Raw genomic sequence first — 57,671 nt, 5'->3', positions numbered from 1 at the left:
TTTAAGACTGATTTTTCATTGCTATCTTTAAACAGTTGTGAATGTTGGGTATCCACCATCAGTTGCAAGCGATGTTTGACGAGCAACGTGAGCAATAATTGCTTATTTTTGATCTTCAACGTGTTACGGGTAATCAGGCCGTTAAACAACACCGATTTCCGGCCGCCATCAGTCACTTCCAGACGCAGGGTTTTGCCTACTTGACAATGGGCCAGTTCTGCCTGTACATCTGTCTGGCTGAAAGAGGAAAGTGGCCTGTCCGGCAGGCTGAATTTCAGCGTTGCCGAAGGGATGCTGTTAACACGGTAATAGGTATCCACATCGACGGCGGCCAAAAGAGACAATACCTTGCCATCTGCAATAATTTTCAGTTGATGGCTCATGGTGCGTCTTCTCCTTTGGTGGCCTGTAATATTTCACCCGGTACAAACCCATTGAGGTTATCCAGACCGTTTTGCCAGGCCAGTGTCAAATAATCGACGCCGCCGGACAGAGTTGATGCCGTACTCGCTGCCATCAGCGCCAGCGATGCGCCATCTTGTACCCGTAAGGCGATTTTTGCCGGCGATTTCAGGTTCTGTTCTGTCTCCTGCAAGACCAGACTTTCATCCGCCACCAGTGTCAGGATAACCCGCGCCCGCAAGGGAGTGGCATCACGATCAAACAAGGTGTAACTCACAGACAGACCTTTCGCCCTGCCGGCAAAATAACCGCGGTTTTCCCAACGCATTTTTCCCCATTTAATTTGCAGGAACCGCGTTTCACTACTGGTGGCATCCACGCTGCACAGTTGCTTGAGCTGCATTAGCTGAGCTTCAACGGGGGTTTTGTTACCCGGCATCGTGGCATCAAAAATCAACTCAAGGGATAACCCTGCGGGCTTGGCCTGTACATAAATACTGCTTTGTTTCTCACTATTAATAGCCTGAGATTGTTGATAATCCGTTTGGTAATCCAGTTGCAGGGAGTCGGGGTTATACATAGCTTGCACTGTGCCTGCCCGTATTTTCCCTTCCCTGTCTTTATAAGCATTAATGGTCAGCTTTGCTAAACCACGTTCAATCAGACTCATGGACGCCACCCTTCCTCATCGCGTAATGCGGCCAACACTTCGCGTTTAATTTTTTCAATCAGGATTGCTTCATCCAGACTTTCCTGAATCAACGAATGGCCTTGCCGGTCTGATTCAGTCGCTTGCGTTGGTCGTATTGGCGCTGATGACACCACTTTTGCCTGAATGATTAATTCTCTGATTTCTACTGTCATACTTTGACTCCCAACCAGCACATATCCTGATAGCGTAGTTCAAGGGTATTCACCAAAATGGCGTTGCTGTTCGCGTCAAAGTCGCCGGTTTGCCAGCGTACCGGCAAGGCATTGCTCAGTGTCCAACTGGATACGGGCAATAAATTTTCGTTTAACAGCATAATCACCACATCCGCATAGGCGATTTTTTCTCCGCGCAATACGCGGTCAAACATCCAGGTCAAAGGAGAAACCGTCATCACGCCACGTTCCAGCGTTAATGTGCCGTGTTGGATCTTCTCGGCCAGATAGTTATTGCGGGCGTTTTCGCCGCCTTGACTGTGCTGGGTCACCTGAAGCTCCCGACTCAGGCCGGAAATGCGCTGAAAGCGGATATCCAGCGGATCGGGAATACCATTAAAAATAAAACTCGCCATAAAACGGTGGGATACCACGGGGGTGTAATAATCGTTCATTGTGCTCTTTCCTTCTTAAGACAAAAGCGCTCCCGTTTGGGTATCAAAGACCAAACTGATCTCAATAAATTCAGCGGGAGACAATACGGCCAGGGCGACTTTCATGACCATTTTCCCGGCACGGATATCCTCTTCGGTCATCGTCTCATTTACCCCTAACAGCACAGTAAATGCCTCATCTTCCCGTGAGCCGTACAAACCGCCCTGTAACCACAGTTGTCGTAACCAGTTGTAACTTTGCCCCTTGCATTTCATCCATGTCAGTTCGTTATTAGGTTCAAAGATGTACATACGGGCCAATTGCGCCAAATGTACGGTGACATAAGAAACCAGACGCCGGGTTTGCAGGTAACGCCATGGCGTATTATTGGTGTTTTCCAGCGTGCGGCATCCCCATACGCGTATGCCTTTACCGGGAAAGCTGCGAATCAGATTCAGAGAGGCGCCATCCGGGTTAAAGAGTGCATTGGCCTCAATGTAAGAACGTACCGGGCTGATAACTTTGGCTAATGCGACGTTGGCGGGAGCAGTCCATACGCCCTGTTGGTTATCGTTACGCTGAATAATGGCGGCGACCGCAGCGGTAGGTGAGAGTACGATAGGTTGGTTTTTTTCCTGATAGGCACTTTTCACCATTGGCCAATATACTGCACCCCATTGTCGATCATTTGAGGAAAACTGAGCCAGACAATCAGCGGCTAATGTTGGATCGTCTGGCGCATCCAGTAATCCCATAATGCCGCGCCGACTCTTGCAAAGATCGAGTACTGATTGCCAGAATTGTAGCCAAAGGTCTTTTTGGGCGCGGAGATCATTAAAGTGGGCAATATCGGGCACGACAATTAACGTGATTTCGCTCTCTGTGGAGATTGCTTTCGTAACTGAGTCTTGCTGTAGAGCGGTGATAATTGATTGAAAATCTTTTCGATCCTTATAATTACCTAGTGACAGCACATAGGCTTGCTGACCGTCGTTTTCAAAGAAATGGCGCACGGAATAGTACATTAATCCCGTCTGTTTAAATGACAGGGTAAAATCGGCCAGGCTATTGAGTTTGATGGCGGTTTTATCACTGGCATGGTTATTTTCAGCAGGTTGGGTATAGCCGATAAAAACGGGTATACCGACAAATGCCTCATCTTGTTTCTGAGATATCAGGTTCTCCGTGATGGTGACGCCGGGCTGTGTTATTTCCATTCTTGTTTCCTCAATAGAACAGGCGCGGCGAACCGCGCCTCAGTAGGGTTACTGTGTTACATTTTGCGAAAATTGCAGGATAATAAATTCAGCCGGGCGTACGGCAGCCATACCGATTTTGACGATCATCTTCCCTTGTTTAATGTCATCGTCGGACATGGTGACACCTTTACCAATCTGGACAAAATAGGCTTCATCTGGTTTAGTTCCTGCTAAACCACCCTGTTGCCACAGTCGATACAGATAGTTATTGATGGCGCTACGTACTCGTTCCCAGGTGGGTTGGCTGTTGGGCTCAAAGACGGCAAATTGCATTGCCTGCTTGATATCGCGTTCTGCGCTATTAAATAAACGCCGAACTGGAATGTAGCGCCAGTTATCATCATTTTGCAGAGTACGTGCGCCCCACACAACAAACCCTCGATTATTGAAATAGCGGATGGCATTGATGCCTAATGGATTCATGGTGCTTTGGTCATCATCGGTGAGTCTTTCGGTAACATCACTAATCCCGTTAAGCACAACATTCGCTGGTGCTTTCCAGACACCACGGCTGGCATCAGTGGCACAATATATGCCAGCCATGGCAGCACTGACAGGAATGGTGTTGTCGCTGGAGGCTATTTCGTCCTGTATTGCTTGAACCGCTTGTTGGTAGATAGTTGGGTTTTTCTCTTTGAGTTGCGCCAGGTTTTTGACTTCATCGGGTTTTGTTTTTGCATCTTGATAACCTGATACTGCTATCTGGCTATCTTCTGCTTGAATAAGTTGTGAGACTTTAACCGCCGGATAATACGTTGCGGTTTGTGATGGTACATGAATATCATTGCTGAGTGTATCTGTTTTACTCCCGCTGTCAGCGATAAGAAAATATCCGGCAAGAGTTAGTGATTTATATATCGATTTATATATCGCATTCTTATATACCTGATCCTTTTCAGGGCAGATTATTAATGTAATTTCTAAAGCCTGCTCAATTAACTCAGGGATTAAGTTGAGGTTTCTTCCTATCAACTCTACATCAGAAAGTGGTAGGATGTAACAGGGTCCACCGCCATTTTGAAAATAAAGTTTTAAGGCGTCACTGCTTGTCGTGTAGGTATCGACATTAACACCATAAGTGTAACCGGGGTCTCCATTTTCTACCTGAATAGTGGTCTTTGTTGTGGGAACAACTTCTGTATTACCCTTGACTTGTGTATCGTCTTTGACCTCCATATCACTTCTGGCTTCCGCATTGCCTTCGCTTTTTTGGGGAACAGGAGTGGGAGACAATGGCTTAGGTTCAGTTTTAGTTGATGTGATTTCTATCGATGTAATACAACCTACATTAAACAGATCAGTAAAATCCAGCCAGCTATTAATATGCGTTATCTGTAACGGTGGGGTTTCTATTTTTTTCGGTGAGAAACGCCCAATAAAAACAGGTATTGCGGTATTGCCTTGGCTGACAGACAGATCTAATGACGCATCTTCTTCAATATAGACGCCAGGATAGGAGGTTTGTGTGGTCATATTGTCCCCCCTTTTACTGGTTCATATTCTGAGTGAATTGCAAAATAATAAACTCGGCTGGGCGAACTGCCGCCATACCGATTTTGGCGATCATTTTGCCCTGTCTGATATCGTCATCGGTCATGGTGACGCCTTTACCGATTTGAACAAAGTAAGCTTCATCTGGTTTATTTCCCGCTAAACCACCTTGCTGCCACAGACTATATAGATAGTTATTGATGGCACTGCGTACTCGTTCCCAGGTGGGTTGGCTGTTGGGTTCAAACACCGCGAAACTCATGGCATTTTTAATGTCCCGTTCTGCACTGTTAAACAGGCGACGAACAGGGATATAACGCCAATTATCTTTGTCCTCAAGTGTGCGAGCACCCCAGACCAGTGTGCCGCTCTTAGGAAAGGTACGGATCATATTCAGTGCTTTACCTTGGTTATATTTTCCTTGCAGGTCGTCAGTCATCGGATATTTGGGTTGTAATCCACCTTGAATAGCCACGTTAGCTGGTGCTTTCCAGACACCTCGGCTGCTATCGACACTGGCATAAATACCGGCCATGACGGCACTAGGCGGAATATCAACCAGGGTTTTCTTTTCTCCCCATTCGGCGGTCAGCCAAGGGTAGTAAACGGCGGCATAAGGCGTAGCAGGGTAAGGCTGGCGTACTTTTTCTGGGTCTTTTATATCGGTATCAAGTGGTGGGCCATCAAAAATAGCAAATAAGCCTTTGCCTGGTTGGCAAAGTGTTCCTACGGCAGTAGTAATATTTTCTCCGGCAGCAACCAGTAATGTCACATCATCAAGTTTTGGCACTTGTGTTTCTAAGTCTTGAGTTTTGACGAGATAGCAATATCCACCGCCGTTAATAAAATAAGCACGCAGTGCAATATCAAGTATATTGGCAGGATCAAATTGTCTACCTGTGAGTGTCAGATATTCCAGCCAGTTACTAATGCGAATATAGGGCTTATCTGGTATTAATGGATTGATATCTGCGCCAGCGCCAGCAAAAACAGGCACTGCCGTTGCACTGGAACTAATGGAGAGTGACAGCGAAGCGTCTTCTTCAATATAAACGCCGGGATAAGTTGGGGTTATTGGCATATTGCCTCCAGGTTATTGTGCGATATTTTGCGCGAACTGTAAGATAATGAATTCAGTCGGATGGATGAGCCATGACAATATTGAGCATCATGTGTTAGCGCAATTCGTTATGTCAGACGATTATCTTCTTCAATATAAACACCCGAATAGGTTGTTACTGTGGATATAAATTACCCTCAATGTTAAGGAACTTGAATGGTGACTCTGTCTGCTGTCAGCGTTACTTCCTGAATCGCAATTTCATTGCTGGTGGCATCAAAAGAGGGAGAGGTTAAGGAGGTTGGAAATGCATTCGCCACGTTCCAGGTCATTAAAATTTCAGTACCGGTTTCGTTAGTCAAACTAATTGAAATGTCTTTCTTTTCAACTTGATTAAGCTGAATAGAATTAATCCAGTCAAAAAGTTTAGTATCGCCAGAGAAGATACCTTTACGTAAAGTAATATTAATCGACTGACGTTGTCCCGGCATTTTATAATAATTGCCGATACCATCTTTATACTCAATGACGTCATGAGAAATATCGAGTCCGGAAACACTGTTAAAAGGAATTTGTTCGTCACCGATTGAAACAACAAACCGATAAGTAGGGATGGGATAGTCAACGGCGATTTGTTCTTGAGTTATAGCCATGATTTTTTCCTTCTATTATTTGTATTTAAGATATTTATCGCTTTTTTACTAATGTTGGGTTATGGGTATAGCTACCGCAATAACCTGACTCTCAAAGGCTAAAGTTTATTATAAATATTTAATGATTAATCAAAATAATTTTTTCATTAATGAAAAAATTATAAGCAATGAAGATATGTAGATAATCTTATGATTATCATTAATTGATAGAGTTTGCAATAGAATTTATTAATCATATTTTACGTTGATTTGTTCATGTTTTTCTTTATAAGAAAGAGGTTGTAATTCTTATTTAAAATGAATCGGATATCATTATTTTCAAGGATATATGATATTACAGTTAATAGTTTATTCTAAAAGAGATTTTATATAGATATATTATAATCAAGGGATAATTGCTGATTGATATCCAGATTATTGCGAGCCATTGTAGTCAGTACATATGATATAAAATTGATTGGGGATATGCGATTAGCCTTACAGATGGGGAGATCTGTATTATGGTTGTTGCTGCACTTAGATGAAGTATAAAACGCATTGTTGGATGCTAGAAAGATTGTATAACTGGATAAGCCATTTTTATTGGATATTTATTCGTTGAGGTAAAAATTAGGAAGTCATTATAAAGCAATATTGTACTTTTATGTTAATGTGGATTATTCGTTTGGGGTAAAATTCTGTTTGGATGATTTTTATAGTAATAATTTGGTGTTTTAATTTAATAATGCATGAATATTTTTGTGGAAATTTTATGTATGACAATAAACTTGACGATTTCTTAAAAATGACTATTACTTATATAAGTAAGTATGATGTATCTCTAATATCCATTTCTTCTATAGTCAAGGAGCTATCTGGGTAGTATTATAAAAAATATAGAATAAACCTGATAGGATAGATAACGAGGGATTATTATGAATGTTTACTAGTTGATTGTGTAAAGATGAAATTATAATATTAATATACTAATTACTACCGTTCAAGGCTACAGTGAGTAGTGATTCTTATAATATTATATTTATATATGATTTTTTGCAAATAAAGTCTGTGTAATTCTTTGTTTGCAAAATCTTTATTTTTATAGGATAAAATTATGACTCTATACAAAAGAATATTTTTACTTTTCATGATGTTATTTACTCCTGTAATATCATGCTTTGCGGATACTAAAATAATAGATAAATTATCTGACGAAGATAATAAGGCTATATCTCAACTATTAGACAGTATTCAGAAACCTAATGAACCTCAATTGATCAATTTAACTATTCCATCTTATGAGAGAGGATATAAAGCACTGTTACAGTACAATGGTATTACAAGACAGAAAAATCCTGATGTTTTTGAACATATTGATGCGATGAAAGCAAAGCAAGAAGCATTGATTAAGAATAAGGCATTTGATGAAATACCTATCTCGAATACAGGGTCAGAAGGAAAACCAGAAAACTTTTTTGGTAAGCCTATAATAACATCTTCTAAAGATTATAAATCAATTTCAGCTACAGTTTTTAATTCCCTTTATTATCCTGATTCCACCGTTCCTTCATCGTTCCAGGATACACTGGTAATTTATGCACTTAATAAAGATAGACCTACTCTACGGGCAATCGCATCAGGTTCAAGCAGTCTAGAGAACAGGCAAGTACGGAGCCATACAACACAAGCTACTCCTAAGGATAATGTACTTGATGGTATCAATAATCCTAATCGATCTCCTGTTATCGTTGTTTCAATGTATCAGGGAAAAATAAATGGAATAAGTATAAGTAACGGGCCTGTTGTAATGAAGTCAAATATATTTGGTCCCTCTAATGTGCCAAAAAAGATGTGTAACACGTCACCTAATGCACCTAATTATGTAAAAAAGGAGATATGTAATACGGACCCTGGTTATGATGAGTATCTTCAGCATATGCGCCCTATAGTCGTTTGTTTAAATAGAAAAAATCCTGAAAAAGGTACTCCGGATGTTTGCGATTATGGCCCAATGACGCGAGGTCTTCCAAATGAGAAAACATCCATTAACCTGGAATTAGTTGGTAGTGTTGAATTCCATGATCCTATCTTGGTTGATAGTGATGGGAACCCTATAGGAACCGAATTTGTAGATCTAAGGGTGGATTTGTCGCTGGTCGGCCTTGATACTGGTGGTGCATGTAAACTTGAAAGAGAAATTTCACAACCGACATTTTTGAAACATGTACTACCGTTTACTACAGATAAAAGAAAATTGTCATGGGATTTTTCTAAAGATAAACAAAATCTTCCTGATAACGAATATGCTAATTTCGGGGCACTATGCTGGAAAAATAATGAAAGATATGTACTGGACTTACAAGCTACTGTTTTAACAACTCCTGATGGTACATCAGATTCAGCATATCCTGTTCAGTTCACTTATAATAATAATCCCGCAAGTACTCCGTCTAAGAGACAATTCATTTACCCACCAATTAACATTCAATATGGTTGTATTGCTGAAGGTACATTAATAGATATGGCTGATGGTTCTAAGAAGAAGGTTGAAGATATACGTCCAGGTGATAAAGTCCTAACAAAGCAAGGCGGTATATTACAAGTGAAAAGCCGTATTGTAGGCCATGATACCGAATTTGTTGATTTAATTTATAATAACGGTGAAAAAGTTTCACTGACTCCAACTCATCCTGTTGCAACATTACGAGGAATAGTAAAAGCCGATGAACTTAAGGCTGGTGATACAATACATACTCGTGATGGTCAAACTACCCTTAGCTCAGTTAAATTGAGAAACACAGATCCATTAAACGTGTATAATTTCGTGTTAGAAAAAACAGATGATAAAAGTCAATTATTACCTGAAGATGCCTTGCTTTTCGCTGGTGGCATTTTAGTCGGTGATAATAACCTGCAAAGAAAGGTATCGATAGCAAATTAATATCTTTAATTGTTAGTATTAAACTGCACCACCTCCTAATGGAGGTGGTCTTTTACTTATAGTTTTAGTTTTGTCAAATAATAAATGGTCAGCCAAAGAACCGCATCCTCCTATTTAAGATATAGGTTTAGCGTTGATTTCGTTCCATTTAAGCTTAAATTCCCTATTTCTTTCTCAATAGATAGTTAGCAAAAATTCGCTGTCCATGTTTAAAAAGCCTGAGTCAATGAAAGGTATTTTTCCTTAGCAAAAGACAGTTTTGCATACCCCATTTTTACAAAAATGTGATCTGTGACAGGCTCGGTACAACAGTAAGTCTTAACAACAAATTAATTTAATATATAAAAAATATTTATTTATTGTTACTTGCAGCTAATTGACAGAATAAAATTCATTGATTTTTTAATAGGCTATATTATCAATTTTAATCGATATTCACGATTGAAATTAAAATATTTGATAGTTTTTGACGATCGTTTGTGTGATTTTTGAACGTTTTAAACAATTTTATTTTTAAAATTGTAACTCATAGAATTAATTTCAACACGAAACACTAAAATGTTTTAAATATTTTTATGTATGTTATTATTGCGTTAATATTTTATTTCATTTGGTGAGTATGTGAGTGGTAATGCGTCTCTTATTTTGATTTTGGAGTGATTAGCATGAACAAGAAAGTCAATGTACTGCGTAGCGCCAGGTGTCAATCGGGTTTTACGCTAATTGAAGCATTGGTTGTGATGATTGTTGGTATTGTGATATTGGCAGCCGCCGCAGCCGGGATTGGTAAGTTGTTTCGGGCTTCGGAAATTTCAACCGAATCGTCGAATATTACTCAGATGGCCGCAAATTTGAAGTCAATTAAAAATGGCGCCAAAGGCTATGACAGTTTGGATAACAAGATTGCCATTAATTACAAAGTCGTTCCCGCCAATATGACTCAGGATGGTAAGAGCGGGATTATTTTTAATAGTTGGAATGGCAAGGTAATCATTTCTCCGGGCGATGCCACCGCTCAGACCTTTAAGATTGAGTATCAAAATGTTCCTGATGAGGCTTGCCAGCAACTTTCGCTGAAATTGCGGGTTGCGGGTTGGTCGAAAATGACCGTGGGTGGTGGAAGTGGGAAAGGACAGCAATCTGGCATGGAAATTAAACCAGATTCGACTTTGGCGCAAATTGAATCAGCATGTAATGCCAATGATGCAAATACCGTGACGCTTGTTTCTGCCAGTTAGGGCATTGATTGTTTTGATGTGATATGTGGCTTGGCAGGCTTGGTGAAGGCTTCTCAAGCTGCATTTTTTGGCGAGGGAAGTAGCCGGTTTCGCTGGCTTTGGTTTTGTTGTTGTTTCCCTTATCCAATGCGGTTCGTTGTGTGCTGAATCTGCCGGGAGATCATCATGATGATAGGGTGGTTGCAATCTTCTACCGGATGTCTGGTCTTGGCGGCTGGGTTGCTAGGGTTGTGTGTCGGAAGTTTTCTTAATGTGGTGATCTGTCGCCTGCCGATGATGATTTTCTCTGAGATCAATAATGAGGCTGCCGACTTTAATCTCTATTTTCCCCGTTCCCATTGTCCACGTTGCCGTCATGTGTTGGCGGCCCGCGATAACATTCCCCTGTTGAGCTATTTGTACCAGAAAGGGCTCTGTCGGTACTGTAACGGTACGATTTCTATACGCTATCCACTGGTTGAAGGCGCGGTAGCGGTACTTTTTTCTTTACTGGCTTTGGCGTTGGGCTGGAGTTACGGGTTGTTAGGGTTATTGGTGCTGAGTTCGATGTTGATCGCACTGGCGATCATTGATTTCGAACATATGCTGCTGCCCGATCAACTGACGCTTTCGTTGCTGTGGCTAGGGTTGCTGTTCAATCTGCATTCTGCTGGATTTGTGGCATTACCTTTGGCCGTCAGTGGCGCGGTTTGTGGATATCTGTTTTTCAGGCTGGTGGCGTGGATTGCCCGGAGATGGGTCCAGCGTGATGCGTTGGGAATGGGAGATGCTAAATTTCTGGCGGCGCTTGGCGCCTGGTTGGGGGTGGAAGCGCTCCCATTCATGATTTTGCTTGCAGCAAGTTTCACACTAATAAGTTATCTGACGATTTGGCGACTATGCAGAATGAGAGCGGCGCCACAGATACCTTTCGGCCCAGGTCTGGCCGTGGCTGGATTGATTATGGCGCTTTTCAATAGGTAGTCAGGCATGAGTGGGCCGCAGTGTAGTTCCCTTGGGCGGGATCGCTTTTGGGGTAAATAGTTTATCGGATGGAGTAGATTTTCTTACTTATTATTAAGAAGGACTATTTATGCATGATGATGAGTCTGTATCTGGATTGATGATAAGCCGCCATGATGCAGGTTTCACTTTGCTGGAAGTGACTGTTGCACTGATAGTACTGGCATCAATGATGGTGGTTGGTGTGGTTTATCTAAACAGACAGAGTGACATGCTGGTGAACCAGGTAGTCGCCGGGCAGATCCAACATCTTGGTGATGCAGTGGTGGATTATGTTAATGACAATTACGTCGCTCTAAGTCGTGGACCCACTCCAGCGCCAATTAATTGGGCAGAGTTGACTCCCTATTTACCTCCGGGGCTTGACCAGAATACGGTCAATCCGCTGGGTCAGAAATATGATGGCGTATTACGTGTTGTCATGCTGCCTAATGGCAAAAAACGTATTGATCCGTTGATTTATACCGTTCCGGTAGTGGCTAATGGAAAACAGCCAAATGTTGCTAAACATTCGATGAGGATTGCGCAATTGATTGGGGTTGGTGGCCTGTATCTGGATTACAGAAATCGGGATCATCGTAATCCGGCCACTTATTGGAATAGTTATGGTCAGGTCAATGCGCCTGAATCTTTTGCTGGTTTTTTCAATGAACAACCCAAGGAAATTGGCCGTATTTTTTATGCTCCGTTCATGCGGGATGCGTCAATCTATGGCCCAGGGACATTGGCGGGCGACTTGCTTCATCGACAAAAAATAGGCGGGCATCCAGAGTGGAATAGGATGGAGACCAGCATCAATATGGGCGGTAATGGTCTTGAGCAGGTGGGTATGCTGTCGATGCAAGGCCCCGGCATGGTTAATGGTGTGAATAAGATCGCCTTTTCTTCCCGCTCTCAGGGAAAACCCTCCTATATTGAACAAAATAGCGACGGTGAAGTGGTTGTCAATCCAGAGCATGGCACGTTGTTTATTCTTGATGGTAATGCCAATCCCGGTAGTAAAGGTACTTTGGCTGCCGGTGATATTCATGCAGATAAGAACGTCGTTGTTGGCAATAATTTAGTGATAAACACTCAAACTGGAAATCTTGTCGGCGGCAAGTGCCCTGCGTTAGGTAACCTGTCCATGAGCAAGCAGGGGGAACTGCTGGTGTGTCAGGGAATTAATGTTGATAAGTCAGATTTGGAATGGAGAGATGCGAGTGGAAGCAGGCGGTTATTGGCAAATCAAACGGTAATCAGCAGTGGCTATTGGCTTGCATCGGGAATGTCGTCAGGGATAACAAGTAAGACAGGCACCTATTATGTTAGCGGTGGCGGTAAAGCAAACAGTCGGAGTCGGCCTTTTTTTAACAATTCAAATGCCCCTGTGTTAGTCACCGTCTCTACACCTCCGATTTCTAATAACTATCGTATGCGTTGCGTGTTGGCGGTGTATGAAGCGGATAAAAATGGCAACAGCCAGGAATCTGATTTGCCGCTTGTTTTTCAACGATCTGGGCTGGTGGATGATCCAGAAGCAAGTTCCAATGTAAATCTACAGAATACGAGAACTTGCATAGTGACATTCATTGCTGGGCCACATCGCAAATATAATATTGCCAGCGTGTTCCATTCTTCTAAAAACAGGTCCCATATTTTGAGAAGTCATAACTGATGAGCAACAACATCTTGTGCATCTGATGATTTGGCATTAACCAATCTAGAGTAATAGGAGAACATAAATGTGGCCATTAGCGATTGTTGGGATTGCCATCGTATTTATCATGCAACTGATTTTTGGTGAGTTGTTGTATGAAGTGCGTGTGCAGTCAGTGCGCGCCAAGACTGATGTAGCCGCGCTGTTTCGTAGCTATGCTTCAGCCGGTGTGCAATTGCTTAATAATCATTCCGTTGGCGTGATCAAGAGTCTCAAGATGCAGCAGGCATTGACCACTCTACATATGACGTGGGTGAATACCGATGCCTGGTGTGACAACGCTGCCAGTCAGTGTCTCTGGGGGGGATTTATTTCAGGGGCTCATGTCTATATTTTCCGCAAAAATAGCCTCTCCGGCGACAATGGGTTATTGCATGGCACTTTCGGTGAATTGCTTAAATGGAGTGCTGAACCCGATCAGATTGGTTTTAAGTATGGTTCCAGACTTATCGACGGTAGAGGAAAACGGGTAGAGAGTCTGCTTGCCAGACAATTACCGGATGATGTTCGGAAGTTTGTATCTGACGGAGCGCTGGTGGAAATATTGTAGTTGTTGTTTCGCAAGCGGGATTTCTTCGGGTCACTGGGCTTTGTTAATAGGTTGTTTGGCTTACTTTTTTTCTTTTTGGAAAGATCGATGAACAAAATAATCACATATGTTTTTACGGTACTTGTCTGTATGTCAAGTGTCGCCGTTTATGCAACACCGATGCGTACACCCGTTCCTGTGGCAGCGGTATGGACAGCAACTCCGGGACAAACTCTGCGTGATGTTACACAAGAGTGGGCTAGTAGGTCTGGCTACCAGGTGGTATGGGATGCTTCCTATGATTTCCCTATCCGAGCTAGTCTGCGTTTTAATGGCACCTTTATCCATGCGGTAAGCGAGCTGTTCGAAGCCTACGCGATGGCGAATCGGCCTTTCGTTGTCGATATTTATCAGGAACAGCGGCTTGTTCATGTACAGGCTCAGGGGTAATAACATGCATATCCAGTTTTTGACGTTTTCCAGATTGATATTGCTGCCCTATATAGTGACTGGCTTGGCAGGTTGTGCAGCAATCTCTAATGTTGATCGGCAGGCAGATGTTGAGATGGCAAATGCTACCAGTATTATTAAGGAGTTACGCAATACTGCCGCCATGACGGCGGTGCATGTTCACGAGCATGGTTATTGGGTATCAACCAAGGAGATTCCATCAAAGAAGGAGGGTGAAACTGTTTCTTGCATGTTGACTCTGGAGGAAGCTGAGCCGATGACGCTGAGTCAGTTTGCGGAAAAGATCAAGCGTATCTGTGGCGTGCCGGTGTTGATCAGTGCTGATGCACGGTTTGCAGTGTCTTCCAGTTCGGTATCGGATTTGGCATCGGAGGTGAAAGAAAATGGTCAGGAGGTTGTTGTTGCCAATTCGAACGCGCAGTCAGTATCTGAAGGCGGTGAGCCAGAAGAGATGAAAATAAACGTGAATTGGCATGGCTCCTTGGCAGGTTTGCTTGATTCGGCCATTTTGTCGTCAGGATTGCATTGGAAAGTACACAATGGAGCAGTGCATATTTTCAAAACAGAGACGCGAGTGTTTCAAATATATGCATTGCCGGGTACGGATGCATTATCTTCCAGCGTGACAGCGACGACCAATGCAACGTTCGGCGGTGGCTTAAATGGAAGCGATAGCGGTAACGGTAACAGCGGTAGTTCCCAAACTCTCGCGACTTCTTTGACCCGTTCGGTTATGGATGAGATCCAAAAAGCGGTGTCAAATATGCTAACGCCTGGTGAAGGTAAGTTAACTTTGTCTATGGCGACGGCATCATTGGTGGTAACTGACTCACCTGAGGTACTCGATAGAATTAAGGATTATATTGATCAGCAGAACAAATTATTGACAACGCAGGTGGTGCTTAATGTCAAGATCCTTAACCTGACGTTCGATAGGGCTGATCAGTATGGCGTTGATTGGTCACTGGCCTATAAAGACGCTCATATAGGCGTGGGTGGTGCGGGCAGCGGTGTCACTGAGGGGCGTGATATCAGTACTAATATTCATATTCTTAAGGGGCCATTTAGTGACAGTAATTTACTGATCAAGGCGTTATCGACCCAAGGCAAAGTCTCTATAGTGACTCAACCTTCTGTGACTACACTGAATTTGCAGGCGGTACCGATGCAGGTTGCAACGCAGACCGGTTATGTTTCATCAACTTCTAGTACCTCGACGCCACAAGTTGGCATTTCAGTAGGGATCGAGCCTGCGACAGTGACGACGGGTTTTAATATGTTGATGCTGCCTTATGCAATGGCCGACAAGCAAATATTGTTGCAGTACAACATTAGTTTGAGCGATTTAAAGAGGCTGGAGAAATTCGGCGAGAAAGAGACCGGTCAGGTGCAGTTGCCGACAATAGATTTACGCGCATTCAGTCAGAAGGTGAGACTACATTCAGGTGAAACTCTGGTGCTATCAGGGTTCGAGCAGCAGTCAGATGACAGTGATCGTAGTGGTTTGGGTAGCCCGGATAATCAATTCTTGGGTGGGAGCCGTCAGGGCAAAAGAAACCATAATGTGATCGTAGTCATGATTACTCCTATAGTGGTAGATTAAAAAATGACCCAGACTGAAACAGGCGCGGAGCGCACTATGCAAATCAAGCTATATGGTAAGACTTTGGTCGCAGGCATTATCTGGCGACCGCCTGTCACTGTGTTAACACGTTCTCACATACGTAAAAATGGGATTGCCGCAGGGTTTACCTTGGCTGTCCGACATCGTGTTGGACGAAGTATACAGGTCGGGTATGTACCAAAGGAAGCAGGAGTACCGGGGTGTTATTCATTGGCGGCCGTTCTGGCTAAAGCGGTGGATAAACCTAACTGGATAGGTGCGTTTCATTTGCCTGATGGACATTATGCATTGGTAGCGGTACATCGGGGCGCGATAATGGCTGGACGTGATTTGATCGGCACTCGTGAAGAAATCGAAGCGAAATTGCGTGATACGGTGCAGTTGGTCGAGGGCGCCAATGGGATGTGGAATGCGATTTATGCGCCGAAGGAGTTTGAATCGCCGTGGTTGGAGGTACCATTGGCGCAACTGTTACCGCAGTCCGCATTGAAAAAATCGGTTGGTCAGCTTGAGAGTTTAACCGGCGAAATGTCGAAGTACCAGATTAAGGTCTTTGCCATGACCGCAGGTACTGCGTTCTTATTAGCTGGTGGTTGGTGGATGTGGCACATCTATAAGCAGAATACAGAAATAAGGGTACCGGATTTATCCAATGAGGTGGTGGAAATTCCACCGCCGCATCCGTGGCTGGCACAGCCAACAATGGAATGGCAGTTTTCTGCATGGAATAAAGCTTTAGCCAAGGTTCCCTTATCGCTCGCGGGTTGGCAGATTGAAGTCATTATGCTGGATGCTAATGCGGTTTCTGTGAGTTATCAGCGTCATGATGGGATGCCAATCAATGTCTTCCAGGTTGCTGCTATTAATATTTTCCGGGCTGGCCCGGTGATTTCCAATGGTGGGGAGCAGGCACAGGTATTGATACCGTTTGAGCCGTCGCAGGATCATGATCAGGAAAACAATGACGATGTGTTGCAGTCGTCGGATCAGGCGCTGGTTGAGCTGATGTCTTATTTTCAGGCGCTAGGTTTGCCCCCTCCAACTTTGACTGAGGAAGCTTCCGTTTTACCGCCGCCTCCGCCCCCTTTGCCGGAAGGCGAAACACACGTGTGGGCCAATCCTGACTGGCAGACTTATAACTGGACACTGACTTCTCAATTAGCGCCAGATGCACTGTTTTCAGGTAAGCCGCTCCCCGGATTGAGAGTGACCAGTGCCAGAATTGTGTTATCTGATGGTTTTCCTGAGTGGAAGCTGAGTGGAGTTTTCTATGCAAAAAATTAGCCAGCTTATAATCAGTCTATTTGTGGTGTCGGTATTTTCCCCGACATATGCGCAAACATCACCTACTGAGTTACCGGCAGCTCAGGCGAAGCGCCATGTTGTACAGAAGCCTGCATTGCCAGCGGCAACGACTGACAGCGTTGCTGCGCAACTGGAAAAGTTACAGACGGATTTGATGTTACTTAAAGCTGAAACCGCAAGGGCAAATGCTCAGGCTGAATTCGATAAAATTTCCAGAATGGTGAATAAAAGAGATGCCGTTAATAATGGCCTGCCTTTGGTTAAGTCAATCTTCGGGCGCAATGGGGCTCTGACTGCTACGCTCCGGCTTCGTTCAGGCGGTATCATGGATGTGAAAGCAGGTGAACAGTTGCCGAATGGTTATAAAGTGGTCCGCATTGATACCGGGGTCGTGACTTTCTCCAAACAGGGACGATTTTATGAGGTAGGTCTTACTGCTACCAATGATGCATCGTTGCTGGATGGCCTTGACTTGATGGTTGCACCGCCGCTGCCGTTAAGCCGTTAATGACTGATGGGTGAAGATATTTATGGAAATAACATGCTCCGATCTGTTGTGTATGGTCAGGCAGGGGGCAAAAGTTTTATCTGCCTTGAGCGGCGCACTTGAAATAGAGTTAGCTAACCGCAGTTTGATATGTCTTGTTGAGTTACCTCAGCAGAAGGGGCAATGCGTACTTGCCGTGTCTGCCTCCCATCGGCTTGATCCCCATGTGCTGGCCTATGAAGAGACGGTTAAAAGGCATGGTCTTATCTATCAGATTGTCACTTGTGGCATGGGGAGCATATTGGAGTTGTACCGTCTCAGTAAGAGCGAGAGCCATGGACTGGGAGGGACTGAATCGGATGTTCAGCGTTATATCATTCACTTAATCGGCGAAGCGACTGAGGAACGTGCGTCAGATTTGCATATCGTTGCTCGCCGTAATTATTGTGAAATCCGTTGCCGTATTAATGGTTATTTGCGGTCTATAGGACAACTGCGGCCAGAAGAAGGGTTACGATTATGCGCGACTATCTATCAAAGTATGTGTGACGTGGCAGAGCCAACTTTTAAACCGATGCAGGCGCAGCGTGCGCGAATGAAAGATGAGTTTCTGGCCGAATGCGGACTTTCCGGGGCGCGTATTAATACTCGTCCACTTGATCGTGGCATGTTGATGGTACTGCGATTGTTGTATGCGGACAGCCCCGGTACGGTGTGCACCTTAAGCGATCTCGGCTATTTGCCGGAACAGTGTCAGATACTGGAAGAGCTTATGGAGCATCGGGCCGGTGTGGTTCTTTTGTCTGGTGCGACCGGTAGCGGAAAGAGCACTACTTTGAAAGTGGTGATGCAGAAGATGATAGCTGAGCAAGCTGGCATCCATCTGCTCACGCTTGAGGATCCACCCGAATATGAAATTGAAGGCGCTAATCAATCACCCATCACCGGAGATCGAGGTGATAGCATCATTGTCGAACAGGAATGGGCGATGGCAATTGCTGATGCAATGCGACTCGATCCTGATGTGATTATGGTCGGTGAGATACGCGACGCAGTGACTGCAAAGATGGCATTTCGTGCAGCAATGACCGGCCATCTTATTTGGACCACGATACATGCAAACGATGCTTTAGCGATCTTGCCCCGCTTGCAGGATGAGGCTGTGATGGAGTCGCTATTAATGGATTCGCGGCTGGTGATTGGTTTGGTTAGCCAGGCGCTGATTCAGGTGTTATGTCCTCATTGTAAAGTTCCCCTGCGAGGGCATGAGCAAGAAGTCTCCGGGCGTCTGTTGAAACGACTAAATCTTTATTGTCAGCCGGAGTCGGTTTATCTACAGGGGGAAGGTTGTGACCATTGCAAACAGTGCGGCACCTTGGGCCGAACAGTAGTCGCTGAAGTGATACGCACTTCCCCTGGCTTAATGCAAGCTTATCGAATGGGCCACCATCACGAAGCGACTCGATATTGGATCTCGGAGATGGCGGGATTAAGCAAGATCGACGCACTTATTCGCAAAATAAATGACGGAATAATCGATCCCCGTGCCGCAGAACGTGTGATGGGGCCGATTATTCCTGCTATCCATCAAATAGAGTGAAACGCTATGTCCATGACCGATTTTGTTGAAAGACTGAACTATCGATTAGCGAAGATCCAGTTTGGTAAGAAAGCGCGTATTCGTTTTTACGGGCATCTGATCATGATGCTGGAAAATCGTATCATGCTGATTGATGCATTACGTGAAATGTATAATATTGCCAGCAACGAAGGCCATAAACCCAACAATGGTTGTGCATTGGTATTGAGTAGTTGCTATGAATCTGTCAGTCAGGGCAGTACTTTGGCGGAGAGTTTACAGCGATGGATTGGTTCCAATGAAGTCGCGGTGATTGCTGCGGGTGAGCGCTCCGGTGACATACGTAGCGCTTTTATGGATGCGATCGCCATGATCGAGGCGGGCAGCAAGATCCGCAATGCTGTGATTGGTACATCTATTTATCCACTTATACTTATTGGGATGATATGTGTATTGCTGCATATTGTGGCAGGTAGTTTGGTGCCCAAACTGGCCGCTGTTTCTAAGCCGGAAACATGGGATGGGGCGGCTTATACCCTTTATTTGATGGGAACATTTGTCAACGATTATGGATTTTATTCGCTGATATTTTTGATGATATTGATCATTCTATTGTTGTTATCGCTGTCTTTTTTGGGGGGGCGACTGCGAACGGTGCTTGACCGGTTTCCGCCGTGGTCACTGTACAGAACCATTCATGGCAGTATGTTCATACTGAATGTGTCGTTACTAATCCGTTCAGGGATGATGTTGCAATCGGCGCTGGAGTTGCTGTTGGAACAGGCGGGGTCCCGTTGGTTGTATGTGCGAATCGCGGCTACGCTCGAACATATTTCAATGGGGGCTGGTTTTGGTGAGGCATTGCGCGATACCGGTTACCGTTTCCCGGATGACGAGGCGATCAGTTATTTGAGGTTATTGTCACGATTGCAGGGTTTTGATCAATCAATGGCGAAGTTTGCACGGCACTGGTTGGATGAAACGATAGTTAAGGTTCAGATAGTGACGCGTGGATTTCTGTTGGCTTCAATTCTTATGATTGGTGGCATGTTGATGCTGGTGGTTACGGCGGTATCGGGCATTGAAAACGCTATTGAACAGTCGTTATCTATGCCATCTGTTTAGCGGTTCCAATAGGCAATACTTAATGTTGGGATTAACGATGAAAATCAGGCAGAACATTGAAGCTGGAATCAGTGAAATTCAAGGAACAGGCAGCGTATGTCGTGATAAAGTGTTGAATGAGCTGAGAAAAGCTTGCGGACCGATTATCCTCCGAGCGCTTGATGACAAAGACGTGGTGGAGATCATGATTAATCCTGATGGAAAACTGTGGATTGAATCGTATAACCAAGGCATGAGTGAAGCACAATCTGATTTTCCGGCAGAGGCGACAGAGCGGATTTTACTGATTTCGGTAGCACTGCAAAAATCGGATATTGGGACCGATATGGGCCTCATTGAAGGGGAATTTCCGTTGGGGAGTGCTCGTATTGCCGGTGTTTTGCCTCCGTTGGCAAATGCTCCGACTATTGCCATTCGTAAACACTCTCCGGTGGTATTATCGCTGTCTGATTACCGCAAAAGCGGCATTATTAAACCGATAGGTTTTACCGCCATGCGGTTGGTATCCGGGATAGCGAGCTATAAACGCAGTTTTGAACATCCCATTGAAGCAATTCGCGAAGCCGTGGTTATGCGTAAGAATATTCTAATCGTTGGGGGGACCGGCAGTGGGAAAACGACGCTGGCTAATACTATTTTGCACGAGATTAGCCTGCAATGCCCGCATGATCGTATCGTGGCGATTGAGGATACGATGGAATTACAGCTTAACAATGCTAACCGAGCGCTGTTACGCACCAGTAAGGATGTGGATATGCGTCGTTTGTTGCGGACTACGATGCGTTTGCGTCCAGATCGTATTGTAGTGGGGGAGATTCGCGGCGGTGAAGCTTATACTTTGCTCAAGAGCTGGAATTCCGGCCACCCTGGAGGGGTAACAACCATGCATGCTAATTCATCTGAAGAGGGGCTACAAAAACTGGCGCATTACATTTATGAAGATGAGACTGCACAGGGTTTTACTCCTGATACTATCGGTTGGATGATCGCCAAAAGTGTGAATTTGGTGGTGGTAATAGAAAAGATCGCAATGGAACCGGGAAGAATGGTGACAGAAATTTGTGAAGTTTCCGGGTTTATGAATGGTCGTTACAATATGAATGTTTTATGTTTACAGAGTAATGGGTATTGTGAATTCAAACCACGTATTTAAAGGTGTGATGTTATAAATAATTCTGGAAATGATGATGAGAATATAATAATGATAACAAATCTATTTATAATTAATTATTTTCTTCTATTAATTGAATATTTGTTATTTTTAAGATGATGATATTCCAGGTTAAATAATTAAATGCTGTTGAATATTGATGTTTGTGGCTAAGGATGATAATTGAATTTTAAGTGTAAAAATACTGTGAATTATGTACAGACTCTCAGAGAATTAAATGTAATGAAATGAAACTAATAAGGGTTTCTGTTTTATTGGTTAAAATAATTTACTTACATTTTATTGTATGATTTTAATTGTTTTTATTAATTGCTAATGAATTATCTGGATATTATAAATGACAGAATTAATAGGTTAAAAAACACATAATTCCCTTAATATTTTGTAGCCCGGATAATACAGAGTTAAGGCTATGTAAATTTGGCAAAAATCTGCCAAATAATCCGGGCATGGATTTTTATTATTTTTTTAGACAAAAATCTTACGGTCGATTCGATAGAAAATAATCGTATCTCCCTGATTAAGTCTTTATTTTTCAAAAAGAAATTCTCACCGGTTTACCAAAACCAGACTCTATTCTTGAGCCGATGCAATATTACCGCAAATTCTTTGCTAATCGTTCATTTAAATTATCTGGAGGTAAAGTGAAAGCCTCTTTATTGCGTACTACTAAGAGAATGTGTAGTACCTAATTTTATTTTTCCCTGGTGTTGCGCAGATTTTGTTATCGGGAATAGCACTCGCTTTATTGGCGGTAAAGTTTGTGCAACCCGAAGTACAGTTCGAAACAGTATTCGCTTGATCATTGAGCGATCGGCTGCATTTAGCGCGGCACGTAACGAAATCTCAACGGCCTCATTAGCATATGTCCGCATTTGTTGTTCATAATCTGAAATCGCCTTGATTAAGTTTTCATGACCAGATGCTACGCGAGTTAGCGTCTGTGTGAGTAAAAGTGCGTCTCGAAGCGCTATGTTTGCTCCCATTCCTACCATTGGCGTCATGTTGTGAATAGCGTCGCCAAGTAGAGTGACAGCACTGGAACGCCAGGGTAAGAGATGCTCCATACTGCGTAACGGAATCACAGAGATGTTTTCCATATCACTCTGCTTAATCAGGGTATGCAGGTTTGGATCCCATGAAGCAATATGGGAGCGGATCAGATTACACAGAGATTCAGCAGGAAAATCAGTAATCGCATTCGGATAGCTATTCGTTGCTGTTGCATAGGCCCACATGACAAAATCACCAATTTCTGTCGATGTGGCCTTTACTTGAGTATTGATCGGAGCACGCCATAGGGAGACAAACAACCCTCCAGGGCTTTTAGGCACGATATTGTTGGGTGATCCATCTAGCAAATATTGCGGCAATGAGGCAGCAAGAGCCGGGGTAAGGCGTACACGGCCAACGATGAGGGTGACACCAATATCAAGCCTTTTTATCGCGGGGAGGTACTGCTTGCGTACTTTTGAATTGCTTCCATCTGCACCAATAAGAACATCAACATCTTCGTGACTTCCATCAGTGAAAAAAAGCCTGACTTTACCGTTTTGCATGTGTTCATAACGCTCGAACGTTTTGTTCCATTGAACGGTATCTGAGAGCCCCTCGTTTAGTACTTCTATAAGTTCAGATCTGCTGATTGACATCCGATCTTCGGTAATGATCTGTCCATCCTCCTGATGAATATCTCTCTGAGCTGAGAGAAGAAGACGTAGATGTTCATCATAGAATCTTGTCTGTCCACCAACAGGCTTTGAAATCTTTTTAAAGGTTAGCCAGTTGGTTTCTGGGAGGCATTCCTGCATTGCTTGCTGGCCGAATGTATCGACGTAAATTCCATAACCGGGAAGTATGGATGATGTAGCAGAACCTCGTTCATAGACTTTCACTTTTATTCCGTTTTTGCGCAAGCCATGTGCCAGGCATGCTCCACCAATCCCTGAACCAATTATTCCAACGTTCATTTCTTTTTTCTCCATAAGTAGTACGATGTGATTCTGAAAGAATCATGGTGACTGTAGCTGGCCAGGACCATTTGATCACAGCCATCGGTTGTGTTACTGCTATAGTCTTAATAATAGTATACCGTACCGTTCGGTACCAATAAAAATTTAGGTTTTTTACATGACAAATACACCTAAAGCCCAAACAGATCACAAAAGAACCCGTTCGTACTCTAGAATTTCAGGAGAACGAGTTAACGAGCTGTTAAAGATTGCTGCTCAGGTATTTGCAGAACGGGGTTTTGATGGTGCCAGTATCAATGAGATGGCGAAACGTGCTAATGCTTCGAAGGGAACCTATTATAGTCGATTTCCTTCTAAAGAAGAGCTGTTAGTCGCTGTTGTTAAGCAGAGAATAGAAGAAGTTGAGGGCGGTCTGGACAAGACCATGAATCCCGAGCCAGATATTGGGAAAGCATTAACCATTTTTGCAGAGGAAATTTTCACGGTAATTCTTTCAGAAACAATGATTGCAAATTACCGGGTGGTCACTCTGGAGGCCCAACGTTTTCCGCAATTAGGTAAAATCTATTATGAAAAGGGTGTCAAAAAGATAGTAGATTTTCTTGTCGAATATCTGGTGCGAAAGATGAAGGAGGGAAAATTGAACATAGTAGACCCGAAAATCTCCGCAGAGGTGTTTATCGATGGCATCATTGGAACGCCAAGGCTTAAGGCTACTTTGGGCATTGGTTTACCTACTCCAGAGGAGCAATCTCAGCGAATTGCCATCGCTGTTCAGTCATTTCTCGCTGCATATGGTACTTCCTCATGTGATAGCACTTCTTCATCATGATAGTCGCGCTGTAGTAAACCAGATGTAGTAAATCAGAAATTATTGTTCAGAAATTATCATAGGAATAGCGTTGAATTAAGGGCCTGCCTGTTATCAGGTAGGTCTTTCTGCTGGATTAAGAAAGCGGTTTGAATGCCTTGGATATAGACGAAATGCTTTGGCGTCTTTTTGGCTTGGTTGGTGATGGCTTATTATATTCCCTTTGTAATTAAATAGTTTACAATGTAAATAACTTGTTGTTTTTCTTTGATTAGAGTTTGAATTTGTCATAATTAAAATTAACTCATGAGAATGTTATGAAGGTGGGTATGTTGATATGGTAAAAAGAGCGATAAAGCCACTGTGTATTTCGGTTATTTGTAGCACATCGATAATAGCTGGATATGCTTTAGCTAATCATCAGAATAGGCTTATTGAAGGTGATATTCAAAATCTGCCAAAAATGCAGCTTGAAAAGATATCTGAGACAACAACACCTGAACAAGTACAAATTCAAACTGCTACAATTTCAGAAACAGAACGCCGTGAGATGCTGCGAAGTTGGATACCAGCACAAATTAAGCCCGTTTTCTTTGATCGATTGGTTAGTTTGTACTCCTCTAACCAGATGCAACCTTTGTGGCAAGATAAACTCGCGGTTCAACGCTTTGAACAACAACTTTCAGAACTGGCTTTGGCTGGGTTTCAGCCGCAATTTGGTCAATGGCTGATTGAACTCAATGATGCTCAATTGAGTCAGATGGGACGTGATCTCATCTTATCGGATGCTATGCTAGGTTATTTACAATTTGTCTCAGATGTCGGCCATCAGGGCCAAAGTTGGCTCTATCGCACTATACCATACAAAATACCATACAAAATTGTATTACCTTCACCAGTCGTTATAGATCAGTGGCAGCAAGCTATTATCGGTCACAATGTGGCCGCTTATGTCGCAGCACTGGCACCACACCATCCTCAATATGAAAATATGCGCAAGGAGATGATGAAACAACTGGCTGATAGTAAACTGTGGCCACAGCTTTCTGACAAAAGTGCGCTAAAACCGGGACAGAGTAGCGCTGATGTCGCTGTGTTGAAGGAAATACTTATTCGTCTTGGTATGTTGAGCGAACTGACAACTCAATCAGATAATATCTATGATCCTGAACTGGTGACTGCGGTAAGAAATTTCCAGCATTGGCAAGGGTTGGCGCCGGATGGTGTAATCGGTAAACGCACAAGAGATTGGCTAAATACTTCGCCTCAAACCAGAGCAGGATTGATGGCGCTTAATATCCAGCGTTTACGTATTATCCCAGGATATGTGTCCACAGGAATTATGGTCAATATTCCCGATTATTCATTGCATTATTATCTTAATGATCAGGAAGTATTGGACTCGAAAGTGATCGTTGGTCGCCCAAGCCGTAAGACACCCATTATGAGTAGTGTGTTGAATAGTGTGGTGATTAATCCTCCCTGGAGTGTGCCAACTAGCCTGGCAAGAAAAGATATCGCACCACGGGCGGTTGATGATCCCGGATATTTTCAACGGCGAGGATACGTTATCTTTTCAAATTGGCGTGCTGATGCCAGTGTCATCGACCCTTACACTATTGATTGGAACGTGATTACGCCTGCTAACTTTCCTTATCGAATATGGCAAGCTCCGGGGCCGACTAACTCATTAGGCCGTTATAAATTTAATATGCCAAATTCTGATGCTATCTATTTGCATGATACGCCGAACCATAACCTGTTTAACAAAGACATTAGAGCGATCAGCTCTGGTTGTGTGCGGGTTAACAAGGCTTCAGAATTAGCAAGTATGTTATTGGAAGATGTAGGTTGGCATCAGAGTAAAGTGAATAATACCCTGAAACAGGGTAATACCGTTTATGTTAACATCCCACAGCGTATTCCAGTTTATTTGCATTATTTAACTGCTTGGGTAGATGAGCAGGGGGTACCTCAGTACCGTACCGATATTTATGACTACGACAATAGTGTGAGACAAGGTACCCAGTTTTTGTCAAAGTTGTTACCTTTACAAAACTAAATGCAACTAATTTTTGTTATTAATTGTCATAGTGACCAGTTGGCCTATTTTTTCTATAATTTGGGTAGATGTTTCTTCATGGATATAATCGATCATAATCGCCGCAAGTGGCTTAGTGCGGGAGCCGCTGCTTTAGGCTTGAGTTTGTTGCCGGGGCATACTTTTGCGACTCTGGCCACTCCACGCCCACGAATTTTACGTTTTGATAACTTACATACGGGTGAAACGATTAAAGCTGAATTTTTTGACGGTTATCGTTACAACAAAGAAGAGCTGGCCCGTTTGGATCATCTGTTTCGAGATTACCGTCAAAATAGAGTTAAGACTATTGATCCTAAATTATTTGATCAGATTTATTTGCTGCAAATGATGATAGGGATTAATAAGCCTGTACAACTCATTTCTGGTTACCGTTCACTGGTAACCAACAATCAGTTGCGCAAGCAAAGTAAAGGCGTGGCTAAACAGAGTTACCATACTCGCGGGCGGGCGATGGATTTTCATATTGAAGGTATTGAGCTTAGTCGTATCTGCAAGGCTGCTCTGAAAATGAAAGCGGGAGGGGTAGGATACTATCCACATAGTAATTTCGTTCATATTGATACAGGTCCCGTCAGGACGTGGTAATCTGGTGAGTAACTATTTTGTTTTGACTATGGAGTAAATGAAATAATGAAATACCAAATTATTCCTGTTACTGCTTTTATGCAGAATTGTACCCTTATTTGGAATGAAGAGAGTAAGGAAGCGGCAATTGTTGATCCGGGTGGTGAAGCAGAAAAACTGATCGCCGAGATAGAACGTCGTGGTCTGAAATTGACTCAGATTTTATTGACTCATGGTCATTTTGACCATGTTGGTGCAACAGCGGAGGTCGCTGAACATTTTAATGTGCCGGTCTACGGGCCACAGCAGGAAGATGCTTTCTGGATCGAAGGCTTGCAAGCTCAAAGCCGGATGTTTGGCATTGAAGAATGTCCATCATTTGAACCTGATCGCTGGTTAAATGAAGGTGATGAGCTGCGGGTGGGGGGCGTTGATTTATCTGTATTGCACTGTCCGGGACATACACCAGGGCATGTTGTGTTTGTGAATCATGTAGATAAGCTGATTTATATGGGAGATGTTCTATTTAAAGGAGGGGTTGGGCGTAGTGACTTTCCACGCGGTAATCACCGGCAGCTAATTAACTCAATTAAAGATAAACTTTTGCCACTTGGTGATGATTATGAATTTATTCCGGGGCACGGACCAATGTCGACGCTAGGTCATGAGCGGCAGACTAATCCATTTTTACAGGATGAAGTACCAGGTTGGTGATGTGGCGTAGCGTTTATATTCAATATAGTGTCAATCTGAGGGCTGGCTGATAGTTGTTTGATGGCAACTATAACTGATTGGAGACTTCAATTAGATTTTGATCCGGATCACGGAAATAAATGGACATAATAGCTCCGTTTACTCCGGTATGTTTAACCGGCCCTTCAAGGATTTCAACTTCATTTTGATGCATCTAATAAGATTAATATCGCAATTGTGTCGGATGTCGAGTCTTTTGAACGATAAAAGCCGCTGAAATTCAGCGACTTTTTCAGAGTAAAGTAAATATAGTAAGGTAAATGTTAACTTAGAGTACTGCAACAATGGCTTCACATAATGGAGCCATGTTTTCCAACGTCAAACCAGCGACGTTAATACGACCGGAACTGACAGCGTATATACCAAATTCCTCACGCAAACGTTCTACTTGTTCTTTTGTCAGCCCACTGAATGAGAACATACCATTTTGGCTAATAATAAAGCTGAAATCCTGTTTTGCCCCTTTTTCCTGCAAGGTATTGACAAACAGTTGACGCATGCGCTGGATACGTTCGCGCATGGTGGTTAGTTCCTGTTCCCAAGCTGCTTTCAGATCTTCATTTGACAAAATGGTAGTGACAACAGATGCACCATGAGCGGGTGGGTTAGAATAGTTCGCACGGATAATCGCTTTTGCCTGGCTGAATGCTTTTTCTGCTGTATCACTGTCACTAGCAACAATAGTACAGGCGCCAACACGTTCATTGTACAGGCCAAAGTTTTTGGAGTAAGAGCTGGCAACGATCAGTTCATTATGATTTTTCGCAAAAATACGTAGGCCTTCTGCATCTTCATTCAGGCCCTTAGCAAACCCTTGATAAGCGAAATCAAAAATAGGCAACCAGCCTTTCTCCGCAGACATTTCTGCCAGCTTAGCCCATTGTGCCGGGGTTGGATCAATGCCCGTCGGATTGTGGCAGCAACCGTGGAACAAAACAACATCACCTGCCTGAGTTTCAGACAGGCTTGTTAGCATGCTTTCGAAATTCAGCGCGTGTTTTTCAGCGTCATAATATTTATATTCGCAGACTTCCAAGCCGGCGGCGGAAAAAACGTTTTTATGGTTTGGCCAGGTTGGGTTGCTAATCCAAATGCGTTTAGCATTAGTCTGTTTGGCAATGAAATCCGCAGCAATACGTAAAGCACCTGTACCGCCTGGGCTTTGTGCTGTGCGGGCGCGTTTATCTGTGACGACTGGGTGATCTTTGCCAAACAGTAATTCCTGAGTTACGCGGCCAAATTCAGCTAAGCCGCTAATTGGCAGATAATTCTTTGTTGTTTCGTTTTCCAGTAAATATTGTTCAGCTTTTTTAACACTGGTCAGAATAGGGGTTTTTCCTGTTTCATCTTTATAGACACCGATACCAAGGTTAATTTTATTTGTACGAGGATCAGAACGGAAACTATCGGCTAAGCCAAGAATAGGGTCGGCAGGCGCTGCTGTGATTTTCTCAAACATGTTTTTGATTCCAAAGCTCAGAGTTAAGCCCAAAAGGGCAGTCAGGGTAACGTCGCTGAAACAGTTTGCCAACTATTTGTCGTAAAAAGAAGATAATCTTGTGAGGCAGTTTGTGGAGTGAGAAAAAGTTGGAATAGTAGAGAGAAAACACAAGACTAAAAAAGCAGCACCTAAGCGCTGCTTTCTCTTAATGATGCTTAACTTGTTCAGCTAAATCTATTTACCAATGGTCATTAGAATTGGTAAACCATACCTACGCCAACAACGTTGTCAGTGCTGGTACCTGTTGCTTTGGTGAATTCATTGTTATCCAGCAGGTTGATTTTGTAATCAACATAGGTAGTCAAGTTTTTGTTGAAGTAGTAGAAAGTACCGACCGAGATATATTTAACTAGATCATTACTGCTAGATGCTTTCTTACCTGCTGCATTGAGATAACCAGCATTGTCGTTCAGGCTCTTACCTTTAGATTGAACATAAGCTATAGATGGACGTAAACCGAAATCGAACTGATATTGAGCCGTCAATTCGATGTTCTGGGTTTTGTTGGCGATATTTTCCATATTATCTTCACCAACTTTTCCACCGAAGCGGGTCATATTACGGGTTTCACCGTACATAGCAGCCAGATAGATATTGTTAGCATCGTACTTAGCACCAATATTCCATGCTTCAGCGCGATCACCTAAGGCAGTAGAGCCTTTATTGGTATCAATATTATAGGCAGTTTTTTGTTCAGAAGTACGAGCAGAATTAGCGTATGCACCACCGACGCTAATACCATAACCTACGTCATAGGTTGCAGCGAAACCGTAACCTTCACCATTGTCCTTACGGTTGATACGGCCATTAGCCGTGTTGTTGCTGTTCTCACCCTGATATTGCAGAGCAAAGTTCAGGCCATCAACTAAACCGAAGAAATCGGTATTGCGGTAAGTCAACAGACCAGTAGAACGGCCAGTCATGAAGTTATCAGTCTGCGCCATTGAGTCGCCACCGAATACTGGCAACACATCGGTCCAAGCGTTGACATCATAAACCACACCGTAGTTACGGCCATAGTTCATTGAACCGTAGTCGGACAGTTTCAACCCAGCGAAAGCTAAACGCGTTTTGGTTTCTTCGTCAGTACCTTCTGCGCGGTTACCTTTGATATTGTATTCCCAACGGCCAAAACCGGTCAGTTGGTCATTAACTTGAGTTTCACCTTTGAAACCCAGACGGGCGAAGGAGTTATCGCCATCTTCGCCGCTTTTGTTGTTAGCGAATTTGTGCTGGACTTCAACTTTACCGTATAGGTCCAGTTTGTTGCCGTCTTTGTTATAAATTTCAGCCGCATTTGCTGCGCCAGCAGCTAACAGAGCTGGGATTACTACTGCAAGAACATTGCGTTTCATCATTATTATTACCCTCATTGGTGTTATTCGGACACCTGCCACTGCCAAAAATAATTCTTTAAAAATCTACGGAACTATTTGTGAGAGTTTAGTGTCGTCTGTTTCGCTGTCAAGTGTTTCATTGGTTGTTATTTTTATCCACTCACAAAATGCTATAAAAAAGAAAATTTAGTAAAAATGTGAAATAAAGTGTTTCAAAATGTAAATGAGAGATTGTTTTTTAATCTCTGGTTGGTCCAGTTGATCAAAAAAGTGAAAAATGACTCGCAATTAGTGGCGGAAGAAAATTACCTGTTGATCTTAATAAAAAGAGTAAAATGTGGTGTTTATTTCATCAATCATATTTCTTATATGTAACTTACTGATATGCTTGTCGATGTGTTGCATATCATTTTTTAACAGATACCTGATAATGATTCTTCTTGGAAGAAGTAGTGCCCACTTTAAGTGAGCACCATAACACGTTAATTGGATTTTCTATTAATCTACCTAATTTATTTCAGACTGTTAGAATTGATATACCAAACCTATACCCACAGCGTTATTCGTATTGACATCGAGATATTTGGTGAAGGGGGTGTCATGTACTAAGTTGATTTTGTAATCAACATAGGCAGACAAATTTTTGTTAAAGTTATAATAAGAACCAATAGAGATATATTTTACCCAGTCTTGATGAGTGAAAAAAGTTGTTCCCCTGGATTGAACATATGCCAGAGATGGGCGCAGACCAGAATCCAACTGATATTGGGCAGTTAATTCGATATTACGAGTTTTTGCAGAGACAACATCTTGGTAGCCGAAAGAGGTCATATTGTGAGTTTCGCCATACATGGCAGCCAGATATAGGTTATTTGCATCATATTTGGCACCAACGTTCCATGCCTCAGCCCTTTCACCACGAGCGACAGAGGTAACGAGCCTTTCATGTGTAATAGGGCGGTCAGCATTGGAGTAGGCTCCTCCTAAGCTGATACCATTACCGATATCATAAGTAACAGAGAGGCCGAAACCGTCACCGTTACTACCACCGTTAGGCTTAATGCGATCTCCGGGTTTATGAAGTGAATTACGGCCGTTTTTGCTGTCTTCGTCGTTCTTACCTTGGTATTGCAGGGCGAAGTTCAGACCATCAACCAGGCCAAAGAAATCCGTATTACGGTAAGTCAGGACACCGGTAGCACGATTAGTCATGTAGGTGTCAGCCTGCGACATGGAGTCAGCACCGAATACTGGCAGTACATCGGTCCAGGCATTGACGTCATAGAGAACACCGTAATTACGACCGTAGTCTAGAGAACCATATTTAGCCAATTTTAGACCAGCGAAGCCCAGACGGGTTTGATTACCTTCGGAATCGTTTGCCTCGGCTTTGTTAGCCTGAATATTGTATTCCCAACGGCCATAACCGGTCAGTTGGTCATTGATTTGGGTTTCACCCCTGAAACCCAGACGAACGTAGCTTGCATCGCCATCTTCACTATATATAGGATATGTATCTGATTTTTGGGTAATTTTAGCGAATTGATGACGTACATCAACTTTGCCATAAAAATCCAGTTTATTACCGTTTTTGTTATAAATTTCAGCGGCATTTGCTACACCAGCAGTCAACAGCACTGGGATGACCACGGAAAAGATACTACCCTTCATTATTGTTACCTTCATTTAATTACTATTGTTAATGACCATCATTGGCGTTATTCGGACATCTGTTACTGACAGAAATAATTCCTTTAAGAAACTCGTTGAAATTATTTATGAAAATATCGTGTTGTCCGAGTTGGGGCACAGTCTTTCATTAGCTGTGGATTTTATCTATCATTTAATTGATACAAAGTGACGATTTTTGTAATAAAGTGAAAATAATATATTGCAAAATGTAAATGAAATAGGATTTTTGATCGTGTCTTGAATTGGAAGCATAAAAAAAGCCAGCTTTTGCTGGCTTTATACATAATGATTTTTTAATGTTTGTTTTACGCAATCATTAGAAGTTTGCGCTTCTTGGTGTCCGTGGGAATGGGATGACATCACGTACATTTGATACACCAGTCACGTAAGCAACCAGGCGTTCAAAGCCCAGCCCGAACCCGGCGTGAGGTACGGTGCCATAACGACGCAGATCACGGTACCACCAGTAATCTTCTTTATTAAGCCCCATCTCTTCCATACGCTTATCCAGTATATCCAGACGCTCTTCACGCTGTGAGCCACCGATAATTTCGCCAATGCCTGGTGCAAGTACATCCATTGCCGCGACAGTTTTACCGTCGTCGTTCATTCGCATATAGAAGGCTTTAATATCTTTTGGATAGTTTTTCACGACGACCGGAGCTTGGAAATGTTTCTCTGCCAGATAACGTTCATGTTCCGAAGAAAGGTCAACTCCCCAGAAGACTGGATTTTCAAATTTCTGGCCGCAGTTTTGCAGAATTTCAATGGCACTGGTGTAATCAATCTGAGCAAAGTCAGAATTGATAAATTTTTCCAGGCGGGTGATAACATCTTTATCTACGCGTTCAGCGAAGAATTGCAGATCATCAGCACGCTCTGCCAATGCGGCTTTGAAAACATATTTCAGCATATTTTCAGCTAATGTGGCGGCATCATTGAGGTTAGCGAAGGCGATTTCTGGTTCAAGCATCCAGAATTCTGCCAGATGGCGGCTGGTATTAGAGTTTTCAGCACGAAAAGTCGGGCCGAATGTGTAAACTTTGCTTAATGCACAAGCGTATGCTTCACCGTTCAATTGTCCGGATACGGTCAGAAAAGCTTCGCGGCCGAAGAAATCTTGGTTGAAATCCACTTCACCTTTGTCAGTTAAAGGCAGATTTTGCAGATCCAGCGTAGAGACGCGGAACATTTCGCCAGCACCTTCTGTATCAGCAGCCGTTATCAATGGGGTGGAAACCCAGAAGTAACCATTTTCATGGAAGAAACGGTGTAGTGCTTGAGCAAGGGTATGGCGCATACGAGCAACGGCACCAATCAGGTTGGTACGTGGACGCAGGTGAGCCACTTCGCGCAGGTATTCAATGCTGTGGCGTTTAGCGGCCATGGGATAGGTGTCAGGATCTTCAACCATACCGATCACGACAATTTTCGTCGCTTGCAGTTCAAAGTTCTGCCCTTGACCAAGGGAAGCAACGACTGTTCCTGTTACTTCGACAGAACAACCGGTAGTTAAATGCAGAACTTCATCCTGATAATTGGGCAAATTATTATTAACGACGGCCTGTAATGGATTAAAGCAGGAACCGTCATAGACGGCGAGGAAAGAGATGCCAGCTTTAGAATCTCTCCTTGTACGTATCCAGCCGCGAACGGTGACTTCACTATCAACCGCAACCCGGCCTTGCAGTACGTCGACTACAGGCGCTACGCTCATAGATTTCTCTCTTCTTTATCAGTTCAAGTTTATGAAAATGAATATCCCCACAAGGGGCAACTTATTCTATGTTACTTGCCCTGTTTCAGGAAACAAGGGGAAATCATCAATTTAAACGGTGAAATAGAGGGGAAAGCGCACTTTTCAGATGTGCTGCTGCCTTATCTGCCAGCAGCACAGTGATATTTTTTAATGAAACTTGAGTTAACAAGCTTGTTTAACCTGGGGTATATCAAAAGCGGCGCGTAGCCTGTTAACAAACTCGTTATCTTCACAAATGGTTTTGCCAGGGCTGTCTGAAAGCTTTGCGACTGGTTTGCCATTACACTCGACAAGTTTGATGACGATGTTCAGTGGCTTAACCCCTGGGATATTGCAGGTAAGCTGTGTACCGATACCGAAAATCAGGTTTATTCTGTTGTGGAAATGACGATAGAGCGCTAGTGCTTTTTGGAAGTCTAGGCTGTCAGAGAACACGAGGGTTTTCGTCATTGGGTCGATACCCAGTTTTTGATAGTGGGCGATCGCTTTTTCACCCCATTGAACAGGATCACCCGAATCATGGCGTAAGCCTTGATAATTTTTGGCAAACTGGGCATCAAAGTCCCGCAGAAACGCGTCCATTGTAATGCAGTCAGTCAAGGCAATACCTAATTGGTTAGGATATTCTTTCAGCCAACTCTGTAATGCTTCTCGTTGACTGCTAGCCAGATCCGGGCTGATTTGCTGATGAGCTTGAAACCACTCATGCGCTTGTGTTCCAACAGGAGGGAGCCCAAGCTGTTGTGCAAGTTGGTAATTGCTAGTGCCAATCAGATAAGGGAAATGCTGTTGCAGCTCACTGACGACAGCGTGTTGAACTCGGTGTGAGAAACGACGACGTGTACCGAAATCCATCAGTTTAAAACTGGAGAGATCGATTCCTTTATTTTCAGCATGTTGATATAACAGTTTGATCAACTTGCGTAGCTGGTTGACTGCATTTTCCACCGCGTTATCTGGTAAGTGATGACGATGAATTAATTCACTGATTAACGCCAGTAATGGGACTTCCCACATAATCACTTCATGCCATAATCCTGAAATATGAATAGCTAATTGGCCGCCATTTGTAACAGAAATATTGACTTGCTGTGGGTTAAAACGAAAGGTTTTTAACCAGCCCAGATAATCAGCCTTGAAAAAAGGCAGACTGGAAAGGTAATTAAATTCAGCATCGGTTAATGCCAGATCAGCCATCATATTAACTTGATGACGTAATTCTGCGGCATATTCACCTAGCAGTTCGTCGCCGCGGCAGCGAAACTCTGCAACAACAGGAATGTGGCTGTAGCGGTGGTATACTGCTTGTTGCATATGAAGTTTATAAGCGTCAGTATCAAGCAGTGATTTAATAATTGGGGTAGCGTCTAGTGTCATAGCGCGTTATGCATCCTCACGGAGCGTATTCGTATTAGCTAAATCGATAAAGTTGGAAGAGTATACCGGGATTATTTTGTTATTGAAGTCACATAACGTCATATAGTTCACCAAAATATCGAAGCTAAAAAGGGTCTTTGGTTAAATGTTATCATGTTATTTGATCATTAAGTGATAACAAGCACCAAAGAGTAAACATATTCCTTACATAACATCATACTCGTTCTTAATGAATGTTAAACGCCAGAAGATGCGTTATTCACTCTTGAAATTCAACCTCTTTCTATGGCAGCGTAAGGCCTAGTATTGAATTAATTCCATCAGGCATGAAACAAAAAGGTTTCTTATGACACAACAGCGACAAGCTAAGTACCGCCGGGATTATCGCGCTCCCGACTATACGATTTCTGATATTGAACTCGATTTTAATCTTGATACCGATAACACGGAAATCACCGCAATCAGCCAGATAAAACGTCTGAGTCACGAAATAACGCCATTAGTGTTGGATGGTGAAGACTTGATACTGAAAAGTCTTCATGTGAATGGTCAACCGTGGGCGCATTACCGTGAACAGGAGGGGGCGCTAGTCATTGAGCAGTTGCCAGCTCAGTTCACTTTGAAAATTGTCAATGAGATCCATCCATCGAAAAATACGGCGCTGGAAGGCTTGTATGTTTCTGGTGATGCACTTTGTACTCAGTGTGAAGCAGAAGGGTTTCGCCACATTACTTATTATCTCGATCGGCCTGATGTATTGGCTCGTTTTACAACACGTATCACAGCCGATAAAGCCAAGTATCCGTATCTGCTTTCAAACGGTAACCGGGTTGAGCAGGGAGAAACCGATGATGGATGTCATTGGGTGAAATGGCAAGATCCATTCCCAAAACCATGTTATCTGTTTGCTCTGGTCGCAGGTGATTTTGATGTATTGCGCGATATTTTTACGACGCGTAGTGGCCGTGAAGTTGCATTGGAGCTGTTTGTTGATCGTGGCAATCTCGATCGGGCTGATTGGGCAATGACTTCCCTAAAAAATGCTATGAAGTGGGATGAAACCCGTTTTGGCCTTGAGTATGACCTCGATATTTATATGATTGTTGCGGTGGATTTCTTTAATATGGGCGCTATGGAGAATAAAGGGCTGAATGTCTTTAACTCCAAATATGTGCTGGCAAAATCTGAAACTGCGACTGATAAAGATTACCTTAATATAGAAGCTGTGATCGGCCACGAATATTTCCATAACTGGACTGGGAATCGTATTACTTGTCGCGATTGGTTCCAACTGAGTTTAAAAGAGGGATTGACGGTATTCCGTGATCAGGAATTTAGCTCTGATCTTGGCTTTCGTTCTGTTAATCGTATTAATAATGTGCGTGTTATGCGTTCGGCACAGTTTGCGGAAGATGCCAGTCCAATGGCCCATCCAATTCGCCCGGATAAAGTGATTGAGATGAATAATTTCTATACCCTGACTGTGTATGAGAAGGGCGCGGAAGTTATCCGTATGATTCATACCCTGCTAGGTGAAGAGCAATTCCAGGCAGGGATGCAGCTTTATATCCATCGTCATGATGGTAGTGCCGCAACATGTGATGATTTTGTTCAGGCAATGGAAGATGCATCAAATGTGGATTTGTCACTTTTCCGTCGCTGGTATAGCCAGTCTGGTACACCAGTATTAACAGTCCGCGATGAATATGATGCAGAAAAGCAGCAATATAAGTTGCATGTCAGCCAGATGACACCAACTACCGCCGATCAAAAAGAGAAGCAGCCTCTACATATTCCCCTGGATATTGAACTTTATGACAGCAAAGGTCATGTGATTCCGTTACGTTATGATGGTCAACCGGTTCACAATGTATTGAATGTGACTAATGCAGAACAGACGTTTGTATTTGATGATGTGCCATCACTGCCGGTTCCCTCTTTATTACGGGAATTCTCAGCACCAGTGAAACTGGATTACAAATTCAGTGATCAGCAATTGGCATTCTTGATGAAACACGCTCGCAATGCGTTTTCACGTTGGGATGCGGCTCAGTCGTTGATGGCAAACTATATCAAACTGAATATTATCCGTTACCAGCAGAAGCAGCCGATCGAACTGCCAATGCATGTGGTGGATGCTTTCCGCGCGGTGTTATTGGATAAAGAGATTGATCCGGCTCTGGTTGCTCATATTCTGGCTTTACCATCAGAGAGTGAGATAGCAGAACTGTTTACGATTATTGATCCTAAAGCGATTCATGAAGTTTTGGATACCATCACCCGTACTTTGGCTCAGGAAATGGCTGATGAATTTGCGGTGGTTTATAACGCTATCAAGATCGGTGCATATCGCGTCGCTCATCAGGATATTGCTAAGCGCTCTCTGCGTAATATCTGTCTATATTATTTGGCTTTTGGTCATCAAGAGCAGGCTGATAAAGTGGTATCAAATCAATATTATCAATCTGACAATATGACTGATGCACTGGCGGCATTATCTGGCGCGGTGCTGGCAGAGTTGCCTTGCTGTGATCAACTCATGGCGGAATTTGATGGTAGATGGTATCAGGACGGCCTGGTGATGGATAAATGGTTTAGCTTACAGGCAAGTAGCCCGGCGGTAGATGTTTTGGCTAATGTACGCCATCTTCTGAATCATCGTTCATTTAGTATGAGTAACCCAAACCGGGTGCGTGCTCTGATTGGGACATTTGTTAACAATCCGGTTGTATTCCATGCTGAAGATGGCAGTGGTTATCAATTCTTGATGGAAATTTTAACTGATCTTAACAGCCGTAACCCACAGGTTGCTTCCCGTTTAATTGAACCGCTGATTCGTCTGAAACGTTATGATGAAAAACGTCAAAACATGATGCGTAGTGCGTTGGAACAGTTAAAAGGATTGGAAAATCTGTCTGGTGATCTGTTTGAAAAAATTACCAAGGCATTAGAAAGCTGATAACTATTTATTGGGTTATCGAGTTATCGGGCTAATGGTTATTTAGCCCGATATTTTTTCCAATTTATCTTCTGGATAATAAATTTCTTCTTGCAAGCATTGGGTTGGAAGTAAAATGCAGTGGTCAGTATCTTATGGTAAAACTGATATGTGGTTAATTTTTATGTCTCTATGGTATTATCGTTAATTTAAGGGCGGTCAACCAGTAACTTTAGAGGATAAAAGAATGGCTTTACTTACAATGGATACACATACAGCAGTTAAGGCACTCAAAGCGTCTGGTTTTAACGATGAGCAGTCTGAAAAAATCGTTGAAGTTATTACAGAACTGCAAAACATAAGTGTTGTCACCAAAGAAGATCTAACAGTTGCTACTGAGAGCATTAAAACCGATATTGGTACTATAAAAACAGATTTAGATTGGATTAAGAAACTGACATTAGCAGTTGGTATTGCTGTTGTTATTGCGGCATTGAAATACATTTTTATTGGTTGATGCTTGATACCTATAGTATGAAAATTGCTCAAAATATTAAAGAACATCCATTGGTTTGCTCTCCTTTGAGTTGTTCGAGGGAAGCAAAGTATCTTGGGCAAAGACGTCAACGATTGTAGTCACTAGTGTATTCTTGTTATACCAATGCATTTTCCCGATTCTCACGCGCAACATCTGGGAGAGATTTGCTTCTAATTAGCATATTTCTGTAGATTCAGCCCATGTCATTCGGTTACTCTACTTGCCGAAATATTTTTGGGGATTAAAAATGAGTGTTTTTTAGCTCAAAAATCTTCAAATGGTATCTGAGTGTGTATAGAGACATGTGTAGTTTAATGTTTATAAATTAATTAATGGGTTTAGAATTATGTGCTACCCACTAGTCAGGAAAGCGTTGTTCCAGCTTGATCCGGAACGGGCACACGAATTAACCTTCCGCCAGCTCAAGCGTATTACCGGTAGTCCTTTCGAGTTTCTGATCCGCCAGTCAGTTGCGACGAAGCCTGTTACTTGTATGGGCCTGTCATTTAAAAATCCCCTCGGTCTGGCCGCGGGCCTTGATAAAGATGGCGATTGTATTGATGCATTTGGTGCAATGGGATTTGGTTTTATTGAAATTGGCACCGTAACCCCACGCGCTCAGGCAGGAAATGATAAGCCGAGATTATTCCGTATCGTTGAAGCAGAAGGGTTAATTAACCGTATGGGCTTCAATAATCTTGGTGTTGATAACTTGGTAGAGAATGTTAAAAAGGCAAAATATGGCGGAGTTATTGGGATCAATATTGGCAAAAATAAAGATACACCAGTAGAGCATGGAAAAGATGATTATTTAATCTGCATGGATAAAGTCTATCCTCATGCTGGCTATATCACAATTAATATCTCTTCACCTAACACACCTGGCTTAAGAACGCTTCAATACGGCGAAGCGTTGGATGATCTATTATCGGCGATTAAAAATAAACAGAGTGAACTTCAACAAAAATACCAGAAATATGTCCCTGTTGCGGTAAAAATTGCGCCAGATCTTTCTCAAGAAGAGTTGATTCAAATTGCAGATAGTTTAATTCGTCATAATATCGATGGTGCTATTGCAACTAATACAACGTTAGACAAGAGATTAGTTGAAGGGCTTAACTATTGCCAACAAGCTGGTGGGTTAAGTGGTCGGCCGGTCCAGTTGCGTAGTACAGAGATTATTCGTCAGCTCTCTCAGGAATTAAGAGGTAAAATTCCCGTTATCGGTGTTGGTGGAATAGATTCACTTGTCGCCGCCAGAGAAAAAATAGCAGTAGGGGCTTCTTTGATACAGATTTTCTCTGGATTTATCTATCATGGTCCAAAATTAATCAAAGATATCGTCAATCATATCTAGATCTTTCTGTTAATTTATCATTGGGGGTTTATTTTTGCCCCCAACTCGTCTATATTCACTCTGATCGCCTAAATTTTATCTGTATCTTTGCATATCTTTTAATTATGGCAGGATTTATTTTACTGAATAGCGGGCAAGTTATTTACAATCTGTTTGACGATGTAAACTTTCCTGGCATAAAAGGGTAATTCATGAACATTAAACCTGATGATCAATGGCGCTGGTATTTTGATGCTGACCATGACCGTGTAATGCTCGATCTGTCTAATGGTATGGTTTTTCGTTCCTGTTTTCCTGCTAAGATGCTGATACCCTATGCAATGGGAGAAACTTCATTTTCTGTAGAAGATGCGACGCTTTATTATTGTTTTGAAGAGCAGACACGCCGAATTAATATTTCAGATGAATTCAGGGCTGAATTAGTTCTTAATGCATTAGTGGCGTTCCGCTTTATTAAGCCACAAATGCCAAGAAGCTGGTATTTTTCTCGTTTTGCCATGATAGAGAAGCCGATACAAGGAGAGCTGATTCAGGTACGGCTCCAGGATTGCGGGACAGATGCTATATTCTTAGTAGTAGAGGCCGGGGATAGTGCGAGCCTTTGTTTGCTAGCTCAATCGCAATTAAAGTTATCCGATCGGGTAATGAATTTTTGTGATCCAATTAAGATTATGAATGATCGATTGATGCCATTTGTGGAACCTATTTATACGCCAATTTATGGCACTGCGATTTGATTTGGGTTTAAGATCCCATTGTTTTGTGATTTCCAAGAGTAAAGACACTTTTTGAAAATAGAACGACAAGTCAGAAGATAATCACTGTTTTTAATTAAGAAAATTGTTCTTTATCATTTGAGGAAATTTTATCTCATTCACATCTTCCCACCTGATTATGAGTAAGTCACTCTTTTCTTGTCTTGTGTTCTAAAATCTCCTGTTGGCTATTATCACAGAAATTTGCTTATTATATGTAATAGCTACAGCTCACTCATTTGAAGCAGGCATGAAAAATAGATAAGAAGCGCTTTTATAATTTCCTCCCCTCTGGATAACATTAGTTCCGATATGGGGAGGAGAGATAATGAAGTTAATTAGCACGATTTTCGAAGATTAATTGTTCTGCGTGATGGGATATTGCTGCTAATGCGTCGTGATTGGAGTAATCGTCTTGGACGATTTGTGCGCGTTGTTTAAACAAGTTTGTACGTAGCATATTTTCCACTGTTTGCTTAAGCTGAGATTCAGTAGGTTGTGCTGTATCCAGATTAATACCGCATCCAGCCCATACGACGCGAAACGCTGTTTCCTGCTTACCTTCTCCTGTATCGGCAATGAGCACTGGTGTACCGTGGTTGAGGGCGTAATTAATGGTTCCGTAACCCCCGTTGGATATTAGCAATGAAGCTTTTGGCAGCCAGTGCTCAAATGAGATAAATTCTTCGATACATGCGTTGTCAGGTATGTTCTCTGGCTGTATTTCTACTGAACTACCACCGGTGGTTGCTAATACACGTACAGGTAATGCAGCCAGTGCACGCAATGTGGGGAAAATTAACTGGTTTAGATCGGTATTAGACATAGTACCTTGAGTGACTATAACCAATGGGCGTGGATCACCTTCTTCCCATAATTGAGGTGATTCTGTTATCGGAGCAGGGTTGGGAAGGGGGCCAATAAAATGGACTGTATCAGGCAATTCTTCTCGTGGGTACTCAAATGCCAGGGTTGAAAGTTGCAAAAAGCGGTCAGAACCCAAAATGACTTCATCGTTGAAAAATCTGGTTAACGTAGCGCATCCTGACTGAGCTAACGCATCATTAAAGCTATCCTGTACTTCGGTTATTAGTTGTCGGGTTTCCTCATCTACGAGTTGTTCATGTGTCAATTCTGATGGTAATAGTGCGGGTGGGATACGTGGCCCCCAGAAAATTGAATCTTTCGAAGAGTAAGCCAGAGGCGTTATGCCAATTATGATCACGGGAAGGCGATGAGCTTTTTCTTTTTGCAGTAGTGGCAATATGCCATAAAAGCAATTCTCGGCTATCAGTAATTCTGCTTGCTGCTCATGGATGATTTGTTGTAGTTGGCGGTCGAGGAATGGGATTGGGCTACAGAAGAAATCTTTAAACGCTAGTGCCATTTGCAGATTTCCTGGCGGCAGGTGCGCTCGGTCAGGAAAACGTTGCTTTAAGTGGCGGTAATCAAAGTCTATCTGCTCATCAAAAGGGATAAATTGTGCGTTTAAAGCCTCTACTTGTTGGCGAAATAATGCGCCAGTGAAGACAGCTACTTGATGCCCTTGTGTTATCAGTGATTGAGTTACCTTTAACATCGGATAGACATGCCCGGGTGTTGCAACCGCTGCAATGACAATTCGTGCCATAATTTGCTCCTTTGTACTGTTTTGATTTAATTACGCTAGTTAGCTCCTGACTCAGGGGTGATTATTTTATGACTACTATTATAAATTAATTACAGAAATAATAATTAATTATTACAATAATCACTTTGATTTATTTTTTATGATGTAATGAAATATGCCGATTTCCTCTCCCTGTCGGTCTGTGTTAGCACCAAAACGGAGAGGAAAGAAGAAGGTATTTAGGGTTTAGTTAATGTGGTTTTGTTCGAGAATTAATTGTTCTACGTGACGGGATATTGCCGCTAATGCATCATGTTTTGCGTAATCTTTTTGGACAATTTGCGCACGTTGTTTAAACAAGTCTGTACTCAGCATATTTTCCACTGTTTGCTTTAGTTGAGATTCAGTGGGATGTGCTGTATCCAGATTAGTACCGCATCCAGCCCATACAACACGAAACGCTGCTTCCTGCTTGCCTTCTCCTGCATCGGCAATAAGTAATGGTGTTCCGTGGCTGAGAGCATAATTGATGGTTCCGTAGCCCCCGTTGGATATCAGCAATGAAGCTTTCGGCAGCCAGTGCTCAAATGAAATAAATTCTTCGACGCGCACGTTTTCAGGTAGATCTTTACTCAGTGTTTCTACCGATCTGCCACCGGTGGTTGCCAATATACGTACCGATAATGTAGTCAGTGCACGCAATGTGGGGAGAATCAACTGATTTAAATCGGTATTGGAAATAGTACCTTGAGTAACTATAACTAATGGACGTGGATCATCTTCTTCCCATAATTGAGGTGAGGTTGTTGTCGGTGCAGGATTGGGGAGGGGGCCAATAAAATGGACCGTATCAGGCAATCCTTCTCGTGGGTATTCAAATGCCAGAGTTGAGAGTTGCAAAAAGCGATCAGCACCAAAGATGACTTCATCGTTAAAAAGTCTGGTTAATGCAGAGCCTCCTGACTGGACTAATGAATTATTGAAACTATCCTGCACTTCGGCTATGAGTTGTTGGTTGGCTTTATCGACGAGCTGTTCATGTGTCAATTCTGGTGGTAATACCGCAGGTGGGATACGTGGCCCCCAGAAAATTGAATCTTTCGAAGAGTAAGCCAGAGGTGTTATGCCAATGACTATCACTGGAAGACGATGGGTTTTTTCTTCTTGCAGCAGGGGTAATATGCCATAAAAGCAGTTCTCGGCTATAAGTAGATCTGCTTGTTGTTCATGGATAATTTGCCGTAATTGGCGGTCAAGAACTGGGATTGGGGTGGAGAAGAAATTCTTGAATGCTAGTGCCATTTGTACATTTCCCGGAGGAAGTTGAGCACGGTCGGGAAAATGCTGTTCTAAATGGCGGTAGTCAAAATCTACCTGTTGATCAAAAGGGACAAATTGTGCGCTTAAAGCTTCTACCTGTTGGCGAAATAATGCACCGGTAAACACGGTTACCTGATGTCCTTGTGCTATTAGTGATTGAGCGATCTTTAACATTGGATAGACATGCCCAGGGGTTGCGAGCGCTGCAATGATGATACGTGCCATGACTTTACTCCTTTGGTGTTTTGTCTGAGTGACTTAAGCTCCTGATTAGAGTGTAATCATTTTATGACAGTAGTTATAAATTCATTATGGTAATAATTAATTCAGTATTGCAATAATCATTATGCTCGATTTTTTCAGAGAATTGTGCAATGACAAATAGTTTAAGGCATGTAGTTCAGTCATGTTTTGTCGAGTCAGCCCGCGTGCCAATTTACGGCACTGCGGTTTGATTTGAATTTAAGATCTATTCTGCGCTATTACTTTTAAGAATAAGATTATTCTTTGGAATACAACAACAGGCCAGAATATGGCCATTATTTTTAATTGCCGTGGCTTTTAAAGGAAAAACATCCCCTTTAATTAAAGAAATTTTACAGCATCCACATAGGCCCGCCCGACATGAATAGGGGACTCTTATTCCTTGTTGTTCCAGTTGCTCTAAAATAATTTGTTGATTATTACCTGTGAAAGTTTGCCCATTATATTCGATAATGACAGATTGCTCATTTGTTTTTGGTGCAGTAATATCTTCAGCTTTTTCACCACTGCCATATTTACAAGGATCTTTCTTAGCTAATATAATGATATTATCCCCGATTCGAATAATACCACTTGAACGAGCAATTAAATTCTGACCAAAATCGACATCACCATTCTCTGCTGTACGGAATGATTGCAATGTCGCTAATGGCTCTCCATTTGGATTTTTAATGCCTTTATCAATGCTGACGGTGGTCAGAATACAGCGGCTGCATGGTTTAGGTAAATCAAAAATAACCTCGCCAATCTGAATTGATTGCCAACTGTCTTCTGCAAATGCTTCTGCACCGGTAATAACAATATTTGGACGAAATTGCTCTAATTTAATACTGGCCGGGCAACGTTGTTGTAATAAACGAAATGAGGCTTCATTAATCAGTAAAAATGGATAACCATCCGCAAATGATAATGGAATTTCGGGGTGTTTTTTTACTCTGCGGGTTAATTCATGGCTTAACCAGCGTAATTGCACCGGAATGCCAAAGAAACGACTTAGCCATTGGTTAACGGTTTCTGGTGCAATGAGAGCCGTAAAATGGTTGCCCCATACTTCCGTAGGTTGTTGTTCAGGTAGGAAATCGCTGTAAAGTACGGTGGCATTTTCTCCGTTGGGCGCACGTAGATAAATACCGTTATTTAACATAGCCGGAGTAAATAACAACATCTGAGGATATTTACGGGCGGTAATAAAAGTCCCGTCTGTCATGGTGATCATAAAATTGCGATCAAATATAAGGCCGCTTTCACTGACTAAGGCATGGGAGAGTTGCAAACCACGCATAGACTTTACCGGGTGGGTATACAGGCGAGACAGAGCTATCATCCGTTAATCTCCATGAAACATTTTTTACATGCGCAACTTTATGACATGTCACTTAGATTAGCTATAATGCGTAATAATTTTCTTTCTTGGTGATATGTAACATGAACTCTCTGTTTGCCAGCACGGCGCGTGGATTAGAAGAATTATTGAAGAACGAACTGGAAATGCTGGGTGCGCAATCATGCAAAATTGTGCAAGGCGGAGTTCATTTTCAAGGTGATGGCAAAGTGATGTATAAAAGTCTGATGTGGAGCAGGCTGGCATCACGTATTTTGCTACCGCTAAACGAATTTAATGTTTATAGCGATTTAGATCTCTATCTTGGAGTTCAGTCTATTGATTGGAGCCAGATTTTTTCTGTAGACAGTACTTTCTCTGTGCATTTCAGTGGCACAAATGAAGAAATACGTAACACGCAATATGGTGCGCTAAAAGTTAAAGATGCCATTGTCGATAGTTTTACTCGTAAGTTGGATCAACGCCCCAATGTGGCAAAGCAACAGCCGGATGTTCGCATTAATGTTTTTTTGAATAAAGAGAAAGCCAGTGTTGCATTGGATTTGAGTGGTGATGGTTTGCATATCCGAGGTTATCGCGATCTTGCTGGTCAAGCCCCACTGAAAGAAAATCTGGCTGCTGCGATTATTCTACGTTCAGGCTGGCAGATTGGTACTCCGATGGTCGATCCTATGTGTGGTTCCGGCACATTATTGATTGAAGCTGCAATGATGGCGGCTGATCGTGCTCCTGGGCTTCATCGTAACCACTGGGGCTTTATTGCTTGGTTGCAACATGATGAAGAAATTTGGCGTGAGGTGACCACAGAAGCGCAGATCCGCTTTTGTAAAGGTCTTCAGGAGACAGCTTCCCGTTTTGTTGGTTCTGATATTGATCGCAGAGTGCTGGATATGGCTCGGTCAAATGCTCGTAGAGCCGGGGTTGCGCAGTTGATAACTTTCCAGCAAGGTGATGCCAGTCGTCTGGAAAATCCGTTACCAGAAGGCCCTGCTGGAACAGTATTAAGTAATCCACCTTATGGTGAGCGTTTGGAAAGTGAGCCGGCATTGATTGCACTACACAGTTTGTTTGGGCGGATAATGAAAAGCCGTTTCCCTAGCTGGCGTCTGTCTCTATTTAGTGCGTCACCTGAATTGTTGAGCTGCTTGCAATTACGGGCTGAACGTGAGTTTAAAGCTAAAAATGGTCCATTGGATTGCGTACAGAAAAATTATCAGTTGTCAGATAAACCGCATTCATCAGAGGTGAATGTGGCGGAAGATTATGCCAATCGTCTGCGCAAAAATGAAAAGAAATTAACTCACTGGGCAAAACAGCAAGGGATTAATTGTTATCGTCTGTATGATGCTGATTTGCCAGAATACAATGTGGCTGTTGACCGTTATGCGGATAAAGTAGTGATTCAGGAATATGCTCCGCCAAAAAGTGTTGATGCTAATAAAGCGCGTCAGCGTTTATTTGATGTTATCAGTGCAACGATGCAAATTCTTGGACTTTCATCAAATCAATTAGTACTTAAAACTCGTCAGCGTCAGAAAGGCAAAAGCCAGTATGAAAGAATGGCAGAAAAACAGGAATTCTTTCTGGTAAATGAGTATGACGCAAAATTCTGGGTCAATTTAACTGACTATTTGGACACTGGCTTGTTCCTTGATCATCGTATTGCCCGAAAAATGCTAGGTGAAATGAGTGAAGGAAAAGATTTTCTGAATCTGTTTGCCTATACCGGAGCAGCGACGGTACATGCTGGATTAGGAGGCGCACGTTCAACAACGACGGTTGATATGTCTCGCACTTATCTTGAATGGGCTGAACGGAACTTACAGGCTAATGAATTAACCGGGCGTCAGCATCGGTTGATTCAGGCAGATTGTCTCACTTGGTTGGCACGGGCCAATGAACAGTTTGATTTGATTTTTATTGATCCGCCGACTTTTTCCAATTCTAAACGGATGGAAGATACATTTGATGTACAACGCGACCATATCATGTTGATGAGACAGCTTAAGCGCTTGTTGCGTCGTGGAGGAACGCTGATGTTCTCTAATAATAAACGTGGTTTTAAAATGGATTTTGCTGAGCTGGAAAAAGCAGGCTTGGTGGCAGAAGAAATCACCAGTAAAACCCAGTCGCAGGATTTTGCCCGCAATCGTCAGATTCACAACTGCTGGCTATTACGTCATGCTGGTGAGGAAAAATAATTACTATGTCATTGATAAATTTATCTGGTGCGTGGTTGTCGTTCAGTGATGCACCATTACTTGATAATGCAGAATTGCATATAGAAGAAAATGAAAGGGTTTGTCTGGTTGGCCGTAACGGTGCTGGAAAATCTACTTTGTTACGGGTATTAGCAAAAGAGCAGCCGTTGGATGATGGTCAGGTTATTTACGAACAGGATCTGGTTGTCGCCCGCTTACAGCAGGATCCCCCCCGTAATATAGAAGGGACGGTTTTTGATTTTGTTGCCGAAGGCGTTCAGGAGCAGGCCGAATATATTAAATCTTTTCATCTGGTTTCCCGCTTGGTGGAGCAGGATCCAAATGAGAAAAACCTTAACCGCCTGGCAGAATTGCAGGAGGTGCTGGATATTCGTGGGTTATGGTCACTGGATAGCCGCATTAATGACGTATTGAAACAGCTCTCTTTACCTGCGGAAGCGAAGCTCTCTTCTCTTTCAGGTGGTTGGTTGCGTAAGGCAGCATTGGGAAGGGCGTTGGTTAGTTTGCCAAAAGTCTTGCTTCTTGATGAACCAACTAACCACTTGGATATTGATACGATTGAATGGCTAGAGAATTTCCTAAAAGATTTTCAGGGTAGTCTTGTTTTCATTTCTCATGACCGTTCATTTATTCGCAATATGGCAACCCGTATCGTCGATTTGGATCGGGGTAAGTTAGTATCGTGGCCGGGTAATTACGATAAGTTTCTTGAAGGCAAAGAAGACGCGTTGCGTGTGGAAGAGATGCAAAATGCTGAGTTTGATCGTAAGTTGGTTCAGGAAGAAGTGTGGATACGTCAGGGGATTAAAGCGCGTCGTACTCGTAATGAAGGGCGTGTCAGGGCATTGAAGGCATTACGTATTGAGCGTTCACAACGCCGTGAAGTAATGGGAACCGCTAAAATACAGATGGGAGAAGCGAGTCGTTCCGGCAAAATTGTCTTTGAACTGGAAAATGTTAATTATCAAATTGGTGAAAGGAAACTGGTCAATAATTTCAGTGTGCAAATTCAGCGTGGGGATAAGATTGCACTGGTAGGACCAAATGGTTGTGGCAAAACAACTTTACTGAAACTGATGTTAGGTGAGCTGCAATCTGATAGTGGCCGTGTTCATTGTGGTACTAAACTAGAAATTGCTTATTTTGATCAGCATCGGATAGCACTTGATCCGGAAAGAACCGTAATGGATAACCTAGCTGAAGGTAAACAGGAAGTGATGGTGAATGGTCGTCCTCGTCATGTTCTGGGTTATTTGCAGGATTTTCTGTTTCATCCCAAACGGGCAATGACACCGGTTAAAGCGCTTTCTGGTGGTGAAAGGAACCGATTGTTACTAGCGCGTCTATTCCTGAAACCCAGTAATTTGTTGGTACTTGATGAGCCAACCAACGATCTGGATGTGGAAACATTAGAGTTGCTGGAGGAGCTGGTAGACAATTATACAGGTACTGTATTGCTGGTGAGTCATGATCGTCAATTTGTTGATAACTCCGTGACAGAATGTTGGATTTTTGAAGGTAATGGTGCGATCAATAATTATGTTGGTGGTTATTACGATGCTCAGCAACAGTGCGAACAGGTTGTATCGTTGCGCCAGCAAAATAAGAAAAAACTTCAAACGGAAGTTAAAGTAGAAAAGATTAAGGAACCGCCAAAAAATTCTCGTAACAAAATGAGTTACCATTTATTACGAGAGTTAGAGCAATTACCATCATTGTTGGAGAAACTGGAAGAAGAGCTTGATCAGTTACAATCTCAAGTGAGTGATCCTGACTTTTTTAATCAGCCTCATGTAATAACCCAAAAAATATTGACTGAACTGTCTCAAAAAGAGCAAGCATTAGACGCGGCTTTTGATCGCTGGCAGGAATTGGAAACATTGAAAACAGTTAATAGTTAACATAATTAGCAGAATCATACTGCGAAATTCTTCTGAGTATGATTCTGTGGATATTCCCGATTTCCTTAACAGGGAGAAAGATCTTGTGTTCCGGTAACCATCATCATGAAATGGTATTGTGCCCTCAATGTGATTTGCTGGTGACATTGCCAGAATGGGTTCAGGGAACGAAGGCAGTTTGTCCTCGTTGTAAGACGACATTAGTCACATGGTGGAAAGAACCTAAACATCAGCCAACAGGTTATGCAGTCAGTGCATTATTTATGCTGTTAATGGCTTGCCTGTTTCCGTTTGTCAGCATGAGTGTGGCGGGAATTGGCAGTGAAATTACCTTATCTCAAATCCCTCAGGTGATGTTTAATGAAAATTACGTCAGTGTGGGAACATTCTTTTTGCTCTGTGTTCAACTGGTGCCTACGTTTTGTATGGTAGCGGTTATTCTCTTGTGCCAGGGTGTTGTTACTTCTCAGAAGATAAGAGTCTGGTTGGCCAGGGTTTTATTCCAGATGAAAAGCTGGTGTATGGTTGAAATCTTTCTGGCAGGGGTGTTAGTCAGCTTCGTTAAGTTAATGGCTTATGGTGATATTGGGTTAGGTTTAAGTTTTTTGCCATATTGTCTGTTCTGTCTTCTCCAGGTGAGAGCATTTCAATGTCTGGATCGCCACTGGTTATGGAATCAGATAACCCTCGCACCTAGGGTGAATATACCGTTACAGGCAGGAAGATCGGGGTTAGTGCAGGGTGTTCGATTATGCCAGTGTTGTACGGCTATTTTACCGGCAGACCAATTGGTATGTACACGTTGTTATACTCGTGGGCATGCCCGTCGTCGCAACAGTCTACAATGGACAATGGCACTGATAGTGACAGCTTTAATGCTGTATATTCCTGCTAATATTATGCCAATGATGGTGACAGAATCGTTAGGTAATCGGAGTGACTCCACTATTATGGCTGGAGTGATATTACTATGGAGTGTAGGTTCGTACCCGGTCGCTTTAGTCATTTTTATTGCTAGTATTATGGTGCCATCCTTGAAAATGCTGGCAATTAGCTGGTTGTGTTGGGATGCCAAAGGTCACGGTAAACGGGATTCCGCCCGAATGCATTTTATTTATGAAGTTGTCGAATTTGTTGGCCGTTGGTCAATGATTGATGTATTTGTTATCGCAATATTGTCATCACTGGTACGTATGGGGAAATTGATGAGTGTCTACCCTGCTATGGGGGCAGTTATTTTTACTTTAGTTGTGATCCTGACTATGTTTGCGGCAATGACATTTGATCCGCGTTTAATTTGGGATAGGGCCAACGTTAAACATTCGTTATAAGGCAATGAAGGGGTGTCAAGGTGACGGATAAAGTTGAAGACCAGAGTCAGGCTAAAATCGATAAAATTAAAAGTTGGTCGCCAGTCTGGATTGTACCGATTGTGACAGTGCTTATAGGTGCTTGGATATTGTTTTACCATTTCAACCACCAAGGGCCGGAAGTGACGTTGATTACCTTCAACGCGGAGGGCATTGAAGCCGGAAAAACTAAAATTAAAAGCCGTAGTGTGGATGTCGGCGTGGTTGAGAGGGTCATGCTGAGTGATGATCTTAGTCAAGTTATTATTAAGGCTCGGCTGAATGATGGCATGGAAAATCTATTGTGTAGTGACAGCGCTTTCTGGGTAGTGAAACCGCAGATTGGCCGTGATGGAATATCTGGTCTTGGTACTCTTCTGTCCGGGGCTTTTATTGAGCTTCAACCGGGAACGAATGGTGATGAAGAAGATGAATTTAATTTGTTGGATTCACCACCATTGGCTTCACCTGATGCAAAAGGTATTCGTGTCATCTTGGTCAGTGATAAAGCGGGTCAGCTCAATCCGGGTGATCCGGTGTTGTTTCGTGGTTATCGGGTTGGTTCTGTTGAAACCAGCGAGTTTGAACCGAAATCTCATCTGATGAGATATCAGCTATTTATTAATGCACCTTATGATGGTTTGTTGACAACCAATGTCCGCTTTTGGAAAGAGAGTGGTATTACCTTTGATATGTCTTCTCAGGGGGTACGTGTTGAAATGGCTTCGTTATCAACGTTGTTTGGTGGTGGTGTCAGTTTTGATGTGCCTAAGGGTTGGGAATTGGGTGAGCCAATTAAAGAAAAAGCCACTTACAAACTTTTTGACAACCAAAGAAGCATTCAGGACTCTTTATATACTGAACATAAAGATTATCTGTTGCTCTTCTCTGATTCTGTTCGAGGGCTACAGCCGGGTGCGCCAGTAGAGTTCCGTGGTATCCGTATGGGGACTGTGGCAAAAGTACCATTCTATTCAGAGGGAATGAGACAGCGGTTAGATAACGATTTTCGTATCCCAGTACTTATCTCCATTGAACCGGAGCGCTTTCAGAAGGAGCTGGGAGAAGGGTTTGATGTTGAGAAAGAGTTGAATAGCATAACTAAACGTGGTCTGCGGGCGTCCCTCAAGTCAGGTAACTTGCTGACAGGGGCACTGTTTATTGATTTGGATTTCTATCCAAATGAAAAAGGGTGGTCCGGTCCGTATGAAATTGCAGGTTATCCGCTATTGCCGACAATCAGTGGTGGCCTTGCTCAAATTCAACATAAGGTTATTGCAGCGTTAGACAAAATTAATAATATGCCGGTTGAGCCAATGTTTAATCAGGCTATCCGCACTTTGGAAGAGAGTCAGAAAGCGATCAGAAAAGCACAACAGACCCTTGATGAATTGAATAAGGTGCTGGCGAATCCTGAAACCAAAGATCTGCCAAAAGATATACAGAAAACATTGCAGGAGTTTAGCCGCAGTATGCAAGGTTTCCAGCCTGGTTCACCGGCTTATAACAAGATGTTGGATAATATGCAGCGATTAGATCAAGTGTTGAGTGAACTGCGACCTGTTCTGAGGACGTTGAATAATAAGAGCAATGCGTTAGTTTTTGAGTCTAAGCCAATTAAAGATCCAGAACCGAAAAAGGCTAAAAAATGATGAGAAGATTGGCATTAATTTTAGTGATTTTTATTTCTGCTTGTAGCCGTCAGCCAGAAAAAACTTACTATCAATTGCCGGTAGTAGCAATAGCATCACAAAAGAGTGCTATTGTGCAGCATGATCGCCAATTATGGGTACAACGGGTTATGTTGTCCGATTATCTGTCCTCCTCCGGTGTGGTGTATCAAAGTAGTGATGTTAGTTATGTCAGTGCGGCGAATCACTTGTGGGCAAGTCCACTTGAACAACAGTTACAGCAAGTGCTGGTAGCTGAGTTAACTATGGCATTGCCTCAGCGTTTAGTTTCTGCTCAACCATTGGTTAATAAGCCAGATACACTAGACGTGACAGTTACCAGTTTTCATGGTCGTTATGATGGTAAGGTGATTTTGCAAGGTTACTGGACATTAACGCATCAGGAGAATGTCGTTAAACAGTCCTTTAATCTGGCGCTAAAACAGCAAGAAGATGGTTACGATGATTTAGTCCGCACATTGGCAAAAGGATGGAGTCAGTTGGCGCAAGCTATTGCCAGTCAATTAATTTCCCAATCGTAACCCTCTGTCATTCTCCGAGTGTAAAACTTTTGCACTCGGAGAAAATTGGTATTATCAGTAGGATAAAAATTTCTCTTTATTATTAATACGTTATTGTTTTTTTTGTACTGATATAACAAATATTACATTAATATGAATTTCTTGACTTGATTTTCAAAATTTATAGGGGTATTTCTAAATTGTGGTTGGATGAATGATGACCACTGTTTTCTTTCTACTGATCTAGCTTATGAGGTAAATAAAAGCATGAAGAGACAGAAACGAGATCGTTTAGCACGAGCATTGTCGAGAGGGTACCATGCAGGTATTTTGGGGCGTCCAAGGGAGCATTGTCCCTATTATTCATTAGATGCCCGTTCTCATTGGTTAGGTGGATGGCGTCAGGCGATGGAAGACAGGTCGATGATGGCTTAGTCTGCCAAACTGATGGTATAGGTTAGGTGAGAAAAAACCTCCATTTCTTATCAGTGATATATATCCCAAATTTAATCTGACAGTGACTGATTGTTTATACAGATATCTGTCAGATTGAATCCTGTAAGTTTTCTCTGTCCAAATTTTCCTTTGACTGTGACTACCTTTGGTTGTGACGAAAGTAAAAATGCCCATACCATATAAAATAAGTTTTTTCCGGTGTTAATGGTTTATCAACTATTTAGTTATTTAGTGACTTATTCCCTCAGCTAAATCACCAGTGATATGTGAATGAATGGCCGCTAGGTAACATATCCTATTTAACCTATTCAATATGACGACTAATATTGCGGCCATTAAGTAATCTACTTGCTAATGCGAAGGATGATGGTAATTCAATAATTGCAGTGAGATGAGTCTGATAAACATTTATGATGTAATTCAACCCAAAAGAGACGGCTATATTCTTCAATCCCATCGACTGATATGGTTATAGTTTCATGACTTGTATAGGCTGTTTGAAGCAATGATAATAGCGTCGATCCGCCATTAATAGTACATACCCACCTAAATCCTTGGATACGGGTAGGCGTCGCTATTTTTCCATAGCAATCTCCATTTGTATTAGGCGCTTTTAGCATTTCGACGGTACCGTCAATTCTATCGAGTTTTGCAATGGCAGTTGGTGTAAGAGTTAATGCTATGATTATGAGCAGTATTTTTCTGATGTTCATATAATATTACCTCGGTGTGTTTGTTAATATTAATCATCAATCTTAATCATTATTAATGTTTTCACCTGTTATCAGTATGCTCTGGTGAGCTTGTTTGATATATCAGGTCAATTTGATCATAGCACAATTTGCCAATTGTATACGGATTGGTCAGCGACAATTGGATGTTTATAATGCAGGTATCCAGGTGTGGATTTGTGTTATTTCTAGTCGAGGTAGGTCAAAGTTAGAACTTGATTTGATTTTTTTCTGTATGGATATTGAACCTCATACTCTGAGATATAACCGGAATTGCCTTGGAGGGAACAAAAATAGCACCAGGTGTTTTTTTAATTGGTGGTGTGCTTTTAGTGAAAAAGGTGAAAAGCAATTAGCCAGCCAGTCACCTTCCTTTTCGATATGTTACTGATTATTTATTAGAAAGAGCTGATATCTTTAAACAAGCCTACTTTCAAATCTGTTGCCGTATAGATGATTTTACCATCTACTAACACTTCACCATCAGCCAGTCCCATAATCAATTTACGGTTAATGACGCGTTTAAAGTTGATACGGTAAGTGACTTTTTTAGCCGTTGGTAATACCTGGCCGGTGAACTTAACTTCACCAACGCCAAGGGCACGGCCTTTGCCTTCACCACCTAGCCAGCCAAGGAAGAATCCAACCAATTGCCACATGGCATCAAGGCCAAGGCAGCCGGGCATTACTGGGTCATTAATAAAATGACAGTCGAAAAACCATAAATCAGGGGTAATGTCCAGCTCTGCTTCTATATAGCCTTTATCGTAGGTACCGCCGTTTTCTGTCATTTCAATGATGCGATCCATCATTAGCATGTTACCAGATGGTAATGGCGGCCCATTTTCTCCGAACAGCTCACTGCGTCCAGATGCGATAAGATCTTCTTTTGTGTAGGATTTACGTTTATCAACCATATTATCAGATAGCCTTATATTTAATGTAGGGTAAATAATAGAGTACACTTGTACGCTGAACAACTCCGATCAGACATTCTGAATTAACCCAACCAGCGAAGAAACCACGGGAATTTAGGTCGTTCCTGATTATTCGCCTGTGTTATACGTTCTTGTATCATAGCTAACAAGTGTGTTTCTTGTTGATCATAATAAGGGATACCTGTCAATAAAGGCAGCGCTTCAGAAACATGTTTTACTGACCATAAATGAAATTTCTGCGCTTTTACTGCATCTACAACGGCTTGATTAAGACATAAATGATGGACGTTCGCCGCTGGTAGAATAACCCCCTGTTGACCAGTTAGTCCTCTGCGATAGCATATTTCAAAGAAACCTTCGATTTTTTCGTTAATACCACCGATTGGTTGAACATAACCAAATTGATCTACTGCACCTGTGACGGCCAGTTGTTGATCAATGGGTTGCAGGGAAAGAGCGCTTATCAGTGCGCATAATTCGGCAAGAGAGGCGCTGTCGCCGTCAACTTCACTATAGGACTGTTCAAATACAATAGATGCAGAGAAAGGTTGTGGCTGATCTAATTTTAGCTCGGAAATTAAAAATGCTTGCATAATCATCATGCCTTTCGCATGGATATTGCCGCCTAACTCAACTTTGCGTTCAACATCAACAAATTCCCCATCTCCCATATGGGCCACGCAAGTGATACGAGATGGCTCTCCTGCTGGATCAGGATGGCCGGGATACTCTAGCACAGATAATCCATTAATTTGACCAATGACCATGCCTTGGGTACGGATAAGAATCTGGCCTGTGTGAATTTCCTCTAAACCACGTTCAGGCAGATAATTGTGACGCCAGCGGCGATTTTCCTCTGCTTGTTTAATTGATTGAGCTGTAATCTGATTTTCTTGCTGATAGAGTGACGCAGTAGTCAGTTGCCGTTGTAGCCAGAGAATATCTAAAGGCAGGTGGTGTTGATCTTCTACATGGCGGATTGCTTGTTGGACAAGCTCAGGCCAAGCATTATGACTCAATGGAGGTAATTGCCATTGTTGAATAAGCCCATTGATATAATTGCACCACAGGCTTAAATCCTGCTCATTATGAAATGGCATATCCAGCTCAAATTCGCCATATAGAGCGCTTTTTGCTAATTCAGGTTCTGTAGCCTGAAACTCTTCAAGGCTTAGACGATCTCCAACCAGGATCAGACGTAGCTTTAATGGCATAGAAGGGATAGGTAATGGTAACGGTTTGCTGCCATCCAGAGACAACCATTCAAAGCGTTGCTGAATAATCATCTGCTTCAGGCGAACCCACATTAAAGGCTGAGACAGTAGGGTACGTAGCGGTAGAATAAGTACACCGCCATTTACCTGATGAATCAGACCGGGTTGTAAGTGAATTTCTCCGTTGTGAGAATGGAAGCAGCCAAATAGTTGCTCTGCTTCTATCCATTCACGATAGGCGACGCGTAACTCAGGTGTGAAATAGCCTGCTGTTGATGGTTGCCAGCTAATTTTCTGTTGCTGTATGTGATAATTGCCACCAATTTGGGGAAGTTCTTTCGTGAGTAATGGACGGATAGACTCAGCTAACGCTGACAAATAAATATCACATTCTTCGGCTTTCAATAGCATAAAAGGCTGGCGGGAATCCATCCGGCAAAAAAGCTGTAAACCACTATGTAGCCGTGATTGAACGGCTTCCATGCTGGCAGACGCCTGTTGGGAAGCAGAATGAAAAAGTGCATCATAAGGAACGCAATTCGGCAGTAATGCCTGCCAGTCTAGTTTGTTAGTGGTCAAAGTGATCGCTGTATGTTGTAAAGTAGGAAAGCGTCGATTATACAAGATTAAGATATAAACCAACATGCTTGAATGTTTGCTATTGTAGGCACTTCATGTAAAAAATAATTTTTTCAAAAAACAGATATTAATCAATTTGGCTATAAGCAATTTACTAAAATAGTTGTTATGCTTATTTTTAGTTACGCTGTCACTGAGAAAGTAAGATGAAATATCAACAACTGGAAAATTTGGAATGTGGCTGGAAGTGGGCTTATCTGATGAAAAAACATCAAGAAGGCGAGCCAATTACTAAATATATTGAAAACAGCGCAGCTCATGCAGCCGTTGATAAACTCATTGAACTTGAGAGTGAACCGGTAAGGGTACTGAAATGGATTGAGCAGCATATGAATCCTGATTTATCCAACCGGATGAAACAAACTATCCGCGCTCGGCGTAAACGGCATTTTAATGCGGAACATCAGCATACTCGCAAGAAATCCATCGACTTAGATTTTCCTGTGTGGCATCGCTTATCTGCACTTTCTCAGCGACGGGGTAATACACTGTCTGAAACTATTATCCAGTTAATTGAAGATGCTGAGCGGAAAGAAAAGTATGCCAATCAGATGTCCAGCTTGAAACACGACTTGGAAGCTATTCTGGGTAAGAAAGAGTAATTTCAGTTGTGATAGGCTGGTATAGGCTGGTATAGGCTGGTATAGGTTGGTATCGCAACCAGCTCCTTAATAAGTTTGATATAAAATTTCACTATCGGTAAAAGAAAACCCCATCTGACA

47 protein-coding genes (1 of these 47 running past the window's edge) are annotated in these 57,671 nt (G+C 42.6%); 27 read left to right on the top strand and 20 right to left on the bottom strand.

The features are described from left to right. The 8 genes from LG003_RS11430 to LG003_RS11395 form a co-directional block, all read right to left on the bottom strand. Positions 1-383: the 5' portion of a phage baseplate assembly protein V gene (locus LG003_RS11430; protein WP_262980761.1), read on the bottom strand. 1,234 nt of this gene lie to the left of the window's left edge; 383 of the gene's 1,617 nt are visible here — the first part of the coding sequence; the start codon lies at positions 381-383; its stop codon lies off the left edge, out of view. Then, positions 380-1,072, bottom strand: coding sequence for a CIS tube protein (locus tag LG003_RS11425; protein ID WP_262980760.1), 693 nt, complete (start codon positions 1,070-1,072; stop codon positions 380-382). The genes LG003_RS11430 and LG003_RS11425 overlap by 4 nt, the downstream gene beginning before the upstream one ends. Further along, entirely contained in the window at positions 1,069-1,266 is a 198-nt protein-coding gene (locus tag LG003_RS11420; RefSeq protein ID WP_115827056.1) for a DUF5908 family protein, read from the bottom strand. Before LG003_RS11420 ends, LG003_RS11425 begins: the two co-directional genes overlap by 4 nt. Then, the gene (locus LG003_RS11415; RefSeq protein WP_036848766.1) at positions 1,263-1,721 is read right to left on the bottom strand and encodes a phage tail protein; all 459 of its coding nucleotides are present in this window, start codon (positions 1,719-1,721) and stop codon (positions 1,263-1,265) included. The genes LG003_RS11420 and LG003_RS11415 overlap by 4 nt, the downstream gene beginning before the upstream one ends. A gap of 15 nt (positions 1,722-1,736) precedes the next feature. Further along, positions 1,737-2,918 (bottom strand): phage tail sheath family protein, encoded by a 1,182-nt coding sequence (locus LG003_RS11410; protein WP_262980759.1) that lies wholly within the window; start codon positions 2,916-2,918, stop codon positions 1,737-1,739. 48 nt (positions 2,919-2,966) lie between these two features. Further along, complete coding sequence (locus tag LG003_RS11405) at positions 2,967-4,433, bottom strand: phage tail sheath family protein (protein ID WP_262980758.1); 1,467 nt, start codon at positions 4,431-4,433, stop codon at positions 2,967-2,969. 13 nt (positions 4,434-4,446) lie between these two features. Continuing rightward, positions 4,447-5,532, bottom strand: a complete 1,086-nt coding sequence (locus tag LG003_RS11400) for a phage tail sheath family protein (RefSeq protein ID WP_262980757.1) — start codon at positions 5,530-5,532, stop codon at positions 4,447-4,449. 182 nt (positions 5,533-5,714) lie between these two features. Continuing rightward, positions 5,715-6,164, bottom strand: coding sequence for a phage tail protein (locus tag LG003_RS11395; protein ID WP_262980756.1), 450 nt, complete (start codon positions 6,162-6,164; stop codon positions 5,715-5,717). Between the two features lie 1,093 nt (positions 6,165-7,257). Between LG003_RS11395 and LG003_RS11390 the strand changes: the two genes are divergently transcribed. The 12 genes from LG003_RS11390 (at position 7,258) to trbB (ending at position 21,296) form a co-directional block, all read left to right on the top strand. Next, the gene (locus tag LG003_RS11390) at positions 7,258-9,084 is read left to right on the top strand and encodes a Hint domain-containing protein (protein ID WP_262980755.1); all 1,827 of its coding nucleotides are present in this window, start codon (positions 7,258-7,260) and stop codon (positions 9,082-9,084) included. 665 nt (positions 9,085-9,749) lie between these two features. Next, positions 9,750-10,322, top strand: a complete 573-nt coding sequence (locus tag LG003_RS11385; RefSeq protein ID WP_112876554.1) for a type 4 pilus major pilin — start codon at positions 9,750-9,752, stop codon at positions 10,320-10,322. 165 nt (positions 10,323-10,487) lie between these two features. Then, positions 10,488-11,285: a prepilin peptidase gene (locus LG003_RS11380; RefSeq protein ID WP_262980754.1), complete on the top strand. Its 798-nt coding sequence runs from the start codon at positions 10,488-10,490 to the stop codon at positions 11,283-11,285. 109 nt (positions 11,286-11,394) lie between these two features. After that, positions 11,395-12,981, top strand: coding sequence for a shufflon system plasmid conjugative transfer pilus tip adhesin PilV (gene pilV / locus LG003_RS11375; protein ID WP_112876552.1), 1,587 nt, complete (start codon positions 11,395-11,397; stop codon positions 12,979-12,981). A gap of 67 nt (positions 12,982-13,048) precedes the next feature. Then, on the top strand, positions 13,049-13,573 hold the full coding sequence (locus LG003_RS11370; RefSeq protein WP_262980753.1) for a hypothetical protein: 525 nt from the start codon (positions 13,049-13,051) through the stop codon (positions 13,571-13,573). A gap of 87 nt (positions 13,574-13,660) precedes the next feature. Then, on the top strand, positions 13,661-14,002 hold the full coding sequence (locus LG003_RS11365) for a toxin co-regulated pilus biosynthesis Q family protein (RefSeq protein ID WP_112876550.1): 342 nt from the start codon (positions 13,661-13,663) through the stop codon (positions 14,000-14,002). Between the two features lie 4 nt (positions 14,003-14,006). Then, the gene (gene pilN / locus LG003_RS11360) at positions 14,007-15,626 is read left to right on the top strand and encodes a PilN family type IVB pilus formation outer membrane protein (RefSeq protein WP_112876549.1); all 1,620 of its coding nucleotides are present in this window, start codon (positions 14,007-14,009) and stop codon (positions 15,624-15,626) included. Between the two features lie 3 nt (positions 15,627-15,629). After that, entirely contained in the window at positions 15,630-16,931 is a 1,302-nt protein-coding gene (gene pilO2, locus LG003_RS11355; RefSeq protein ID WP_112876548.1) for a type 4b pilus protein PilO2, read from the top strand. Further along, on the top strand, positions 16,918-17,460 hold the full coding sequence (pilP, locus tag LG003_RS11350; RefSeq protein ID WP_112876547.1) for a type IV pilus biogenesis protein PilP: 543 nt from the start codon (positions 16,918-16,920) through the stop codon (positions 17,458-17,460). Before pilO2 ends, pilP begins: the two co-directional genes overlap by 14 nt. 22 nt (positions 17,461-17,482) lie before the next feature. Then, positions 17,483-19,039 (top strand): GspE/PulE family protein, encoded by a 1,557-nt coding sequence (locus LG003_RS11345; protein ID WP_112876546.1) that lies wholly within the window; start codon positions 17,483-17,485, stop codon positions 19,037-19,039. A gap of 6 nt (positions 19,040-19,045) precedes the next feature. Further along, positions 19,046-20,143, top strand: a complete 1,098-nt coding sequence (locus tag LG003_RS11340; protein ID WP_262980752.1) for a type II secretion system F family protein — start codon at positions 19,046-19,048, stop codon at positions 20,141-20,143. Positions 20,144-20,180: 37 nt separating this feature from the next. Further along, complete coding sequence (gene trbB / locus LG003_RS11335) at positions 20,181-21,296, top strand: P-type conjugative transfer ATPase TrbB (RefSeq protein ID WP_205072933.1); 1,116 nt, start codon at positions 20,181-20,183, stop codon at positions 21,294-21,296. A gap of 674 nt (positions 21,297-21,970) precedes the next feature. Here the strand turns inward: trbB and LG003_RS11330 are convergent. Further along, on the bottom strand, positions 21,971-23,284 hold the full coding sequence (locus tag LG003_RS11330) for an FAD-dependent oxidoreductase (RefSeq protein WP_262980751.1): 1,314 nt from the start codon (positions 23,282-23,284) through the stop codon (positions 21,971-21,973). 160 nt (positions 23,285-23,444) lie between these two features. Here LG003_RS11330 and LG003_RS11325 point away from each other — a divergent pair, with 160 nt between their 5' ends. The 4 genes from LG003_RS11325 to LG003_RS11310 all read left to right on the top strand — a co-directional run bounded on the left by LG003_RS11325 (position 23,445) and on the right by LG003_RS11310 (position 27,480). Beyond that, the gene (locus LG003_RS11325) at positions 23,445-24,119 is read left to right on the top strand and encodes a TetR/AcrR family transcriptional regulator (RefSeq protein ID WP_112876542.1); all 675 of its coding nucleotides are present in this window, start codon (positions 23,445-23,447) and stop codon (positions 24,117-24,119) included. Between the two features lie 316 nt (positions 24,120-24,435). Continuing rightward, positions 24,436-26,160: a L,D-transpeptidase gene (ldtD, locus tag LG003_RS11320; RefSeq protein WP_112876541.1), complete on the top strand. Its 1,725-nt coding sequence runs from the start codon at positions 24,436-24,438 to the stop codon at positions 26,158-26,160. A gap of 78 nt (positions 26,161-26,238) precedes the next feature. After that, positions 26,239-26,787 (top strand): YcbK family protein, encoded by a 549-nt coding sequence (locus LG003_RS11315; RefSeq protein WP_112876540.1) that lies wholly within the window; start codon positions 26,239-26,241, stop codon positions 26,785-26,787. 45 nt (positions 26,788-26,832) lie between these two features. After that, the gene (locus tag LG003_RS11310) at positions 26,833-27,480 is read left to right on the top strand and encodes an MBL fold metallo-hydrolase (protein WP_112876539.1); all 648 of its coding nucleotides are present in this window, start codon (positions 26,833-26,835) and stop codon (positions 27,478-27,480) included. Positions 27,481-27,787: 307 nt separating this feature from the next. Here LG003_RS11310 and LG003_RS11300 read toward each other — a convergent pair whose 3' ends face one another. The 5 genes from LG003_RS11300 to pncB all read right to left on the bottom strand — a co-directional run bounded on the left by LG003_RS11300 (position 27,788) and on the right by pncB (position 35,185). Then, a complete protein-coding gene (locus LG003_RS11300; RefSeq protein ID WP_262980750.1) occupies positions 27,788-28,978 on the bottom strand; it encodes an amino acid aminotransferase in 1,191 nt (396 codons plus the stop codon). Positions 28,979-29,211: 233 nt separating this feature from the next. Beyond that, positions 29,212-30,378, bottom strand: coding sequence for a porin OmpC (gene ompC, locus LG003_RS11295; protein ID WP_315903384.1), 1,167 nt, complete (start codon positions 30,376-30,378; stop codon positions 29,212-29,214). A 504-nt stretch (positions 30,379-30,882) separates the two neighbouring features. Further along, positions 30,883-32,028 (bottom strand): porin, encoded by a 1,146-nt coding sequence (locus LG003_RS11290; protein ID WP_112876537.1) that lies wholly within the window; start codon positions 32,026-32,028, stop codon positions 30,883-30,885. 337 nt (positions 32,029-32,365) lie between these two features. Further along, a complete protein-coding gene (asnS, locus tag LG003_RS11285) occupies positions 32,366-33,766 on the bottom strand; it encodes an asparagine--tRNA ligase (RefSeq protein ID WP_262980749.1) in 1,401 nt (466 codons plus the stop codon). Positions 33,767-33,970: 204 nt separating this feature from the next. Then, positions 33,971-35,185: a nicotinate phosphoribosyltransferase gene (pncB, locus tag LG003_RS11280; RefSeq protein WP_262980748.1), complete on the bottom strand. Its 1,215-nt coding sequence runs from the start codon at positions 35,183-35,185 to the stop codon at positions 33,971-33,973. A gap of 346 nt (positions 35,186-35,531) precedes the next feature. Here pncB and pepN point away from each other — a divergent pair, with 346 nt between their 5' ends. The 4 genes from pepN to LG003_RS11260 all read left to right on the top strand — a co-directional run bounded on the left by pepN (position 35,532) and on the right by LG003_RS11260 (position 40,755). Further along, the gene (pepN, locus tag LG003_RS11275) at positions 35,532-38,144 is read left to right on the top strand and encodes an aminopeptidase N (protein WP_262980747.1); all 2,613 of its coding nucleotides are present in this window, start codon (positions 35,532-35,534) and stop codon (positions 38,142-38,144) included. A gap of 226 nt (positions 38,145-38,370) precedes the next feature. After that, on the top strand, positions 38,371-38,640 hold the full coding sequence (locus LG003_RS11270) for a DUF1640 domain-containing protein (protein WP_112876533.1): 270 nt from the start codon (positions 38,371-38,373) through the stop codon (positions 38,638-38,640). Positions 38,641-39,007: 367 nt separating this feature from the next. Continuing rightward, positions 39,008-40,018 carry a quinone-dependent dihydroorotate dehydrogenase gene (gene pyrD / locus LG003_RS11265; RefSeq protein ID WP_262980746.1) on the top strand — a complete coding sequence of 337 codons (1,011 nt, stop codon included), beginning with the start codon at positions 39,008-39,010 and terminating at the stop codon, positions 40,016-40,018. Between the two features lie 191 nt (positions 40,019-40,209). Next, positions 40,210-40,755 carry a cell division protein ZapC gene (locus LG003_RS11260; RefSeq protein ID WP_262980745.1) on the top strand — a complete coding sequence of 182 codons (546 nt, stop codon included), beginning with the start codon at positions 40,210-40,212 and terminating at the stop codon, positions 40,753-40,755. A gap of 352 nt (positions 40,756-41,107) precedes the next feature. Here LG003_RS11260 and LG003_RS11255 read toward each other — a convergent pair whose 3' ends face one another. From LG003_RS11255 to LG003_RS11245, 3 genes are all read right to left on the bottom strand, one after another. Further along, positions 41,108-42,403, bottom strand: coding sequence for a glycosyltransferase (locus tag LG003_RS11255; RefSeq protein ID WP_262980744.1), 1,296 nt, complete (start codon positions 42,401-42,403; stop codon positions 41,108-41,110). Between the two features lie 225 nt (positions 42,404-42,628). After that, positions 42,629-43,927 (bottom strand): glycosyltransferase, encoded by a 1,299-nt coding sequence (locus tag LG003_RS11250; protein ID WP_112876529.1) that lies wholly within the window; start codon positions 43,925-43,927, stop codon positions 42,629-42,631. Between the two features lie 244 nt (positions 43,928-44,171). Continuing rightward, positions 44,172-45,290 carry a YcbX family protein gene (locus LG003_RS11245; RefSeq protein WP_262980743.1) on the bottom strand — a complete coding sequence of 373 codons (1,119 nt, stop codon included), beginning with the start codon at positions 45,288-45,290 and terminating at the stop codon, positions 44,172-44,174. A 101-nt stretch (positions 45,291-45,391) separates the two neighbouring features. Between LG003_RS11245 and rlmKL the strand changes: the two genes are divergently transcribed. The 6 genes from rlmKL to rmf all read left to right on the top strand — a co-directional run bounded on the left by rlmKL (position 45,392) and on the right by rmf (position 53,406). After that, positions 45,392-47,509, top strand: coding sequence for a bifunctional 23S rRNA (guanine(2069)-N(7))-methyltransferase RlmK/23S rRNA (guanine(2445)-N(2))-methyltransferase RlmL (rlmKL, locus tag LG003_RS11240; protein WP_112876527.1), 2,118 nt, complete (start codon positions 45,392-45,394; stop codon positions 47,507-47,509). A 5-nt stretch (positions 47,510-47,514) separates the two neighbouring features. Continuing rightward, positions 47,515-49,431, top strand: coding sequence for an ABC transporter ATP-binding protein (locus LG003_RS11235; protein WP_262980742.1), 1,917 nt, complete (start codon positions 47,515-47,517; stop codon positions 49,429-49,431). Between the two features lie 83 nt (positions 49,432-49,514). Next, positions 49,515-50,762 carry a membrane integrity-associated transporter subunit PqiA gene (gene pqiA / locus LG003_RS11230; protein WP_262980741.1) on the top strand — a complete coding sequence of 416 codons (1,248 nt, stop codon included), beginning with the start codon at positions 49,515-49,517 and terminating at the stop codon, positions 50,760-50,762. A gap of 20 nt (positions 50,763-50,782) precedes the next feature. After that, on the top strand, positions 50,783-52,432 hold the full coding sequence (gene pqiB, locus LG003_RS11225; protein ID WP_112876524.1) for an intermembrane transport protein PqiB: 1,650 nt from the start codon (positions 50,783-50,785) through the stop codon (positions 52,430-52,432). Next, entirely contained in the window at positions 52,429-52,992 is a 564-nt protein-coding gene (gene pqiC, locus LG003_RS11220) for a membrane integrity-associated transporter subunit PqiC (RefSeq protein WP_262980740.1), read from the top strand. Before pqiB ends, pqiC begins: the two co-directional genes overlap by 4 nt. Before the next feature lie 246 nt (positions 52,993-53,238). Next, positions 53,239-53,406 (top strand): ribosome modulation factor, encoded by a 168-nt coding sequence (rmf, locus tag LG003_RS11215; RefSeq protein ID WP_112876661.1) that lies wholly within the window; start codon positions 53,239-53,241, stop codon positions 53,404-53,406. 395 nt (positions 53,407-53,801) lie between these two features. Here the strand turns inward: rmf and LG003_RS11210 are convergent, their stop codons facing one another. From LG003_RS11210 to LG003_RS11200, 3 genes are all read right to left on the bottom strand, one after another. Further along, entirely contained in the window at positions 53,802-54,140 is a 339-nt protein-coding gene (locus LG003_RS11210) for a hypothetical protein (protein ID WP_112876523.1), read from the bottom strand. A 416-nt stretch (positions 54,141-54,556) separates the two neighbouring features. Further along, positions 54,557-55,075: a bifunctional 3-hydroxydecanoyl-ACP dehydratase/trans-2-decenoyl-ACP isomerase gene (gene fabA / locus LG003_RS11205; protein ID WP_262980739.1), complete on the bottom strand. Its 519-nt coding sequence runs from the start codon at positions 55,073-55,075 to the stop codon at positions 54,557-54,559. Positions 55,076-55,158: 83 nt separating this feature from the next. Then, a complete protein-coding gene (locus tag LG003_RS11200; protein ID WP_262980738.1) occupies positions 55,159-56,889 on the bottom strand; it encodes a Lon protease family protein in 1,731 nt (576 codons plus the stop codon). Between the two features lie 206 nt (positions 56,890-57,095). Between LG003_RS11200 and matP the strand changes: the two genes are divergently transcribed. Further along, positions 57,096-57,551, top strand: coding sequence for a macrodomain Ter protein MatP (gene matP, locus LG003_RS11195; protein ID WP_112876522.1), 456 nt, complete (start codon positions 57,096-57,098; stop codon positions 57,549-57,551). The last annotated feature ends 120 nt before the right edge of the window (positions 57,552-57,671 follow it).

Source organism: Photorhabdus kleinii (assembly GCF_025384885.1).
GTDB classification, from domain to species: Bacteria; Pseudomonadota; Gammaproteobacteria; order Enterobacterales; family Enterobacteriaceae; genus Photorhabdus; species Photorhabdus kayaii.
This window is presented reverse-complemented; position numbering and strand designations above follow the sequence as displayed.

Bases quoted from the DNA above. Each gene is read 5' to 3' on its own strand.
- LG003_RS11270 (WP_112876533.1), top strand. From the start codon at position 38,371: ATGGCTTTACTTACAATGGATACACATACAGCAGTTAAGGCACTCAAA.
- LG003_RS11365 (WP_112876550.1), top strand. From the start codon at position 13,661: ATGAACAAAATAATCACATATGTTTTTACGGTACTTGTCTGTATGTCA.
- pilV (WP_112876552.1), top strand. From the start codon at position 11,395: ATGCATGATGATGAGTCTGTATCTGGATTGATGATAAGCCGCCATGAT.
- pilO2 (WP_112876548.1), top strand. From the start codon at position 15,630: ATGACCCAGACTGAAACAGGCGCGGAGCGCACTATGCAAATCAAGCTA.
- LG003_RS11310 (WP_112876539.1), top strand. From the start codon at position 26,833: ATGAAATACCAAATTATTCCTGTTACTGCTTTTATGCAGAATTGTACC.
- LG003_RS11250 (WP_112876529.1), bottom strand. From the start codon at position 43,927: ATGGCACGTATCATCATTGCAGCGCTCGCAACCCCTGGGCATGTCTAT.
- LG003_RS11400 (WP_262980757.1), bottom strand. From the start codon at position 5,532: ATGCCAATAACCCCAACTTATCCCGGCGTTTATATTGAAGAAGACGCT.
- LG003_RS11345 (WP_112876546.1), top strand. From the start codon at position 17,483: ATGGAAATAACATGCTCCGATCTGTTGTGTATGGTCAGGCAGGGGGCA.
- LG003_RS11300 (WP_262980750.1), bottom strand. From the start codon at position 28,978: ATGTTTGAGAAAATCACAGCAGCGCCTGCCGACCCTATTCTTGGCTTA.
- LG003_RS11405 (WP_262980758.1), bottom strand. From the start codon at position 4,433: ATGACCACACAAACCTCCTATCCTGGCGTCTATATTGAAGAAGATGCG.
- LG003_RS11385 (WP_112876554.1), top strand. From the start codon at position 9,750: ATGAACAAGAAAGTCAATGTACTGCGTAGCGCCAGGTGTCAATCGGGT.
- pepN (WP_262980747.1), top strand. From the start codon at position 35,532: ATGACACAACAGCGACAAGCTAAGTACCGCCGGGATTATCGCGCTCCC.
- pqiC (WP_262980740.1), top strand. From the start codon at position 52,429: ATGATGAGAAGATTGGCATTAATTTTAGTGATTTTTATTTCTGCTTGT.
- LG003_RS11210 (WP_112876523.1), bottom strand. From the start codon at position 54,140: ATGAACATCAGAAAAATACTGCTCATAATCATAGCATTAACTCTTACA.
- LG003_RS11290 (WP_112876537.1), bottom strand. From the start codon at position 32,028: ATGAAGGGTAGTATCTTTTCCGTGGTCATCCCAGTGCTGTTGACTGCT.
- pncB (WP_262980748.1), bottom strand. From the start codon at position 35,185: ATGACACTAGACGCTACCCCAATTATTAAATCACTGCTTGATACTGAC.
- LG003_RS11235 (WP_262980742.1), top strand. From the start codon at position 47,515: ATGTCATTGATAAATTTATCTGGTGCGTGGTTGTCGTTCAGTGATGCA.
- ldtD (WP_112876541.1), top strand. From the start codon at position 24,436: ATGGTAAAAAGAGCGATAAAGCCACTGTGTATTTCGGTTATTTGTAGC.
- LG003_RS11315 (WP_112876540.1), top strand. From the start codon at position 26,239: ATGGATATAATCGATCATAATCGCCGCAAGTGGCTTAGTGCGGGAGCC.
- LG003_RS11340 (WP_262980752.1), top strand. From the start codon at position 19,046: ATGTCCATGACCGATTTTGTTGAAAGACTGAACTATCGATTAGCGAAG.
- pilN (WP_112876549.1), top strand. From the start codon at position 14,007: ATGCATATCCAGTTTTTGACGTTTTCCAGATTGATATTGCTGCCCTAT.
- LG003_RS11395 (WP_262980756.1), bottom strand. From the start codon at position 6,164: ATGGCTATAACTCAAGAACAAATCGCCGTTGACTATCCCATCCCTACT.
- LG003_RS11420 (WP_115827056.1), bottom strand. From the start codon at position 1,266: ATGACAGTAGAAATCAGAGAATTAATCATTCAGGCAAAAGTGGTGTCA.
- pilP (WP_112876547.1), top strand. From the start codon at position 16,918: ATGCAAAAAATTAGCCAGCTTATAATCAGTCTATTTGTGGTGTCGGTA.
- LG003_RS11390 (WP_262980755.1), top strand. From the start codon at position 7,258: ATGACTCTATACAAAAGAATATTTTTACTTTTCATGATGTTATTTACT.
- LG003_RS11260 (WP_262980745.1), top strand. From the start codon at position 40,210: ATGAACATTAAACCTGATGATCAATGGCGCTGGTATTTTGATGCTGAC.
- LG003_RS11410 (WP_262980759.1), bottom strand. From the start codon at position 2,918: ATGGAAATAACACAGCCCGGCGTCACCATCACGGAGAACCTGATATCT.
- trbB (WP_205072933.1), top strand. From the start codon at position 20,181: ATGAAAATCAGGCAGAACATTGAAGCTGGAATCAGTGAAATTCAAGGA.
- LG003_RS11415 (WP_036848766.1), bottom strand. From the start codon at position 1,721: ATGAACGATTATTACACCCCCGTGGTATCCCACCGTTTTATGGCGAGT.
- LG003_RS11425 (WP_262980760.1), bottom strand. From the start codon at position 1,072: ATGAGTCTGATTGAACGTGGTTTAGCAAAGCTGACCATTAATGCTTAT.
- LG003_RS11330 (WP_262980751.1), bottom strand. From the start codon at position 23,284: ATGAACGTTGGAATAATTGGTTCAGGGATTGGTGGAGCATGCCTGGCA.
- pyrD (WP_262980746.1), top strand. From the start codon at position 39,008: ATGTGCTACCCACTAGTCAGGAAAGCGTTGTTCCAGCTTGATCCGGAA.
- LG003_RS11370 (WP_262980753.1), top strand. From the start codon at position 13,049: ATGTGGCCATTAGCGATTGTTGGGATTGCCATCGTATTTATCATGCAA.
- rlmKL (WP_112876527.1), top strand. From the start codon at position 45,392: ATGAACTCTCTGTTTGCCAGCACGGCGCGTGGATTAGAAGAATTATTG.
- fabA (WP_262980739.1), bottom strand. From the start codon at position 55,075: ATGGTTGATAAACGTAAATCCTACACAAAAGAAGATCTTATCGCATCT.
- LG003_RS11245 (WP_262980743.1), bottom strand. From the start codon at position 45,290: ATGATAGCTCTGTCTCGCCTGTATACCCACCCGGTAAAGTCTATGCGT.
- asnS (WP_262980749.1), bottom strand. From the start codon at position 33,766: ATGAGCGTAGCGCCTGTAGTCGACGTACTGCAAGGCCGGGTTGCGGTT.
- LG003_RS11255 (WP_262980744.1), bottom strand. From the start codon at position 42,403: ATGGCACGAATTGTCATTGCAGCGGTTGCAACACCCGGGCATGTCTAT.
- matP (WP_112876522.1), top strand. From the start codon at position 57,096: ATGAAATATCAACAACTGGAAAATTTGGAATGTGGCTGGAAGTGGGCT.
- LG003_RS11380 (WP_262980754.1), top strand. From the start codon at position 10,488: ATGATGATAGGGTGGTTGCAATCTTCTACCGGATGTCTGGTCTTGGCG.
- rmf (WP_112876661.1), top strand. From the start codon at position 53,239: ATGAAGAGACAGAAACGAGATCGTTTAGCACGAGCATTGTCGAGAGGG.
- LG003_RS11325 (WP_112876542.1), top strand. From the start codon at position 23,445: ATGACAAATACACCTAAAGCCCAAACAGATCACAAAAGAACCCGTTCG.
- ompC (WP_315903384.1), bottom strand. From the start codon at position 30,378: ATGATGAAACGCAATGTTCTTGCAGTAGTAATCCCAGCTCTGTTAGCT.